General features: G+C 54.4%; 29 protein-coding genes and 2 tRNA genes (1 of these 31 running past the window's edge). 20 read left to right on the top strand and 11 right to left on the bottom strand.

Going from position 1 to position 57671, the window contains the following annotated elements:
• Together OEV49_08860 and OEV49_08855 are read left to right on the top strand one after the other, a co-directional pair.
• Nucleotides 1-1655, top strand: the 3' portion of a protein-coding gene (locus OEV49_08860; protein MDH3891181.1) for a hypothetical protein. Its footprint begins 988 nt before the window's first position; only the last 1655 of its 2643 coding nucleotides appear in the window; the start codon falls outside the window, past its left edge; its stop codon occupies nucleotides 1653-1655.
• Nucleotides 1656-1804: 149 nt separating this feature from the next.
• Nucleotides 1805-2098 (top strand): Smr/MutS family protein, encoded by a 294-nt coding sequence (locus tag OEV49_08855; protein MDH3891180.1) that lies wholly within the window; start codon nucleotides 1805-1807, stop codon nucleotides 2096-2098.
• Between the two features lie 904 nt (nucleotides 2099-3002).
• Here OEV49_08855 and OEV49_08850 read toward each other — a convergent pair.
• The 6 genes from OEV49_08850 to OEV49_08825 form a co-directional block, all read right to left on the bottom strand.
• Complete coding sequence (locus tag OEV49_08850; GenBank protein MDH3891179.1) at nucleotides 3003-13706, bottom strand: T9SS type A sorting domain-containing protein; 10704 nt, start codon at nucleotides 13704-13706, stop codon at nucleotides 3003-3005.
• 752 nt (nucleotides 13707-14458) lie between these two features.
• A complete protein-coding gene (locus OEV49_08845) occupies nucleotides 14459-15493 on the bottom strand; it encodes a hypothetical protein (GenBank protein MDH3891178.1) in 1035 nt (344 codons plus the stop codon).
• Between the two features lie 26 nt (nucleotides 15494-15519).
• Nucleotides 15520-15981 carry a zf-HC2 domain-containing protein gene (locus OEV49_08840; protein MDH3891177.1) on the bottom strand — a complete coding sequence of 154 codons (462 nt, stop codon included), beginning with the start codon at nucleotides 15979-15981 and terminating at the stop codon, nucleotides 15520-15522.
• Nucleotides 15971-16492, bottom strand: coding sequence for an RNA polymerase sigma factor (locus OEV49_08835; protein MDH3891176.1), 522 nt, complete (start codon nucleotides 16490-16492; stop codon nucleotides 15971-15973). Before OEV49_08835 ends, OEV49_08840 begins: the two co-directional genes overlap by 11 nt.
• Before the next feature lie 711 nt (nucleotides 16493-17203).
• Entirely contained in the window at nucleotides 17204-18103 is a 900-nt protein-coding gene (locus OEV49_08830; protein ID MDH3891175.1) for a M23 family metallopeptidase, read from the bottom strand.
• Between the two features lie 129 nt (nucleotides 18104-18232).
• Nucleotides 18233-18382, bottom strand: coding sequence for a hypothetical protein (locus tag OEV49_08825; protein ID MDH3891174.1), 150 nt, complete (start codon nucleotides 18380-18382; stop codon nucleotides 18233-18235).
• A gap of 647 nt (nucleotides 18383-19029) precedes the next feature.
• Between OEV49_08825 and OEV49_08820 the strand changes: the two genes are divergently transcribed.
• Both OEV49_08820 and OEV49_08815 read left to right on the top strand, forming a co-directional pair.
• A complete protein-coding gene (locus OEV49_08820) occupies nucleotides 19030-19791 on the top strand; it encodes an SDR family oxidoreductase (protein ID MDH3891173.1) in 762 nt (253 codons plus the stop codon).
• 183 nt (nucleotides 19792-19974) lie between these two features.
• Nucleotides 19975-20817, top strand: a complete 843-nt coding sequence (locus tag OEV49_08815) for a DUF2971 domain-containing protein (GenBank protein ID MDH3891172.1) — start codon at nucleotides 19975-19977, stop codon at nucleotides 20815-20817.
• A gap of 260 nt (nucleotides 20818-21077) precedes the next feature.
• Here OEV49_08815 and OEV49_08810 read toward each other — a convergent pair whose 3' ends face one another.
• On the bottom strand, nucleotides 21078-22865 hold the full coding sequence (locus OEV49_08810) for a right-handed parallel beta-helix repeat-containing protein (protein MDH3891171.1): 1788 nt from the start codon (nucleotides 22863-22865) through the stop codon (nucleotides 21078-21080).
• Nucleotides 22866-23177: 312 nt separating this feature from the next.
• Here OEV49_08810 and OEV49_08805 point away from each other — a divergent pair, with 312 nt between their 5' ends.
• From OEV49_08805 to OEV49_08795, 3 genes are all read left to right on the top strand, one after another.
• Nucleotides 23178-23897, top strand: a complete 720-nt coding sequence (locus tag OEV49_08805) for a YdjY domain-containing protein (protein MDH3891170.1) — start codon at nucleotides 23178-23180, stop codon at nucleotides 23895-23897.
• Between the two features lies 1 nt (nucleotide 23898).
• Nucleotides 23899-25047, top strand: a complete 1149-nt coding sequence (locus OEV49_08800) for a hypothetical protein (GenBank protein ID MDH3891169.1) — start codon at nucleotides 23899-23901, stop codon at nucleotides 25045-25047.
• A gap of 110 nt (nucleotides 25048-25157) precedes the next feature.
• Entirely contained in the window at nucleotides 25158-28730 is a 3573-nt protein-coding gene (locus OEV49_08795) for a PKD domain-containing protein (protein MDH3891168.1), read from the top strand.
• Between the two features lie 85 nt (nucleotides 28731-28815).
• On the opposite strand, the gene OEV49_08790 is transcribed toward OEV49_08795, so the two are convergent.
• Nucleotides 28816-30531 (bottom strand): PKD domain-containing protein, encoded by a 1716-nt coding sequence (locus OEV49_08790; GenBank protein ID MDH3891167.1) that lies wholly within the window; start codon nucleotides 30529-30531, stop codon nucleotides 28816-28818.
• 241 nt (nucleotides 30532-30772) lie between these two features.
• Here OEV49_08790 and OEV49_08785 point away from each other — a divergent pair, with 241 nt between their 5' ends.
• A complete protein-coding gene (locus OEV49_08785; GenBank protein MDH3891166.1) occupies nucleotides 30773-32923 on the top strand; it encodes a hypothetical protein in 2151 nt (716 codons plus the stop codon).
• Nucleotides 32924-33813: 890 nt separating this feature from the next.
• Here OEV49_08785 and fxsT read toward each other — a convergent pair.
• Nucleotides 33814-36396, bottom strand: a complete 2583-nt coding sequence (gene fxsT / locus OEV49_08780) for an FxSxx-COOH system tetratricopeptide repeat protein (protein MDH3891165.1) — start codon at nucleotides 36394-36396, stop codon at nucleotides 33814-33816.
• 570 nt (nucleotides 36397-36966) lie between these two features.
• On the opposite strand from fxsT, the gene kdsB reads away from it, so the two are divergent.
• The 3 genes from kdsB to OEV49_08765 all read left to right on the top strand — a co-directional run bounded on the left by kdsB (nucleotide 36967) and on the right by OEV49_08765 (nucleotide 40201).
• Nucleotides 36967-37707, top strand: a complete 741-nt coding sequence (gene kdsB / locus OEV49_08775) for a 3-deoxy-manno-octulosonate cytidylyltransferase (protein MDH3891164.1) — start codon at nucleotides 36967-36969, stop codon at nucleotides 37705-37707.
• A 12-nt stretch (nucleotides 37708-37719) separates the two neighbouring features.
• Nucleotides 37720-39411 carry a CTP synthase gene (locus tag OEV49_08770; protein ID MDH3891163.1) on the top strand — a complete coding sequence of 564 codons (1692 nt, stop codon included), beginning with the start codon at nucleotides 37720-37722 and terminating at the stop codon, nucleotides 39409-39411.
• 367 nt (nucleotides 39412-39778) lie between these two features.
• Nucleotides 39779-40201: a hypothetical protein gene (locus OEV49_08765; protein ID MDH3891162.1), complete on the top strand. Its 423-nt coding sequence runs from the start codon at nucleotides 39779-39781 to the stop codon at nucleotides 40199-40201.
• Between the two features lie 88 nt (nucleotides 40202-40289).
• Here the strand turns inward: OEV49_08765 and OEV49_08760 are convergent, their stop codons facing one another.
• Both OEV49_08760 and amrB read right to left on the bottom strand, forming a co-directional pair.
• Nucleotides 40290-41570, bottom strand: a complete 1281-nt coding sequence (locus OEV49_08760; GenBank protein MDH3891161.1) for an acyloxyacyl hydrolase — start codon at nucleotides 41568-41570, stop codon at nucleotides 40290-40292.
• Between the two features lie 548 nt (nucleotides 41571-42118).
• Nucleotides 42119-43555: an AmmeMemoRadiSam system protein B gene (amrB, locus tag OEV49_08755; protein ID MDH3891160.1), complete on the bottom strand. Its 1437-nt coding sequence runs from the start codon at nucleotides 43553-43555 to the stop codon at nucleotides 42119-42121.
• Nucleotides 43556-43825: 270 nt separating this feature from the next.
• Here amrB and OEV49_08750 point away from each other — a divergent pair, with 270 nt between their 5' ends.
• From OEV49_08750 to OEV49_08710, 9 genes are all read left to right on the top strand, one after another.
• Nucleotides 43826-44773, top strand: a complete 948-nt coding sequence (locus OEV49_08750) for a serine/threonine protein kinase (protein MDH3891159.1) — start codon at nucleotides 43826-43828, stop codon at nucleotides 44771-44773.
• Between the two features lie 595 nt (nucleotides 44774-45368).
• The gene (gene lon / locus OEV49_08745; protein ID MDH3891158.1) at nucleotides 45369-47768 is read left to right on the top strand and encodes an endopeptidase La; all 2400 of its coding nucleotides are present in this window, start codon (nucleotides 45369-45371) and stop codon (nucleotides 47766-47768) included.
• 17 nt (nucleotides 47769-47785) lie between these two features.
• Entirely contained in the window at nucleotides 47786-48412 is a 627-nt protein-coding gene (gene yihA / locus OEV49_08740; protein MDH3891157.1) for a ribosome biogenesis GTP-binding protein YihA/YsxC, read from the top strand.
• Between the two features lie 16 nt (nucleotides 48413-48428).
• On the top strand, nucleotides 48429-49703 hold the full coding sequence (locus OEV49_08735; protein ID MDH3891156.1) for an adenylosuccinate synthase: 1275 nt from the start codon (nucleotides 48429-48431) through the stop codon (nucleotides 49701-49703).
• Nucleotides 49704-49742: 39 nt separating this feature from the next.
• A complete protein-coding gene (locus tag OEV49_08730) occupies nucleotides 49743-50249 on the top strand; it encodes an FKBP-type peptidyl-prolyl cis-trans isomerase (GenBank protein MDH3891155.1) in 507 nt (168 codons plus the stop codon).
• Nucleotides 50250-50766: 517 nt separating this feature from the next.
• Nucleotides 50767-50838, top strand: a tRNA-Lys gene (locus tag OEV49_08725).
• 39 nt (nucleotides 50839-50877) lie between these two features.
• Nucleotides 50878-50962 (top strand) — tRNA-Ser (locus tag OEV49_08720).
• Between the two features lie 544 nt (nucleotides 50963-51506).
• Nucleotides 51507-56756: a hypothetical protein gene (locus tag OEV49_08715; protein ID MDH3891154.1), complete on the top strand. Its 5250-nt coding sequence runs from the start codon at nucleotides 51507-51509 to the stop codon at nucleotides 56754-56756.
• A gap of 172 nt (nucleotides 56757-56928) precedes the next feature.
• Complete coding sequence (locus OEV49_08710; protein ID MDH3891153.1) at nucleotides 56929-57504, top strand: hypothetical protein; 576 nt, start codon at nucleotides 56929-56931, stop codon at nucleotides 57502-57504.
• The last annotated feature ends 167 nt before the right edge of the window (nucleotides 57505-57671 follow it).

Here is a 57671-nt window from a genome sequence, read left to right as displayed (position 1 = left end):
AAAAAGCAAACAAAGGTGTATGGGAAGAAGATTTCCGTGATTTCGGGACCGGTGGCCTCGGCACCCCGGAGGGTGATATCAACAAGTACTATTCACTCAGAAACAAAGAATTTGATTACGATCAGGTGTTCACCGCCTCCAAGCAACCGAACGACACCCTCTGGCTCTACCCCAACCAGGCCACAGCCGCCGAATTCTCCGATGGCTACGACACCCGTTATCTGCTCTCTTTCGGACCCTTTAACATTCGCCCTGGTCAGACCCTGCCGATCTCATTCTCTTACCTGGCCGGCGAAGACTTCCACCTGTCCGACGGCAACCTCGCCAACCTGCCGGATCAACCTGCCGAATACTACGCCAACCTGAATTTCCACGATTTGGCCCTTAACTCGACCTGGGCGTCGTGGGTCTACGACAATCCCGGAGTGGATACCGATGATGACGGCTTTTTCGGCAAGTTCCGAGTCTGCTGTGCGGAATCCATGATGGACAGCATCTACGATGTCCTCGATACCACTGGAACCTATCTCTATACGGACACCGCCTGGACCTATGACGCCTGCGATACTTTCTTCTATGAAGGCGATGGAGTCCCGGACTTCCGCGGAGCATCACCGCCGCCGCCGCCCGATTTCTGGCTGGAACCATCAATCAGCAAGATTGGCGTAAGATTCAACGGACTTCGCAGTGAAAACACCAAGGATGTGTTTTCGCGCACCATCGATTTTGAAGGCTATCGGGTCTACTTAGGACGGGATGACCGAGCCGCCAGTTATGGACTGCTGGCTTCCTATGACCGCGAGAACTACAACAAATGGGTCTTCAACCCTGATCGTGTCGGTGGCGCCGGTTATGAATTGCGAGATATACCATTCCTGATTGATGACCTTAGATGTCTCTATGGCGATTCCTGCGGAGACCCCAACTTCGATCCCGGTGCCTTCACTCGCAGTAACCCGTATGCAATGCCCGGCTACCCGGACTCGCTGTTCATCTTCCTGCCTCAGGATTTCAATGTCTCCGAACTCGGTGTAACAACGCCAATTAGAAAAATCTATCCCGATGAACCGTTCCCCTCTACTCTGATCGCCGATTCGGCCCAACCAGGTGAGTTGACCGAGGATGGACACTTCAAACACTTTGAGTATTACTTTGAAATCGAAGGCCTACTGGCCACGGTACCCTACCACGTCAACGTGACAGCCTTCGACTATGGATCACCGGAGTCCGGCCTGGCCTCCCTGGAGAGTTCAGTTACGCTGGGGGCCAAGCAAGCCTACCCGCTGGCTTCCTCAGATGAGGTCCTGGCCAACGACCTGGAGGTCTTTGTCTACCCCAATCCATACCGGCTTGACGGCGCTTATCGGGAGCGAGGTTTTGAAGGCCGAACTCAGGCTGATCGGCCACCGGACCGGACTCGTGAAGTCAATTTCGCCAACGTGCCGCCCAAGTGTACTATCAGCATCTTCACCATTGATGGTGACCTCGTCCGCGAGATCCACCATGACATGGATCCGGACGCCGACATGGCCAGTCATGAAACCTGGGACCTTATTACCCGCAATACGCAGTTGGTAGTCTCAGGCATGTACTACTGGTCGGTGGAAGAGCCAAACGGCGACGTGCAGATCGGCACCCTGGTGATCATTATGTAGTACCGATCGACGGTGTGGTTCTATGAATCTGGTCGCCGCTGCTACATTGCGCGGCGACCTTTTTTGTTCAGACAACCAACCCCGATCAACTCATTATGCCCGACAACGGGCCGACACAGCACCCACCCGATGGTGGTTTGGAAGATCGAATGGTTGACCCAGAAGACAACAGACCGGATGAATACCCGATTGATGGCACTCTGGATTTGCATCTGTTTGCGCCCGGAGAGACGCGCGAGGTACTTGTGGAGTACATCAACGAGTGTCTGAGCAGAGGCATTCTTACATTGCGAATTGTGCACGGCAAGGGACGAGGCGTCCAGCGACGAATCGTCCACAGTTTGCTGGCTGACCATCCGGATGTAAGTCAATACCGCCACGAAGGGGGTTCCGGCGGCGGGTGGGGCGCAACTGTTGTCGATCTCATCAAGACCTCGGAATAACCTGAGAACCTTCGATGCCGATCAGGGCGACAGCTGGTTGCTTTGTTGTGCTCAAGCGATCTTCAGATTGCACGGGGTTCCTATGTTCGGCTGGGTGGTCGTCTCGATCCTTGAGGCTGTGTCGCAATAGCAGGTACCTCCGGTTCCTGCGTTGGCCGAAGGCGAGCGTGTGAACCGCAGGTTTCAAAGGCCGCACTTACACAAGCCTCAATGAGAGTCGCAGGGTCACAACCACGCCTAGGGCGTGGTCAAGAACCTGCGAAGCCACTTTATGGCAAAGCCTGCTTGTTTGGGGGCGACAAATCACTATTCGTGCTGCACTCCTACCAAGTCACCCTGGGCGCAGTCGGGGCTGAGCGGAGTCGAAGCATGAACAGGCCAACAAAGTACTATACCTAAAGCGAAGCGACAGGTGGGTTCGTTTATGACAGGGTCGAAGAATCCCACCCGACGCAAAGCCTTTGGGTGGGGTACCGAAGCGTGGTGATTTGTGGCAAACCACCTCGTCTCGCATCTCACACAACAACCTCAGGCTGTGCGGAGTCGAAGCATGAACAGACCAACAAAGTACTATGCCTAAGGCGAAGCGACAGGTGGGTCCGTTTATGACAGGGTCGAAGAATCCCACCCGACGCAAAGCCTTTGGGTGGGGTACCCAAGCTACAATGGCGTTGGGCGACCGCGGCCGACGTCTGACCGCAAAATGAATAGCTGTCCGGTGAACCGCCTGACAGCACCAAAACCACAGGGCCACGGTTTCGGCAAGCCAAAACCAGTGCCCGACAGAATCCTGGATACGAGGCCGCAGCAACCACCGAAAAGCAAAGACCCCGCGAACAGCACGGGGTCTTACACAGCTTGCGGTTGACACCGCCCGGTGGCGGCGCCGATGTCTTAGGTATCTCTACTTCAACAGCACCATCTTCTTAGTCGAGGTGAAGCTGTCGGCCTGCAGCCGATAGAAATACACACCGGAAGCGTGGGCGGAGGCATCCCAATCCACTCTGACATAGCCGGCGTCGTTTTCGCCGCGCCATGTCCGCACTGTCTGGCCAAGAACGTTGTAAACCATCAGTCGCCATTCAGCCGCCACCGGAAGGGCGAACTCAAAGGTGGTGGAGGGGTTGAACGGGTTCGGATAGTTTTGGGCCAGATGGAAATCTTCGGGCAGCGCTTTGATCTTACCGGTCAGTGTGAAACCGTCATAGCTACCGACATCCACACTGACTACTTCGACATCACCACCCAGCTTGAGCACCGGTCCGGTTTCAAGGAAAGCGCGGCCATTCATGTTATAGATGAGAACTCTCGTGCGTTCACCGTCGTGGCTGTAACGCATCTCCATCGCCGTGGCGTTTTCGTGCAGTTGCGGCTCGGTTTCGCCGTCCAGTATCACGCTTATGGCACCGATACGATAATCGGATTCAATTACCGTGAGAACGCCGTTTCTGACAGCCAGGTGCGCTTTTGGCGTCTGGCCGGGAGCAAACTTCGGCATAGGCGGTGTGTCACCGACAATGACCCTGATCAGATACACCAGGTCCGCAACCGACAGTGTGATGCCGTCGGCATTGACATCGGTGGCCGCGATCTGTCCATCGACGTTAACGTTGAACACCGAGAGTCCGTAGACGAAGTAGTTGCTGAACACGACCGCGTCGGCTACTTCGTAGGAAACCCCGTTGAGGTTGATATCGGCACGGTCGTCGATGGAGTCAGCACAGACGATGTCGACACCGCCGTTGGTGAAGTCGACACAGCGCAACGGTGTCGGTTTGTCCGGGTCGCCGCCGATCAAACAGGAGTCGGGAGCGCCGAAGTAACCCGGGAATCCATAGTTGGGGTCGGTGATGTTCTGGTTCTCGAAACTGTAGACGTTTCGTGAAATCCACAATGTGTCACCGACTCGGCCCGAGAAGCCATTGTCGCCGCAGTCCATCCAGAAGAATGAAACCGGAACAAACTGGCACTCAAGGGTGCGGTCATCCGACACCAGGAAGTTGATGTCGGCGATCGACCCGACCATACCATCAAGGAAACAGCCGGGATGGTTGGCGCCGTTGTTGGTTTCAGCAAAGGCCGTGATGCGCAAGAGGCCGGAGGGACAAGCGTTGCCACAGTTACCGTCGGCTCCATGGCGATAATTGAAATACTCCCAACCACAGTTGTTGTGCAACAGTCCCGGAACCGCGCTCTGAACACTCAGCGCCGACTGATCATAAGCGACCAGAATGTCATAACCACCAAGTTCCTTACCGGAACCGTTGAGGAAGATACTCACCGTCTCCATCTGGCCTTGTATGGCATTGTGCGTCTTTTCGATCTGCACGTGGATGCATTCATCGATAACTACCGTCACGCAGACGGTGTCAGACACAGACTCCAGACACTCATCGGTGGCCGTGACGATCATGCAATAGGTACCGGACGTATCCGCAGTGAAGCAGATCCGATCGTTCGTTGGATCATAGCTGCCGAGACTCGTTGAGACACTGGACAGGTTACCGTCCTCGTCGTCGACGTCGACGGGATAACAAACCTCTCCCGGTTCCTCCAGGTACACGGTCGGATTATTGATCACATCCAGAGTCGGCGGCGCGTTGTATTGCACCGTGATCCTGGCGGTGTCAAACGCCATCGCACCACAGGAGTCGGTGGCCCTGAGCACAAAGTCGTAGTAGCGCTCTCCCGGCGGCACGGCGAAACAGATATCACCGGTGCCTGAGTTGTAACTGGCTCCAACCGGGCCGTCTATCAGCTCAACGGCAGCAAGGTTACCGTCCACATCCGAGGCCGTCACTCCGAAGCAGCGTGTCTCGGGGTCGCAGAAAAACCAGCTTCTGTCTTCACCGGCATCGACCAGAGGCGAGCTGTTGATGTTGATGTCAACCGTGAACGAGTCCTCACAATAGGCGCCGCAATCATCCAGACACATGACATGAACGGTGACGGACTGGTCGGCGGTGGGTGTGTAGACCCAGAAGCTGTCGATGATTGAGCCCGGGCCGGTGATGATCTCACAGTGGTCGAAATTACCGTCGATGTCGGTGGCTGTGACGCGGCGGCTGACCTGCGTTGGGCTACACTGGAAATACGATGTGTCGCCGGCAACATCACAAACGGGCGGACTGTTGATGGTTACATCAATCCTGACGGTATCTTCATCGAACGCACCGCAGTCATCTACCGACCGTAGCACGAAGGTGTAGAGCCCCGACGATGAGGGCGTAAAACAAATCTGGCCGGCGGCATGGATCCCGACCCCCTCTGTCAGATAACAACTGTCCAGGTTATCATCGGGATCCGAGCACGATGCCGGCCAACAAATCTCTGTGGCGCCGCACCGGAATACTGTTCGATCGCTTCCGGCATCGGTCACAGGTGAGCTATTGATCTGAACGGTAATAGTCAGGGTGGCGCTGTCAACGGCGCCGCAACCATCAGTGACGCTGACTATGACCAGATAATCTCCGGAAGTATCAGCCGCAAAGCAGATTTCGTTGGCAACCGTGTCAATCGTTCCGTAGGCACTGAGAAGCTGCTCCCCGGTAATATTGTCATCGGGATCGGTGGCCGTATAAGAGGCGCAAACAGTGCCACCGGTACACAGGAAGACACCAGAATTCTTATTACTGCTGAAAGCTATATCCGGCGGACTATTAATGGTCACGGTATAGCTATGACACAGGGTGTCCGCTGCTCCGCATCCGTCCGTGACAACCGCACAGGCTGTGTAGGTTCCACTCACCGGAGCATCGAAGCACCACTCACCATCGGGACTCACCGTTCCATCTCCGGACAGACGGCTCCAGGTCAAATCATCACCGTCATCGTCGTGGGCAGCGAACGGACAACAGAATGATCCCGGTTCGCAGATAAAGGTATCGACCGGTGCCAGTTCCTCGACGTATGGCCCCGAATTAAGGGTGACATCGACGACTATCTGACAATTATCAGAGCCACAATCGGATTCTGCCGACACCGACAGAACATAGTGTCCGGCCGTGTCGACATCGAAACAAACTTCCCCGGCGTCGTAATACCCGAAAGGTGACACTGTAACCGTAGCCGATGCGTCGGACACCGTGACCGGACGACAGACTTCCTGTGGCGCACACAGGAACATAGCGGTATCGGCGGCACAGGTGATAGCAACGGCAGTACCGAGATCAACGGTGATGTTGATAGTATCTCTGCCCTCGGCCTGGCATGCATCGGTTGCCCCAACCACAAACTGATAGAGACCCGACTCGGTTGGCGTGAAACAGACCTCATCGTCGACGGTGTCGATAGCGCCGCTACCCGACACTAACAGTTCCAAAACCACATTGTCATCGGCATCCGCAACGCTGTAATCGAAACAGTAGGCAGCGCCATCACAGAGGAAAATCGTAGTGTCATTGCCCAAGGTTACCAGCGGTGCGTTGTTGAGCGTGATGTTGTACTGCAAAGTGGTTGTGTCGGCGGCGCCGCATGAGTCGCTCACCACCACCGTGACAGATTTGACCCCGCCGCCGTTGGCGCTGAAACACCACAACCCGTCGGTCGTGACGGTGCCGTCACCCGACAGGCGCGCCCAGGTAAGGGCTCCACCGTCGAAATCGGCGGCCGCAAACTGGTAGCAAATCTGGCTGGTGGCGCACATGAAAGTGTCGACCGGACTTGGTGGATCGACAACAATCGGTGAACTGTTGATGACTACATCCGCTGCCACCAAACAGGTATCGGTGCCACACGAGGTCGACGCAATTATCTCGATTTCGTAATGACCCGAACTGTCGGCGTCGAAGCAGAGGTTACCGGCTGAGTGCGTGCCGATAGGGCTGACAGTAACGGTCGCGCCACTGCCGTAGATACCCACCGGGATGCAGACCGAACCGGCCTCACAGATGAAATGCGCCGAAGGAGGAGGACAATCAATCGACGCCGCTTGACCGATATCGACATTGAAAGTCACGCGGCAGCTGTCGGCGCCACAGGTCTCAGTGGCGACCACATCGATCACGTAGGTGCCGGAGGTGTCGGCCAGGAAGCAGAGCGTACCGTTGATATAGGTTCCATGTGAAACTGATACCGAGGCCGTGGCTGGTGTGACAGCCAGCGAATGACAAACGGAGTCAATCTGACACAGGAAAACATCTATGGGTCCGGTCGGGCAATCGATCTGGGCAAACTCTCCGAAACTGACCGTGACCACCACCGTGTCCTCGGCCGTTTGGCCACACCCATCGGTTACCCGGACAACAAACTGGTAGCTACCGGCTGCCGTTGGCGTGAAACAAACCGTTTTGGTCAGGGTGTCGATAACACCAAACCCGGAAGCCAGTTCTTCGGTCAGAACATCACCGGCGTCAACATCACCGGCCTCGTAAGAGATGCAGACCTCCTGCGGATTGCACAGGAACAAACTGCTGTCGGCCTGGGCGGTCAGCCAGGGGGCTGTGTTAATAGTAACATTGACATTGACGGTGTCCACATCGGTCGCGCCGCAGTCGTCGGTCGCCCGAATCACAAAGGGATAGGTCCCCGATCCGGGCGGCGTGAAACACAGTTGCGAACCGTTGTAACTGCCCGGACCACTGATCAGGCTACAGGTTGACAAATTGGCGTCGCTATCCGAGCATGTGGCCGGCCAGCAGATCTCGGTCGGTGCACACTGGAACACTGAAAAGTCGGCCCCGGCATTGGCCGATGGCGGACTGTTAAAGTCGACGTTAAAGGTCAGGGTGCAGGTGTCGGCGCCGCATGATTCGGTAGCGATCACGGTGACCGAATAGACGCCCGCCGTGTCCACCGGCAGACAAAGCTGGCCGCCTGAGTACCAGCCGAACGATACCCAGACCGTTGCCGACTGAGGAGTGATCGGCAGAGGCTGACAGATAGTATCCGGCTGACACAGGAAGATATCGATCGGCTGCGCGGGGCAGTCGATAAACGCAAAGTCACCGAACGTCACGCAGACCTGCACCGTATCCAAGCCTACAGCGCCGCAGGAGTCGGTAACACTCAGGATGAATTCATAGCAACCGTCGACGGTGGGCGTGAAGCAGACTTGATTCGTAGCACTGTCGAGGCTTCCATACCCGGACACCATTGACTCGATCAAACCCGCGGACCCATCAGGGTCCGAGACGGCATAGCCGAAGCAGATTTCCTCAGGCGCGCAGAGGAACAGCGCAGTATCATTTGCGGCGGCCATTGCAGGAGCGGCGTTGAGCGTGACGTTGATAGTCACCGTGTCGGCGTGGGATTCACCGCACTCGTCCAGAGCACTGAGGGTGAAAACGAACGCACCTGACACGGTTGGATTGAAACAAATGCTGCCACCGTCATACAGACCCGGGCCGTAGAAGGCGCAATCGGTGAGGTTGCCGTCGACGTCGGTACAGGAGGCGGGCCAACATATAGTTTCGTCAGGCCCACACAGGAATAACGTCTGGTCACTTCCAGCGGATGATATGGGTGCACTGTTGAAGGTCACGTCGACCGTGATCGTATCTTCGTCGAACTCGCCGCACTCATCTTCGATTCTGATGATAAACGTATTGGAACCACCTGCGACAGGTGTGAAACAAACTTGAGAATTAGGTTCATCCAGGCCGCCCGGTCCTGACACCAATGTCACCGTGGTGAGACGGGGATCGTCCGGATCGGTGGCCACGTAGGGCAGGCAAATCTCAGTGGAGGCACACAGGAATATCGAGGTGTCGTTTCCAAAGGCGATTTCCGGAGGACCATTGATATCTATCTGTACTGTAAACTGCGTTTCGCAGACCGCACCACAAGAGTCCTCACAACGTAGACTCACGGTGACGGTCTGGTCGGACACCGGCATGTAACACCAGTCGTTGCCAACCAGTGTTCCGGGCCCGCTTGTTATTTGGCAGAAGGCCAGGTTGCCGTCGGCATCGGTAGCATACGCCGGCAGGCAGATCTGTGCGGCGGCACACTGGAAGATCAAGGTGTCGTTGGGCACCGTGCAGACCGGAGCGGCGTTGATGGTGACGTCGATGAGCACGGTATCTCTGTCGGTGGAACCGCAGGCATCCGAAGCTTCAATAATGAACTCGTATACACCGGAAGCAGAAGGCAAAAAGCAGATTTCGCTGCCGTTATAAGTACCGGGGCCCGCCACGAGGGCACAACCGGACAGGTTGCCGTCGATATCGGCGCATGAAACCGGCTGGCAGACTTCACTCGGAGCACACTGGAATAGAGTTTGATCATCTCCGGCATCAGCCCTGGGTGGCGTATTCAATGTGAAATAGACCGCAACAGTGTCGACACTCTCGGCGCCGCAGAAATCGGTCGCCTTCAGTATAAACTCATAGTTGTAGGTCCCGGTCGGAGTAAAGCAAATCGTCGAGCCGTCAAAAACACCGGGGCCTTCGATTAGCACCACTGAGGTGAGATTGCCGTCCGGATCGGAGGCAGAGGCCGACCAGCATGTTTCCTGGAGCGAACAATCAAAAATCGTCAGGTCGGGGCCGGCATCGACTATCGGAGCCTCATTGATATCAATCGTCACCAACAAGGTGTCATATCCCTCGGCGCCACAGGCGTCGGTACCTTTCACGATAAACTCGTAAATACCGGAGACGGGCGGGTCAAAGCAAAGTTTGTTCTCAGCCGTATCCAGTGTGCCGTTGCCCCATATCAATTCGAGCGATACAAGGTTGTCATCGGTATCGGACGCCGAATAAAGTTGACAGACAATTCCCGATGCGCAGACAAACCTGGTTGTATCGTTACCCAGATCAACCAGCGGTGCTGCATTGATTGTGAAATTGTAAGTCATGGTAGTTGTATCAGCAGCGCCACAGGAATCGCTGACAACCACCTCGACAGAGTGGCTACCATCGGTGCCCGTGAAGCACCAGAGGCCATCACTGGTGACAGTGCCCGCACCCGAAAGGCGGGCGTAAGTAAGTGTGCCGCCATCCGGATCACCGGCTGCAAACTGATAACAAATCTCTGCCGCTGCGCACATGAAGGTGTCGACCGGTGAAGGATCGGTCGCTACCGGCGGCGAGTTGATGGTGACATCAGCGATGACCAGGCAGCTATCGGTGCCACAGTCGGTAGTGGCAACCACCAGGATTTCATAGTGACCGGATGAGTCGGCTGCAAAGCAGAGGCTTCCTGATGAGTAGGTGCCGACCGGTCCGACGGTGGCAGTCGCGCCGGTTCCGAAGATACCAACGGGAAGGCAGATAGAACCTGCCTCACAGATGAATTTCGATGTCGGGTCAGGACAGTCGATCTGGGCAGCCTGTCCGATATCCACGTTGAAGGTCAACTGGCAGGTATCCGAACCACACTCCGCCGCCGCCACCACCGATATGATGTAGGTCCCACTGGTGTCGGCGTTGAAACATAGCTCGCCGTTTGAATAAATACCATGTGAAGCAAAAACAGTCGCCGAGGATGGTGTGACACTCAGCGCCTGACAGACCTGGTCTGCCTGACAGAGGAATACGTCGATGGGCTCAGTCGGACAATCTATCTGAGCGAAGTCACCGAAGGAAACGCAAACTGTTACGGTATCTTCATCTGTCTCGCCGCACGGATCGGTTGCCTGGACGATTATGTCATAACAGCCATCGGTTGTAGGCGTGAAGCATACTTCGTTGGCTGCCGTATCGATAGTGCCATAGCCTGAGACCAATGTCTCGATCAACCCGCCCGGTCCCTGAGCATCAGTCACCGTGTAGCTGACGCAGATCGACTGGGCTGCGCAAAGCTGCAAAGTGGTATCAGCCCCGGCGACAATCGTTGGCCCGCCGTTGAGTGTTATGTCATAGGTCAGACTGGTCGTATCGGCCCGGCCGCATGAGTCGGTCACTGCGACCGTGACAACATAACTACCGGCTCCGGATGGTGTAAAACAGTACGAGCCGCCGACGCTCAAGGCGCCAACACCTGAGATCAAGCTCCAGGTCAGAGTGCCGTTCTCTGGGTCTGTCGCGGCAAACTGATAACAGATCTCCTCCGGGTTACACTGAAAAACCGCGACAGGACCGCCGGGATCGGTGGCCACCGGCGCCGTGTTGATGGTGAGATCATAGAAAATGCTTGTAGTGTCAGCCGCGCCACAGGAGTCCGTCACAATCACGACGGCGCTGTAGGTTCCGCTCACGGTCGGCGTGAAACAGAAATGTCCGCCGGTGGTGATAGTGCCGACTCCGGCCAGATGCGTCCATGAAAGCGGTCCGCCATTGGGGTCCATGGCTGAGAAATCGTGACACAGTTCCGACGCCTGGCACATGAACATCGCCACATCCTGAGGGTCCGTGGCTATCGGCGGATCGTTGTCGCTGATGCTGACGACAACCGTATCATAAGCATGCAGGCCGCAGTCATCTTCGGCATGAATCACGAAAGTGAAAGCACCGGCCATGGCAGGCGTGAAACAAATCTGGTCATTGACCATGGAGCCCGGACCGGAATACAATTCGGTGTAAGCAATGTTATCATCGGGGTCTGAGAAGGATACGTCGAAACAGATTTCCTCCCAGACGCACATGAACCGGCTGAAATCGTTACCTGCAGCCGCGGTGGGTGCTTCATTGAGATCGACCGCGAGATATGCTGTCGAAGAGCCGACATTCCCGCAAGCGTCCTCGGCGGTAACAGTGATTTGGTACACCCCGGCGGTGTCGGCAAAGAAACAGATGTCAGCCGTTGTGGCCGACGGCATAGTGCGGGCTGCAAAGGCATCGATTTCGAGAGTCCCGCTATTACATTCCATTTCAAGCTCATTGAAGACAATACCGTCGGGGAGATCAAAAGTGATCCCGCCGACCCCGGAAGATGCCGAACCACCCGGCACCGTGCGAGTAACGGTGTGCGTCACAGTCCCATCGAGACTAAAGGTCAGCGTTCCGCTGCCGCCACCGTTGCTGTTGGTAAACAGAACAAAGTCGGTGTTCGACCCATGGCAGGTGGTGATTTCCTCATTGAACTCCACCACACAATGATCCCCGGAACTAAACGACACTGACCCGTCGCCATCTCCACCATCGGGACCACCGGGTCCGGGTGATGTGAAGGTTAGATCGGTGGGAGCATTCAGCAGGTGGTCAGCCGAGTTCCCCGGTTCGATTCCATTTGGAAAGGTGCCGTAGTCCTGCACGGTGGCAGCAAAAATAAAATTCGGAAGAGTGACAGCCACGCCGGATTGTGAATTCACCGGCGGCACAAAATCAGCCGCCGAATACAGAATCGTGCCCGGGCCGCCGCCGCCAATCTGCGTGATGCTGCCGCCCAACTGGTTGATGCGTCCCACCTGATCGAAACCGGCCAGAGTGCCGGTGTAATCTCCAAAATCTGTCGACACCGAGGTTACGTCGCAATCGTTATCGATGATGTCGACCGGCAGGCAAATCTCAAGAGGTCCGCAGGAAAAGACCGACGAATCACTGATTGTCACCACCGGGGCGCTGCTGACCGTCACGTTGTATTCCACGGTCAGAGTATCAAAGCCGCCGCTGCCGTCGCAAACCTCGATGACCATATCAAATGAGCCGCTGGCGGTCGGCGTGTATTCATAGTAGCCGGTAACCGGAGTAGTAGATGGCGTACTACTGAACGATCCCGGACCGGACAGGAGCGTCATCGTCAGGGTATCAAACGGATCGGGGTCGGTAGCCACAATCGTGTCATGGATCGTCTCTCCCAAACACAGCAGCGGATCAATAGTCTGGCTGCCGCCGTCAACGAAGGTCGGAACCTGATTGTCCGGACAGAACTGGGTGGCAAACTGCAGGCCGTTGCCCTCATAAGCCCAGCTTCCCGAATATCGATCATTGTACTCGGAGCCGCCGGCTGGAATCACACCATCAACGTTGTAAGTAACCCCGGGAAGAACTTTAGAGGTGAAGCGGCTGGTGTTGGGGTCGCTCACCGGATCGTTAACCTGATACTGATCGGTGATACCCGCATAGGTGTCTATGAAGCCGGGAACATCGGACAGCAGCATCATGCTATCGCCGAGATAGACCTGGTCGGCATCGAACGGTCCACCGTGTCCTGATGACCAGATGTTGAAGTCGATGGCACACCCGGCCACCGTTACACCCAGTGTGTCACGATAGTCGCCGGTGTCTTTCATCTTGGCATAATCTATGGTGTAGTCCCACCATATTTCGTAGAGATTGACGGCTATGCTGTCCGGCCAGCGCACCCAGCCCCAGCGGTCGTTCTGCTTGAGATTGTCGAACAACTCAAACCCCTGCGCCCAAACGTTGACACCCGGCGCCGGGTCTTGTTCCATGATAGCCAGGATGGAGCCATGAAACTGCTCCAGTGAATTTCCGCGAGAATAGAGATGATTGGCAATGTTCCACTTACCGGCGGCCGTGTCATAGTAGATGTAATAGCCACCAACATTGGTCTCCAACGGTTCCGGCAATTCAGGCACGCCCAGGAAGTAAGATGAATCTACCAGATTGTAATTCGGCGGAGGACCCGGAGGGTTGTTGTCATAAGGGTCGTAGTAGGGTACCGAAGCATCGCCACCATCACCACCAAATATTGACTTTGTCGGAGCCAATAATAACAGCAAGCTCAGGAACAATCCCAAGCGGAGCACTCGATGTAATCTCACTCTTGTCCTCGCTGTCTGTAAGTCCAAAACGTTCGTGTCCATCCACCGCGCAAACGACCGCCTCAACAGGAAGCAGATTCACGATCACTTGTTACGGGCGCTGATTTAGAAATGTAAAGGCTGGGAGAGATGTATGACAGTAAACTAGAGCAATCGCTCATGTGCCACTCCCGTATTACCTGTTCGTCGTCCTTTTGAGCGCCGGCGCTGTTACTTGAAAACCGCCGAAACTCAGCCCGAGCCGGTCGCAATCAGCAACGCGAAACAGCTCGGCATTACTATTTCAAACTAACCTGTTTAATCCTTTAAGTCAAGGGAAAACACGGGGAAACGGCCTGTTTCCGCGGGTTTCTTATGGGGTCTAATAGTCCATGTTGGCAAGCGCTCCGCCCGATCCGTCTTTAGGGCACCGCCGCGTGAAGCACTAATAGCGCATTCATGGGTGGTTGATCACCGCGCGAGGCACAAATAGCGCATTTATAGGTGACTCATCACCTCATGCTGAGCGGAGTCGAAGCATCAACCCCTGTACAGGTGGTGTCGGTCGACAAGTCGCATCCTCGCCCCTCACCCCTTTATGTGGTGTCGGTCGGCAAGTCGCATCCTCGCCCCTCACCCCTTTATGTGGTGTCGGTCGGCAAGTCGCATCCTCGCCCCTCACCCCTTTATGTGGTGTCGGTCGGCAAGTCGCATCCTCGCCCCTCACCCCTTTATGTGGTGTCGGTCGACCCCGCCCGACACCGGCAAGCCTGTTAATAACTCTTTGTCTCAATTGTATTTGTGAGGATTATTCGCTCCACAAACGAGAACGGTAGCGGATTGTCGTCATCGTCCGGTATTTCAATCTCGGTCTTTTCCCCATGCCGGGTGGTTATCTCCCGGTGAAAGTCTCGGATAGTCAAGGTTTCGGCCGCCAAACCGTGCTCCCCCAGATTCATGAAAATACCACCGGAGGTCAGGGTGTCGACATCATAGGGATTCAGGGCGTAATAACGGGCGATATCGAAATCAAAACTGAACCGGTGGTCGTCCAGCCACCGGACATTGCTCACATTGAACGATGTCAAAAACAAGAGCGAGTCCCCGCCCTCCAGATAGAACATCTTACGCTGTCGACACCGATCGGCGGACGTATGGTCGGGCTCTCCAAAGCCAAGTGTACATCTGCGATCTTTGGCTTCATACTGGTCGGATGACTGATTCCAAAGCGAGTACTCGGTTTGCAAGTTGATGGACCGATGGGTCTTGGGCTTGTGGGCCAATTCCCGGTCGGACGAGGCTGATATCACTATTTGAACGTTCTTCCAGGCTGAACTGTGCCGTCTGGACAGATGCACCTCGCCCCCGTTGGGCAGAAAAAACTCAAATTTCTCCTCGTGATACTGGTACAGCGGTGGGTCGTCATCGCCGGACCGAACCATATTCATCATCGAGCCGGTCAATTCGATATTCTCATCAAGCGTGACTCGTGGCTTAAGATATAGATCCATGGTCATCCAAAGATCGTCGGTATGCGGCTGGTGGTCGTCTGGATCGGTTGTATGCAGAACCGGCCCAACCTTGGCCCCGGACGCGGTCAGGCTGAAACTCTTGCCGTCACCATAGAAAGACAAGGTAGTCCGCCCATACTCCCCTTCAGGGACGGTAAAGCCTCCGGAGCCCGATGAACTACCGCTGGTCCCATCGGCGACTACGCGGACATTGACTGTAATGTATTGATCCGAATCGGCCATCGCTCCCGAGGCGAGCATTGCGACCACCAACAATGGCATGATTGTCGTTTTCATTTTCATATCTCCTATCCAGATTGGTTTTACAGGTCGGTTCCCGACGCTCCGGTCGTGAAAGTCCGGACTACATCGGCTTCGGTCAAAATAATTCGCTGAACCGGCTGGCTGTCTTCAGGTGATATAATAAGCTGCTCGGCCGGGGTGGAGTTGTCTCGATTCATCAGGCTGTTAACGGAGAGAAACAACAACACCGCCAAAGCAGCCCAGGCGATTGGACGGGGAACATGGTAGCTACCAGACCACAGCCGACCTAACCAGCCGCCGGGTTCACGCTTGGTTCCGGCCAGGATCGCTTGTTCGACATCGGCCGGCATCTGAGCTTCCTCCCATTCGGCCGTCAGTCGCTCAAGCTCGTTAATCTGCTCTGAGTACTGTTCACACTCCGAACACTGGGTCAGATGTTCCTCAAGTGAGCCTCGTTCCTGCTCGGTCAGCTCCGTGTCGACCCGGGCTGAGATAAGTTGACGGTATTGCTCACAGTTCATAGCTATCACCTTTCGCTTGAGTTCTATTGAGTGCGTTGCGCAACTGGTTGCGCGCCTTGAACAGGATCGCCCGCACGGCCGGGACAGTCGTCCCGAGAATATCAGCGATCTCGGTATATGCAAAGCCCTGATAAACTTTGAGAATCAATCCCTCTCTATAGGGCGACTCCAGCCGACCGACGGCCTGTCTCAATGCAGTCAGCCGCGAATCGGCGGTGCTGTATGAGTGCTCGATGTTATCGATTACACTGTCAAGCGGCTGTTGTTTGCGGTGGCGACGAAGATGGTTCAGGCAGAGATTCCGCGCGACAATGAACAGCCAGTTCCTGACATCATCGATAGGCCTCTTTTTGTTCAGGTGCTCGTGCAGTCTGATGAAGACGTCCTGAACGATATCGGCGGCAGTATCTTTGTCACCGAGCATCTTGAGCACAAAATCGTAGATATGGTTTTTGTGCTCGTGGAACAGTTGCGTGAACGATTGCGAGTCGGTTTCTCTCGCTGGGTTCATAAGTCTGCCTTTGTCATCGATTCGTGTTGCCATCTTATATTGAAGACACAGTTTTGGCAGGAAAGTTTTTTGTTTTTTGCGATAAACCGCTGTTTCGCGCTTGGCACGAGCTAACCTCACCCTGAGCGGAGTCGAAGGGTGAATTCAATTAATAGAGCGCTCATGCTTCGACTGCGATCATGCTTCGACTGCGCTCAGCATGACATGGGTCGGACCAAGGGTCTGCAGGGAGACCCCCGCTCCCGTCGTTGCGAGCGAATCCGCGTTTCGCGGATGAGGGCGGCAATCTCATGCGCCGTCACCCCGAACGCAGTCGAGGGGGACTTCCTCTAACCAATTCCGGCCGCATCGCAGGGATGTCGCCCTACTAAGAGAAAGATGGTTTCCCGCCTTCGCGGGAATGACACACGGTCAAGCCGTGTTTCTCCGCGCGGGAATGACAGAAAGTGACGCTCGAAGCGCGAGAAAGCGATTCATCGCCGCGAAGCGCGAGAAGGTGATTTATCACCAAAAAAAACGCCGCTGTGGGTGGCCGTCTCAAACCTTGTTTGGGGCGGAAATCATTCAACACATTCACCCTTCGACTGCGCTCAGGGTGAGGTTGCAACCTAGAAAGCGATTTATCGCCGCAAAGCGCGAAGTAAGCCATTTATGGCCACAAAAAAAACCGCCGAGATTAATCGGCGGTTGAAATCTGTTGGCGTGTGAACCCTACTTCTCGTTCAGGATATATTTGCGCGGGTTGAGCCGTTTGCCGTTGCGACTGACTTCATAGTGCAGATGCGGACCGGTCGAATAGCCGGTCGAACCCATAAGGGCGATAACCTCGCCGCGTTTCACCCGCTGACCTCTCTTGACATTTGACTTCGACAGATGGCCATAGAGAGTCTTGAATCCATAACCGTGGTCGATCACGACAGTCTTGCCCATGCCGCCCTGGTTACCCACTTTGATTACTTTACCGTCGGCCGTGGCCACGATCTGTGTACCGCGCGGGTTAGCCAAATCGATCCCCCAATGCATCCGCTTGTAGCCGGTGAACGGATCATATTTCTGGCCATAGCCACGTGAGTACCAGCCTTTACATGGCCAGATCGAGGGTGTGTGTTTGAGGCGATCTTGCAGATCGTCCAACGCCGCGTGGACCTCGTCATATTTCTCAAGCTCAAAACGAGACAACCTCAGCAGGTAGTCAAGATCGACCTCGGCCTGTTGGGCGGTTTGCTGGGTGGTGGAGAGAGCGGTGGTGACCGCCTTGGGACCACCCACGCCGAGCTGCCGTTCCTGTATATCGATCTCCGGCAGATCAAAAGCAGAGCGCAGGACGATCTCTTTCTCAACCAGATCGCCGTAGCGCGCCTCTACCTCCGAAAGGCTCCACCGCATCTGCTCAAACTGCGAAGCCAACTCTGTGTTCTCATTCTGAAGTCGGGCCAGTTCTTTCTGAGCCACTTGATCATTGAAATACTGCGAGGTGAAAAACAGGCCGGCCACCAACAAGACCAACAGGGCGCCGCCTGCAATATATAGCGAAGCCACCGGAACTTTCACTTGTTTGAAAATCCCACTGGCGTCGGGAATCATTATTAGCGTAATCTTCTTTCTAAACATCCTCACTCCGTAACGGTTCAACAACTATCACCGGTGCGGCCAAACACCACCCACCAGTACTCAAAACAGCCCCGAAAGTACATCGTTGTCAACACAGAGTCAAGAATAAAAGCGTCAAACTACCCTTGACTACTTGATCAGCACGTAATCTTTGCTAAGCACCTTGTTGACAATCTTGGCCAGTTTCTCAGCCTGCAGGTTCTGCAAACTGTAGAGATGCCAGTATGTCTTCCTGGGCAACCCGGTAAAGACTCTCTTTTTCTTAGCGACCATCGTCATCACGCCCTCCGTTGGCTTCGACAAGCCCGACCGGGGCGGCTGAGTCGCCTCCCACATTAATCGGGTGTCCAGATCAAAACATTTAGGTTTCGTCCATTGCTATGCACAGAGCGTGCCCTTTGCAGGGGACCGCCACAGGTTTTGGCGACAATCACTAACATGCTACCCACACACAACTTAGCGGCGACCTCATTAACCCCAGTCTTCCGAGGCCTTTTTGATGGCTGGAGAAAATGGGGTAACTGTCCTATTAATGCTCCTCATCGCTCAACATTTGCACAGGTTTTTGGCCCCGGCGAGATTGGCTGAAGAGCAGTTTCTTCTCTCGCGTAGCGGCGGGTCTTGTGTCCGCCGGGTGGCTCAGACGGCCGCAACAGGTGCTGTCGGGCGACTCGCCCGACGGCGTGGCGAGGTTTTCTTAGGGCAGAACAGCTTCTGGTTCTGCCATTGCCCAATGTCGGAACCGCTAAGAGGGTTCCGACCTACAGGAAGAGAACCGTACTTTGCGAGAGATTAGCAGACTTTTTGAGATATCGCGAACAGAATCTGCTGTCTACAGATGGACGCTACGCGCAATCGATTGACGACGCCGGGCTTACGTCGTACTTTGATACAAAAGAGCCACAAATCGGATGAAAGGAACACCAATGTCCAGACTGAAAGATAAAACCGTCCTCATAACCGGCGCCTCGGCCGGGATCGGCGCCGCCTGCGCCTGTAAGTTTGCCGAAACCGGAGCTCGGTTGATTCTGGCCGCCCGGCGGCGCGACCGGTTGGAGGAGGTGTCCACCGATCTCAATGTAGATGTCCACTTGATGGAGCTCGACGTCACCGACCGCTCGGCTGTGGAAGCGGCCATCGATGGTCTGCCGGAGTCGTTTCGGGAAATCGATCTGTTGGTCAACAACGCCGGTCTGGGGCGCGGTGTGGATAAGCTCCACGAAGGAAATATCGATGGTTGGGAGGAAATGATCGACACCAATGTCAAGGGACTTCTGTACCTGAGCCGGACGGTAATACCGGGCATGGTGGCGCGTGGGCGCGGGCACGTCATTAATATAGGTTCGATAGCCGGTCACCTGGTCTACCCCGGCGGCAGTGTCTATTGCGCCACAAAACATGCTGTCGATGCTCTGACCAAAGGGATGCAGATCGATTTGGTCGACACACCGATCCGGGTCTCCACGGTCGACCCCGGCCTGGTCGAGACCGAGTTTTCGCGGGTCCGGTTCTATGGTGACACCGAACGAGCAGCCAAGACCTATCAGGGTTTCCAGCCGTTGATCGGCGAGGACGTGGCCGAAGCGGTCGTTTGGATTGCCGACCGCCCGCCGCATGTTCAGATCGGCGAGCTGATCATCCTCCCAACCGCCCAGACCTCGACAATGCACCTGCACAAGGAGGGGTGACACGGGGGGGCCGTGTTTTTGTGGCTTCGCCGCCTTGGACAAGAACGCGCGGAGCGCACAAAACCTATTAGTCGGTGTCATTCTGGCGAAGGCCAGATTCAGTTCTGGTAGGGCGGGTCCGTCTTCGCCTGCGCGCCGAGGCGTGAACCCGCCAACATTGGTTAATATGTAATGGGAGATCAGATGGACGATAAACCAAAACCCAAAACGCTCTACAAGTTCCGAAGTTGGGTGAATGATTGGAATGATCCGGATAACCCGGAAAAGAACCTCCACAGGACGCTACTCACCGAACGAAAACTGTGGGTGCCAAAAGCTACGGACTTGAATGACCCCTTTGATTGCTGTATCCCTTTTAGATACGATCGGCTGCCAGAGGAAAAGTTCAAAGGGAGACTTATAGGTCTGTTGCCACCGGCAATGCCAATGGCTCAACGTGCAGAGCTGGCTGAAGCGAGAGTTCGAGAATTGGAGTTCAAAAATCAGGCTAAGTTGCGAAAATTCCTAGAGGAATCTGCGCTCAATTATCGGGAAAAGCACGGGATTCTATCATTCTCAACAGTGAAAGATGTGCCATTGCTTTGGTCACACTACGCCAATGCATATCGCGGGTTCTGTGTAGGTCTCGACTTCTCTCTATTCACAGGAGTCTTGCATGAATACTTCACGAGCACCGGCAAGCCATATCAAGAGGCTTGGGTAACATACGTAAAGACATTCCCCGAAATCGTACCTTCTGAAGACCTTGATGATGAGGAGGACTATGAGAAGTTCCTGCAGTTGTTCACCGCAAAGTCAAAGCACTGGGATCACGAGGAGGAATATCGATACGTCTTCATGGATGCAGGTGGGTTCAGTCTGAATCTAACCCCGCAATGCGTGTCCGAAGTGATCCTTGGTTCGGAGATGCCGGAAGCACACAAGGAAGAAGTTACCAAAGTCGCTCAAGAACAGTTTCCATCCGCCCAACTGCTTCAGGCGCAACGCAAGTTCGATAGTTTTGAACTCGAATTCGTCCCCGTATGAATCGACAAACCACCTTTCCTTCGAGGGAAACCATATTCAAAGTCCCCTCTGGAGAGTCGGTTTAGGGGTGTGTTTAGCAAAGGCGCAAAGCAAATAATACACCCCGGCCCGCCAAGGCGGGCCACCCTTCTCGAGAGGGGAGTTAGAAAAGCAGCTATCGTGACAGCGACACAGCTAACGCGTTCATGCTTCGACTCCGCTCAGCATGAGGTTGTGTCAGGACCACAAGGGGTCCTGACCTACAAAGAACCAAGAATCGCTCAGTCTCTATACATCAACAACCGCTCCCACAGCGGCTCCGGCTGGACTGTCGAAAACATCCGTTCCACAAGTAAGGTCAAATCGGTGATGTCGATAGTGCCATTGCGATCCAAGTCAACGGCGTCAGGCAACTCAAGAGATGGACCGTTGTTGAAGAAGTAGTCAACCACCAAAACCAAATCCGAAATGTCGCGGCTGCCGTCGTTGTTGACATCGCCGGAGACATGCCCCATCAGTGTCACCATCGCCGTCAGGTCAATATCCGATTTATCGTTGAACAACCCGGTCACCACGCACGGCTGCAAAGTAATATCCCACATCCAACCGTACTGATTGAGGTAACTGCCGGTGTTCATATACATGACCACCACCTGTCCGGCGAAGTCCGGATGGCCGGTCAGTACTGCACACGAATCCGGCACCAACGAATCATTGACACGCAAACTGGCCAGATCGATCTCTTCGACCGAATAGCCGGATGTGAAATTCCCCACGACTACCAGCAGGGTGGATGGATTGACCGAGTTGACATCGAACGTGTGCAATGTGTCCGGATATGCAAAAGCTCGCAGAGTCCCCGAGCACTTGGGATCGACCGCACCGATCAGAGTGCCGCAACTGTTTTGATTCGGAGCGCACGGCGACAAACTGTCGATACTGAAATCACTACTCAGCGCATCACAAAAAAGTGGATCGGTCGACAGGTTGCCGTTAATACTCGCCTGCGCCGAAATATCGCCTACCCAGTCGCCGCCTTCATTACCGTAGATATCTGTACATGCAATACTCGGGATGCTGTCGAACATGGCCACGATCCCCGCCCCTTGTTGATTGAAGGCCACTATCGAGTTGGACAGATCGTAAGAGCAGCCTTCGCTGTAAATCGCAGAACCGAATGGAGCATCGTTGAAGACGAAAGTGCCGTTGGTCACAGTCGGTGGGTCGCCATAGCAGTAGAGCCCACCGGCGAAAGTGGCCTGATTGCCTTCAAAGACACAATGATCAAAACTGGCCGGCGATTCATAGCACGAAACACCGCCAATGATCATGGCAGCGACGTTGCCGCTGACCCGGCAGTTGGTCAAGATCGGGTTCGAATAAAAGAAGTCTATTCCGGCCGACATGCCGAATGGAGCTTGAGCGAGGTTCTGTTCAAAGATGCAGTTGTCCAGTATCGGTGATGAGAAGTTCGCCGCCAGTCCGCCGCCGAAGAAGCCGCACCGGTTTTCTTCGAATCGACAATTAAGAAGCAGCGGCTCCGAACCTTCTTTGCAATACATGCCCCCACCGGTGCCGGAAACCACATTAAGTCGTATCAGACAGTCGCGGATAACCGGGGAAGCTTGGGAGCATAGGATTCCTCCGCCATTGTTGCTTGTCCCCATACCTTTCTGAAGGGTCAGACCACACAGGACCGAACCGGCACCCTCACCGCTGACAAACCTGACAACACTGCCGCTGTCTGCCGGCCCCAGGATGTTTGGGTCACCATCGATCACCGCCGACATTATGTGAATTGAGTCACCGCTCAAAAGAAAAGGTCCGCCCACGGTGATGGCTTTACCGTCAAAGTTTATTCGCTCGTGATAGATACCTGCGGCAATCAACACCGTGTCGCCATCGCCGGCGAGATCAATACCACCTTGAACCGTGGCAGCCTCGGTGGGGATATTAATAGTAGCGGCCAGGCTATTGGTGGTAGCAATCAAGAGCAGGCAAACCGCCGGCCACCAGGATACGCGGCTTGACACGATGCGGAAGATTGTTCTCTGTCGAACTCTGTTCAAACTAATCCTGTTCGCAGTACGTTGGGCAAGTATTATCCCGTTGATCCGCTTTCAAGATCGTAGATAATCCGGATTTGTCAATCTCAAACTACACCTTCCGGGTGCTGTATGCGCCCCTTTTTTCCTTGACATCAGGCCCTTCTTGGCTTCATTGAGTTATTGCAGGGGTGCCGGACCAGGATTAGTATCAGCGGCAACAGCGCTGTAATGATGGTGCTCCTAAGGGCAGAGTGGGAATACTTCATAGAGCCTTTTGGTTCTGTTCAATTAATCGATGTTAGTGCCCGTTCGACGGAGGATAGGTTGCCTTTCATGCGGCGTCAATGGATCGTTGAAGCAACAATAATCGCTTTGGTCTGTTGGGTGACAACGGCGGCCATTACCCAGACCGAGGCGGCCACCGACGATCTGTCCTCGGTCGACTCTTTGGTCATGATGATAGATCCACACACATACACAGTTGGAAACCTGAGAATAGATGCAAAGCGACGTGAAATTGTCCTGCCCGGCTGGGTCAACCTGGACAGTGGACAGGTCGAGTATTTCGCCACCTCTCCCGGCGGCAAGACGCATGAGTCGGTGCTGGTTCTGGACGCGGTGCCGCTTCACCTGCAAACAGCGCTCTTGCTGCTGGGATTCGAGAGCGGCCGGACAACAATGCACTTTCAGGGAGATAGTACAGAGCCTTTGGGAGATTCGGTGGCGATCTGCGTAAAATGGCAGGACCCATCCGGCCATGATGTCATTTATCAGGCGCACCAACTGGTGTACAACGCTCAGCGTCAGTCATCCATGCAAGCCACAGCGTGGCTGTTCACCGGATCGATGGTTATCGACGGAAGGTTCATGGCCGATCTGGACGGCTCTTTCATCGCGACCTATGCCGACCCGGTGGCCGTGTTGAATAATCCATTGGCCGGCCGGCTGGACGACACTGTATACGAAGCCAACAAAAAGACACTACCCAAACCGGGAACGCCGGTTGCGGTGACAATCAGCAAGTGGTCGCAGCCGACCCTGTCCAAGGAGTAGTATGACATCATTCTCGAAAAGAATCATCTTGGTTGCTGTTCTGGTTGCATCACTGATATCTGTGAGTACAGCCGGCGACAAAAACAGTTTCGATCTATCGCTCAGGCATGAAGCCCAAGCCGCTGTTACTCGCGCTCTGGACTACCTGGCCGCAGCGCAGGAGGAAAACGGATCGTTCAATGATTACCCCGGTATCAGTGGATTGGCCATGACCGGTTTCGCGCGGGCGCCTGCAGAGTTGCGCAAAAAACATGAAGCTACCATCGTCCGAGGCTTTAAGTATCTTCTCACCAACGTACAGGATGACGGCGGCATCTATCCGCCGTTCGAACCGCAGTTGAAAGCCTACAACAGTTCGATCTGTCTGATGGCGCTGGTGGCTGCCGAGGCGCCCAGTTTCGAGCAGCAGATAATCGCCACCCGTGGTTACCTCATCTCCCTGCAAGCCGATGAGGATGACGGTATCTCGCCTGACAGTTCCACCTACGGCGGTATCGGTTACAACAAGGACGAACGCTCCGATATTTCCAACATGCAGTTTGCTCTGGAAGCGATTCGCACCTCGGAGAGCTATGCATCGACCGACCAAGCGGCGGTGACCCTGGATGGATCTCTGCCGGAGAGTACCAACGAGGACCTGTTTTGGGAGAAAGCAATCCTCTTTCTGCAGAACAGCCAGAACTACAAAAAGTACAATGACTACGAATGGTCCTCAGATGACGGCGGGTTTGTCTATTACCCGGGTGTTTCCAAAGCGGGAGCGACCACCTCGTATGGCGGCATGACTTATGCCGGGATGAAAAGCTTGATTCACGCCGGACTGACCCCCGACGATGAACGGGTGCAGGCGGCTTATCGATGGATCAAAAGCAATTACACGGTCGACACCAACCCCGAGTTGGGAAAGCAGGGCTTGTTCTACTATTACCATGTGATGGCCAAGGCGCTGACCCTTCTGGGCGAACCTACTCTGATCGACGCAGACGGCGCCGGACACGACTGGCGCGGTGACCTGGCCGACAAACTGATCAGCATACAGGCGGCCGACGGTTCCTGGGTCAATGAAAACGGTCGTTGGTGGGAGAACAACCCGGTTCTGGTTACCGCCTACTGTGTGCTGACGCTACAGGAGTTATTGAAACCTGAATGACACATCTGAAAGATCAGGTAATGATATATGGACCGCCGCTCGAGGCCGATAGACGACCCCGTCCGGTGATCGAACGAAGATAGAGGTTAACAGTAATTCGGAGGATGGTAATGAGAACACGATTGGTAAGTCTGATTTTGGCGATGGCTGTGCTCTGCCTTTTGGCGGCTGACATTTCGGCGCAGCCGATCCGTGTGAACGTGATGCCGGACGGTATCTGGAACGATGCGGCTAACATTTACACTGCTTACGCCTGGCCCAATCCCGACACCGCTCTTACAATATGGGGCAACGTGATCGGCGGGACGGCCCCCTACACCTATGAGTGGGATTTCGGCGACGGTTCGGCGATTGTGACCGGAGCCGTTACCGATCCGAGGTATATTGCGGTAACCCACGGCTATGCGACTATGGGACCCAAGTACGCCACATTAATAGTTACCGATAATGTCGGCGCCTCCGACACCGATGTGGTGCAGATCGACGTTGTCACCCGCAACTGGGATTCGCGGGTCAATCTGGCCATCCAGAAAGGTCTGCGCTGGCTATACCTGCACAATTACGGATACATCAGTTGGCAGGGTTGGGGGGCGGAAGGACAATACCAGGTGGGCGCCTTCGGCATGGAAGTACTGGCCTTCTGCAATCGCGGCCACATGCCGTTCGGTGACCCTGACGAAGATATCTATGCCGAGCATGTCAAAGCCGGGCTGGACATTGTCACCCTGCGCTCCGGAACTCAAACCATCGGCGCCCAGCCTTACGGAAATCCTGATTCCGACGGTGACGGCATCGGTATCTGGTTTTCCAACGGCACCCGACCATGTTATGAGGTCGGTATCGGCGTCATGGCTATAGTTGCTTGTGGCGCCCCCGACAGCACGGCGGCCACCGGACCGGCCGGGGTGATCGGCGAAACGTACCACGACATCGTGGTAGACGCTATGGACTGGATAGCCTGGTCTCAGAATGATTACGGCGGCCGTGGCGGCTGGCGCTACTATGCCAACTACGGCAACAGCGATAATTCGGTATCGCAGTGGCCCACTATCGGGATGGAAGCGGCGGAGTTCGACTGGACGCTGGCGCCACCCGCATTCGTAAAAAGCGAACTACTGGTCTGGACAACCTACAGCCAGAATGCCAACGGCGGCTTCGGATACAATAACAACGGGGCACCTAATGTCGGTCGTACCGGCGCCGGAATCTGCGAGCTTTCTTTTGCTGATGTGCCATACGATGACACCCGCGTTCAAAACGCTCTGAACTACCTGAACAACAACTGGTACCAGGGCACGAATACTTCCAGCGGGAATTTCGGCAACCTGTACGCTATGTACGGCGTGGCCAAGGGCTGTCGTATCGCCGTCGACGCAGGTGGAGACCCCCACGAAATCCAAATGGTTGGCGCACACGACTGGCAGACGGAATACAATGAGTGGCTGGTCGAAAACCAACATCCCGACGGATACTGGAACGGCAGCAACTACGGCAGCAACCTGATCGACACCGACTTTGGCATTCTCATCCTGACGCCATCGATTACTTGCGATCCGGTGGCCGTGATTTCCGCACCGGCTTCCACACCGGCCAACACCGAAATCACTCTGGACGGCAGTGGTTCCTACTATACCTGCGGCACCGCCGACATCGTTGAGTGGCTGTGGGACTATGACAAATCCGACGGACTCGATTGGGAGAATCCGGACGGCGCGGGTGAGAACATCACGCACCCCGGTTTCCCACTCCCCCCCGGCGTTCTGGCCGACACGATTACGATCACTCTGCGCGTCAAGGATAACAGCGACCTCGAAGACACCGATATCGAAGAGCATGAAATTGTCATTGATACCGTCAACCATGCCCCCATCGCCGATTGCGGCGGACCTTATGCCGCTCGCGTCGGCGAGGAGATCGTATTCGACGGCACCGGCTCTTATGATCCCGACCCGGGCGATTCGATCAACAGCTACAGTTGGGATTTGAACGGTGACGGTGTTTTTGATGATTGCTTCGACTCCACATGCACCGAGTCGTGGGATGCTGTCTACTCCGGTTACATCGGACTTATCGTAACGGACAATTTCGGCGCTGGTTCCGATGACACCTGTCATGTGACGATCTGGACATCCGAGATGGATGTCCATGTCGACGACGCCGATGTGTCTGTCTCCAACCCGGCCGCTTCGCCCGGTCAGGTTATCACGGTTGCCGCCACCGTGCACTGCCACGTCGACTCCGACCCGGTATCCGGTGTGAACGTGCGCTTCTACGACGGCGACCCGAGTGTGTCGGTAAACCAGATCGGCGTCGACCAGTTCATACCCAGCATGTCACCGGGCGAGGCCGTATCGGTCGATGTTGCGTACACGGTCGGTGATACCCTGCCGCGCCATTTGTACGTGCGGGTCGATCCCGACCAGGAGATCGAGGAATTCGACGAAACCAATAACGAAGCATCATACACGCTGGCCGGATCGACCGACTGTTTCGCCATGGCCACGATAGACCCGTTCATGCAGTACATGTTTTACGTGCATGCCGTCATACCGATGAGCGCCACAATCTACCTGGGCGAATTCTCAGGCGATTTCGTTGCTATCGATGTCAATCCGGCCACGGTAATGGTCAACGACAGTATCGCGCCGACCTCGTGGGAGATCATCACCGACCCGGATATTTTCCCGGGTGACATTTTCAAACTCACCTTCCCCATTGCGCCGTTCATACTCGGTTACGGCTGGGTTTGGGATTCTACCGAGCAGGAATACACCGTGAACTGGCGCGTGGGCGGCAAGCCTGTGCAATGTTCAGCCACCGGTACATTCGTGCTGTGGGGTCATCGTTCGGGCGATCTGAATCTCGACGGCAGTGTCGATATCGCCGACCTGCTCTACATGGTTGACTTCATGTTCCGGGGCGGTCCTGCTCCAGAGATTGTCGATGCGGCCGATGTCAACGGTGACTGCGCGATCGACATCGGTGATCTTACTTTCTTTGTCGAATACTTCTTCGGCGGCGGTGACAAACCGGCGGCGCCCTGTTCGCAGTCGAGCCAACCGACGGCCAAGATAGGTCACGATGTAGAAATCAATTCGCGTTATGTCGATGGCGGCACGATCATATCGATGAACAATCCGGTTGAAGTACGCGGAGTGCAATTGAATCTATCCGGCCACTCTGACAGCCCACCGATCAGCGTGACCAACGCCCAGTTGGAACTGTCTTACGGCGCCACCGAAGAGGGGCTGCTGGTTGGCTTGTGTGATCTCGACGGTACCCAAGTCCTCCAGGCAGGGCGCTATGACATTCTCAGACTCGACGGCGTGTACGAAATATCCGAAGCTCTGTTGTCGGACCTGGATCATCGCACCGTGAGTCCGTTGATCAACGGTAACGCCAAGGGCACCGTGCTGCCGGGAGATTTCGCGCTGTATCAGAACCATCCAAACCCGTTCAATCCGCTCACCGAAATCGGCTTCTACCTGCCGACCGCCGGACGGGCGCGACTGGAGATCTTCAACATCATGGGCCAACGAGTAGCCACCTTGTTTGAAGGCGAACTGTCGGTGGGCGAACACGCCTATCAGTTCGACGGTACCATGCTGGCCAGCGGTGTTTACTTTTATCGTCTGGAGACGGACAGTGGTTCGCAGACAAAAAAGATGGTATTAATGAAATAGCCGATACCTTTTTGGAAATACAACGATGTACACTAATGAAGGGACAGCCCATCAGGGCTGTCCCTTTTTCTGGTCTCCGTCGCTGTTACGGACAGAGCGGCGGCGCAGGTCCACCGTTAAACATGTGGTCGACCAGGTAAACCAAATCCGAAATCGTTAACTGTTTGAAAGCATCGCCGACGGCATCGCCATCGATGTTAGCCTCCGGGTAGCAGACCGGTTCGGCGCCGCCAGCGAACATGAAATCCACCAGATAGACCAGATCGGCTATATCAATCTGATCGGACGGGTCGTCGTCGACATTACCGCGGATACCTTGACAGCAAGCCGGGTATGTCACTGTACCGTTGGTTGTAACCGGCGCATATACCAGACCATTGGCCGTGAATTTCGGCATGTGCTGGGCATCATAGCCGGTCAGATCGATTGTTGTCTGCTCACCCTCGGTGGCGCCGGCAGCGTGGAAGTAAAGCTTCAGAACGGGACCGCTGCCGGGTTGGTCGTACAGTGGCGCCCCCGAGCCACGCGGGCGCAGCTTGAAAGTACACTTCTTGCTCGACGGCACATACTGCGACTGAATCTTGCCATCATACCAGTCGGTGCGACAACCGGTGGTGGAGAATGAATCGTATACGAGTTCGAGATCACCCGTTGCGTAGGTCAACGCAACCTGAAACTCATACAAGGGAACACTGTTGCGGGCGTGGATGACCACTTCGATAGCGTTGTCGGGTGTATACTCGGCATCATCCATCCAAACCGAGTCGGCCAGTGCGAAAACCTGGTTTGGATAGACTCGTAGCGCGGTGTCACCGGTCGTTGAGACAACCTGAAGGGCTACATCGTAAAGGCCCGGCGTATCAAAAGTATGTGTCGGCGAGGCAACAAAAGCAGAATCACCGTCACCAAAATCCCATGCCCACGACTCTACATCATAGATGGACCCACCGTCGAATTGAACATCGTAGGGCGCCCAGCCTGCAGACGTATCGCTTGAGAACCAGAGGTCGATATCCATCGGGACAAAGTCCACCTGGTTGGCCAGAAGGCTGGGAATCACCAACGTGCTGGTGCGACGGTTAAAGAAGATACCTTCCGGACCGTTGTGGCTGCCTGCCACCAGTTCGCCCGACCCGGTCAGCGTGCTGTCGAGACGTATGATATTGTCCTGCGCGAAAAAGGCAAGATAGGTGTTCTGCATCTGATCCTGAGCTATCCCGGAATACTGTCCGCTGATTGCCGTAACCTGAGACACCGATGAGTCCGCCATGTCGACAGCGTATATAGACGAAGGCCAGACGTTGGAGGCCACCAGCAAGCGGTTGTTCAGGTAGTCGAAGTAAACGGCGTTGGGGATAGATATCACGGCGAATTGCGATGACTCGCCGTCGCTGGTGCGTACCTTGATAATCCGGCTACCGCCGGTGTCGGCAATGTAGATGTTACCGGAGCTATCGGCGGTCATGCCGTTGCCGCCCTGCATCGTCGTCACGTTCCAATGTGTGGTCATCTCCGACGTGGTCAGGTCAAAGCCGACTATTCCGTTCAGAGCGGGGTCGTTTGATGATACGTACAGCGTGTTGTCGGCAATTGTCATCCCATAAACGGAACTCAGAAGAGAATTGAAGACGGTATAGGAGCCGTCATGGTCAATTGCCACGATGTTGCCGTTGGACATGTTCGATACCAAGTAGCGCTGATTGGCGTAATCGTAAATGACCGTTTCCGGATTGGCCAACTGAGCCGAAGCAGACATGGCCAGAATCAGCGACAGGCCGACTGCCGTGATCGATTGGTTCATGGTTTCACCTGTGTCTCTCTTCGTTGGTCGATCCGGGCCTGGATCGACCGAGGGTTGCGGGGCTATCGCGTGAGGTTCTCTGTCGCTGGTTCTTTAGACGTAGATATCCTGCAAAATGTTTAGTTTTGCTGGTTCGCTTTGTGAGCGGCGAACCAGATCATAACCAAACTGTTTGCTTGTCTACACACGGCGGGCTGCCTATAGTTAACAAAGAGAACCAGTTTCCATAAGGCAGCCGACCATGAAGCATCTAACACTCATAATTTGCATTTTGCTTTTAACCTCAACCGGCGTTCATCCCCAGCAACCTCCCGACATCCTCGACCGTGTTCTGAGTGAAGTTGGGTTCAGCCGGGCCGATCTCGGCTATCGACCGACCGGATATTGGAATCGTTTTCCGCTCGATGTCCCCCACCGGTTGACATCGTTTGATGCCCTCTTTGCCGAACCCCTGAAGCTCATTGACTATGCAACAGTGATGGCCAACACCGTTGAGTTCTACCTTGATCCGGCTTACTCCGATAGCGCACACGATGGCCTCTACAAACTGACCTACAATCTCGGCGTCGACAAGAAGCTGGGCGGTTTCAGGTCCTACTCGGCCAATCTGCTCGGTCCGCCGACCGGCGATGAACCGATGGTCACTGCTATCGACAATCTTTTTGCGCTGGCCGGACGGTCGACTGAGTTTCATACTTTCGGCGCCAAATCGGACTGGCCGGATTACAAACAAGAGATACGGGACCAGAGCGCAGGCTTGCCGGACACTGTCAGATTAGTTGTTGCTCAACTACTGATCAACTTGACCGATGCCATACGCTGGCGTAACCTGGCTTTCCGCAACTGCGACCATGAGGACATGTACCGAGCCTTCAGCATTCGCGACCTTTCGGACACCCAGGCGGACGGGATGGTTTACTATCCGGAGTTGGACGATCTGGCCAAAAGTATCGACTGGCCGTCGTTGCATTATGCGGCGCTGAAAGTGGCCGCCGCAGTCGAACAGGCCGAGGCTGGTTTGATTGGTCTGGTTGATCAGATCCCGGACGAATTCGAATTTCGGATCAATACACCGTTCGGTCATCTGTCCATGTTCGCGGGTCCTTTTCTGGGCTTCTACGAATGTGACGCCACCAGCAGCTTGTTGATAATCGACTTCGGTCGCGACACTCATTATCCGGGATCGCCCGGCGCGACAGCTTCGTTGAATAACCCGATCTCGGTCGTGCTCGACCTGGGTGGCGATGACGTCTACGGCGACCGGGCCTACCTGACGGCTCCATCGGCCGGGGTGGGGTTGCTCGGCGTCGGGCTGCTGCTTGATAGCAAGGGGAACGATCAATACTATGGCACCACCTTAGCTCAAGGTGCCGGGTTGTTCGGAGTCGGCGTGCTGCTCGACCGCGAAGGTAATGATTCATACCAAGCTGATCTCTCGGCGCAGGGGGCCGGTTATTTCGGGATAGGTCTCTGTCTGGACGGACTGGGTGACGACACCTACTATCTTTACGGCGATGGACAGGGGATGGGTGGTGTCGGCGGTGGCGTTGGTGTCTGTGCGTCATTTGGTGGTAGCGATAAATACACAGCCGAACCGTTCTCCGAAAACTTTAATCGTGGCGACTACCACTCGGAGCACAAGATCAACGGCAACAACGCCCAGGGAGCCGGGTTCGGTCGGCGCGGCGATGGTTCCGACGGTCACGCCTGGGCCGGTGGGTTGGGTGCGATTATCGATATCCACGGCGATGACCATTACTACTCCGGCAACTGGACCCTTGGTGTCGGCTACTGGTTTGCCACCGGAATCGCTGTTGATCGGCACGGTGATGATATATATGAGTCGTGCTACTTCACGCAGGGGTCCGGCGCGCACTATTGCAACGGTATCCTGCTCGATGAAAACGGTCACGACCGCCACGAACTTTTCGAGACGGCCGGCGCTGCGCTCGGTTTCGGGTGGGACTATACCAACGCCTTCTTGATCAACCTGAACGGCGACGATGTCTATCGGGCCAAAATGATCTCGATGGGCCTGGCGCAGATTCGGTCCAACGCTTTTCTGGTCGATATCGGCGGCGACGACGCCTACTATCTCGGCAAGGGGACGCCCGGATTGGGCGAGGCGACTTTCCGCCCGGACTATCTGAAACCGTCGAAGTTGACGCCCTATTACACTTATGCCAAATCGTTCGGTGCGTTTATCGACATAGGTGGCGCCGATCAGTATTACGAGTTCGATGAAGACTCTGAGACCGAACATCCGGTCGCCACGAACAACAAACTCTGGTTGCAGCCGACGCGATCCGACTCGACTTTTGGCGCGGACAATTTCGGCGTTGGTATCGACACGGACAACGGCACGGTCCCGGAGTTCTTTCGCTGGGATTGACGAGTCTTTTTCGATCTGGGTGGCACCCTCAAAGCCGCTTTGGGGGTGATCTTTTCACTCTCACATACCCGCCCCAAACAAGGTTTGAGACGGCCACCCAGGAATTGGCAGGATCACAGGGATCCTGCCCTACAAGATTGAGGGCAAATGGGTTTGTTTTGCGTATTTTTACTTTTTCTGAGGACGGCAACCAGCCCTTTGGTTTAACTCCATATCAAGAGAGGATTTGAGACCACGCCCGACAGTGCGCAAATGGCTTCGGGTTGTGCATCCTTGTAATTGAACAACAGGGTCGATGGTGATTCGGAAGTTGTTCGGGGTAGGGGGTGTTTTGTTGTGCGCTGGTTGCCATTGGTTGTTCCTTTATTGATAGTAGGTCAGGACCCTTGCGGTCCTGACACGGTCAAGCCGTGTTTTCCAGCTTTGGCGGGTTCGAAGACGGACCCGCCCTACTTTATAGAGGGTCGCTTGGCCGCGTTCTGGGGGGAGATGGTGGTGAAAGTGTGGGCCGGGACGTTGCGGCAGGTCTTGTCCCGCCTTGGCGGGATGTGACCTGCCGGCCGGTCGAGCCGGCACAATTCTCTGGATAGTATCTGACCAAGGGTGGCGCGCGAAGAGCGATAACCAGGCTTGCCTGTGTCGGGTCACACCCGCGCCTCCGGCGCGTCCAAGACCCGACACAACATTCAAAGCGGCTACCGGGGCAGTTGAAGACAAGAATCACGCGAAGCGCGTGATGTCGAAACCACAGGGGTTTCGACCTACTGTTTCTCAAGACCTGACACAACACTGCAACTCGACTACGCCAATCCATCGCGTAGCGGCGGGCCTTGTGTCCGCCGGCCACAAGTGGCTTCTGTTGGTGGGAGACGAGCCCCCACCCTACGCGTTCACGAGGAGCCCTCCGTCTTGGCCTGTTCGGCCAACTGAGCATACTCGGCTGCCTCGTCTTTCTTACCCCATTCGTGATAGAATATCGCTATGTTCCTAAGCACCGCTATGGTATTGGGATGTGTCTCTCCTAGAACAGATTGGAAAATCAACAGAGCCTGTAGGAATAGCGGCTCCGCCTCCGCATGTCGCCCCTGGGATCGGTACAACTCGGCCAGATTGTTCAAATCGGTGGCGAGATCAGGATGTTCGGACCCGAGCGCTTGCTCATCGATCTTGAGAGCCCGTTTGTACATCGACTCCGCCTCGGCATAACGACCCTGGTTGTCATAAAGTAATGCCAGATTGTTCAAACCGGCCGCCACTCTGGGGTGATCGCCTCCCAGTGCCTTCTCATTAATCTCAAGCGCCCTTTTGTACATCGGCTCCGCCTCTTCATATCGTCCAAGGGAATCGTACAAGGCCGCCAGATTGTTCAATCGGGTGGCGACTTTGGAGTGATCTGGCCCCAGTGCCTTCTCAGTTATCTTAAGCGCCCGTAAGTACAACGGCTCTGCCTCTTCATATCGCCCTTGGGAGTCGTACAGCAACGCCAGATTGTTCAACCAGATCGCGACATAGGGATGATCTTGCCCGAGTGCTTCTTCACTGATCATAAGCGCCCGTAAGTAGAGCGGCTCCGCCTCGGCAAATCGCCCCAGGACTCTGTACAACTCTGCCAGATTGTTCAAAGAAGTGGCTACATCAGGATGATCCGGCCCCAGTAGGTCTTCATCGATCTTGAGCGCCCTTTGGTAGAGCGGCTCCGCGGCTGCATAGTCAGCCCGATCATCCAAATAATAGGCGAACTCGTTTAACAGCCTACCAAGTATTTCCGTTTGGTGGTTGAGCTTGTCGGCCTCGGTGAAAAGAGATGCTGCATGAGACGATAGACTTTCCAGCACAGGCCAATTGTGAAAATCGTTCACAGCGGGAGTGGATGCTTTAAGGCAGCCGAGCAGACTGTTCAGCCAAGCCTTGCTTTCGTCTTCATCCTGTGATTCACGAATGACCGATTGGACCAACCTATGCATACTGAAGGTATCTTCCCCCTGCCTCCGTCGTATCAGCGAGAACTTTTGTAGCTCCCCCAGCGTCTGATCGAACAGATGATCTTCGGTTACCAGTTTCTTAAGTGAGTCAGGTAGCGATTCCGGATCAGCCTTGAACAATCCGATCGGGATGTCGTCCGGAGCCAGATAGGACGACGCGGTCAACAACGCCACCGCCGACGGGTTCGTTTCTTTTAATCTCTCAATTGATATGGCCCAGGTTGCCTCCACCGTTTTCTTGCCATACGCCGCCGAGGCATATTGCTTGCCTTGAAGGATTTTGACACCATGTTTGTCCAGGTACTTTGCGTAGTTTTCCAGAGAGCACTTGGTCTCCTCCAGGTAAGCAGAGGCATGATCGATAGCCAAAGGCATGTACCCAAAACGATGGCATATCTCTCGGGCGACACTCTTTTGACTACTATCAGGCTTCTTGATAGCGGCTCGCTTGAACAGAAACTTAACAGCCGAATCCGGGTCGAGTTCATCCACCTCGACCGGTTGGGCTATGCCGCCCATGGCCGAGGCCCGGGTTGTGATGATGACACAGCCTGACTGAGTGCGGGGAAGATATGATTGAACTGAGGCGGCGTCTTCGGCGTTGTCGAATATCAGCAGCCAGTTGTTATGAGTCTCAAACCATGAGCGGACTGCGGCTACTAGGACCGCTTTCTCTTTTTCATGCCGCTGGGGTAGATCAAGGAGGGCCGCCACCTCACCCAGCGACTTGGAGATCGTCGCCTCATTCTCTGCTCCCAGCCAAAAGACATACTTAAACTGACTCAGGTGTTGATGAGCAAATTCAAGGGCGATCTGTGTTTTGCCGATCCCACCCAGACCATGAATCGCCTGCGGTTGGGTAATGGCCACCGCACCTTCCTGTCCGAAGGTACTTTCAATACGTTCGAGGATGTTTTCCCGACCGGTAAAGTTGGCGTTCTGCGCAAAAGGAAGGTTATGGACAACGGTTTGGATTCCCGGCGACTCAGGGTCCGCAGACTGGGCCGCAGTGACAGTCATGTCGGTTGCGGAATCCGTTCCGGTCCGCTTTACAAGATGCAGAATTTCTGTTGCCAAGTCCGACAACGCGGTCTCGGCATCAGCATCCGGCATGGTGATCAAGGGTTTGCCTTTCCTTGGTCGAGCCTGAAGCCGTGCCAACCAGGACACCTCTTGCCATGGACAAGGCCGAACGATCAGCGGTAGGAGTAGGAGCCCTTCTTTGGCTCGACGCTCCAGCAGGGGTGGAACTTCCTTGCGCAGAATGAACTTGGACGTGAGGCTGTCTGCGGAGACCAGCAAGATAGCTACAGCGGCTGACTCCATCGCTTCCTGGATTTTGGGAAACCAATCGTCTCCTCCGTCTATACGCGTATCATCCCAGATGTCCAGAAGCCCTTGTTCACCCAACACATTCAACTGGGTTACCAGGCGTTCCTTCCAGGCTTCGTCCTTGTGGCTGTAACTAATAAAGACCTTTGGTGCTTCCAAGGCATGTCCTTCACTGCCCGACTGTTATCGATAGCATGCACCACGATACGATGAAAGGAGTGGATTGTCAATATTGTCAGGTGGCAAGGCGGAATTGAAGGGCGGGTGTCGGGCGGGGTCGCCGCGACACCACCCAGGACAAAGACTGGATTCTGGCCTGCGCCAGAATGACGCCGATAAATCGGTTTTTCGCCTTCGGCGACCATAAATGGCATTTATGCCCTTCGGGCCAGGGGTTTCGACCTACAAACATTCATACCTCGACTCCGCTCGGTATGACACGGTGAGCGCTCGACGTGACAAGGTAAGCGCGAAGGGCAAAAACGCGATTCATCGCCGCGGAGCGGTTAATACCCATTTATGGGCTTGACAGCGGGGGTGCTGTCATATAAATTGGTCCATGCCGCTTGTAGAAAAACAGGTGGAACACCTCGCCCGACCGATCCGGTCGATCTTATCCCTCAAGGAGAAGAAATCACTGACCTCAAAAGTCAGCGTAAACGCTCTTTTTCTCCCCTCCGGTCCAGATTCAGGCGGATCAGCTTCCGGCTGTCTCGTAGGGAGCAACCGATGAGTATCAAGGTTCTCGCCGTGGTGCCGGCCCGCATGGAGTCCAGCCGCTTTCCCGGCAAAGTAATCCACCCCTATCGCGGACGCCCGTTGATCTGGTATCTTCTGAACGATATCAAGAGGTCGCGGCGAATCCATCAGGTCGTGGTTGCAACCGATAGTCGCGAGGTCAAGGCCGCCCTGGCCGATTATGATGTCGAAGTTGTGATGACCAAGCGCCATCATCGCACCGGCTCGGATCGGGCCAACGAAGCGGCCCGCAAAGTGGGTGGAGATATCATTATCAATATCCAGGCGGATAACTTCGGCCTCAAGGCTGCCTTGCTCGACCGAGTGATCAACAGTTTGAAAGTGAGGCCGAAAACCGAGTATGCCACCCTCGGCCGCCGGATCACCGACGATGCCGAACTGTTCGACCCCAACGTTGTTAAACTGATAACCGATAAGAAAGACCGGGCCCTCTGGTTCTCGCGCTACCCGCTGCCGTACCTGCAAAACCTCAAGAAGGGTGGGCATGTCGACCAGTGGCCGTTCATTGCGCATATCGGTGTGTATTTTTTCCGGCGAGAAGCTCTGAAGAAATTCGGCGCCTGGCCAAGTTCGCCGCTTGAAAAAGCGGAGTCGTTGGAACAGACCCGCATTCTTATGCATGAGAAGAAGATTCAACTGTTCCGGACGCAGTCGCAGGTAGTCTCGGTCGACACTAAAGAAGATTTGAAGAAGTTGGACAGCATATATTGATGAGGTGATTGAATGGCCAAACGGACGAAGTTCATTTTTGTTACGGGCGGTGTGGTATCCGCGTTGGGTAAGGGAATCGCCGCATCGTCGATCGGACTCCTCTTGCAGCGGCGAGGTCTCAAGGTGCGCAACTGCAAACTTGACCCCTACCTTAACGTCGACCCGGGTACCATGAATCCGTTCCAGCATGGTGAAGTTTTCGTGCTTGATGACGGTAGCGAGACTGATCTCGACCTGGGCCACTACGAACGGTTTCTCGATCAACCGCTGGCCAAACAAAACAACGTCACCACCGGTCAAGTGTATCACACCATTATCACTCGCGAACGCAGAGGCGACTATCTGGGCGCCACTGTCCAGGTGATCCCCCATGTGACCGAGGAGATCAAGAGTCGTATCAAGAAACTGGAACGAGGTAGTGATAACCAACAGGCCGATGTTGTCATTGCCGAGATCGGCGGCACCGTTGGTGATATCGAGTCACTACCGTTTCTTGAGGCCATTCGCCAGATGGGACAGGAAGAGGGACCTGCCAACACTATGTTTGTCCATGTCACGCTGGTACCGTATATCGACACGGCCGGTGAGTTCAAAACCAAACCCACCCAGCATTCGGTACGTGAGCTGCGGACTATCGGTATCCAGCCCAATATGCTTCTGTGTCGCTCAGCCAAGTCGATCTCGGAATCGCTACGGCAAAAGATCAGCCTCTTTTGTTCGGTACCACCAAAGTCGGTAATCTCGGCCGAGGATGTACCCACCATCTATGATGTACCCTTGAAATTTCACTCGCAGGAACTCGATGACATTATCTGTGACTATTTCGGCTGGGAAACCAGGGAGCCTGAGCTTGATGACTGGAAAGCCATTGTGGATAAGATCCATCATCCGCGCCATCGAGTGAAGATAGGTATCTGCGGCAAGTACGTTAACCTTAAGGATGCCTACAAATCGATTATCGAATCATTCGTTCATGCCGGTGTGCACAGCGATGCCGAAGTCGATTTGATTTGGGCGGCCTCGGAAGATATCAAACAAAACGGAGCTAAGAAACTGTTGCACGGTATCGATGGTTTGTTGATACCGGGCGGCTTTGGCGAGCGCGGCGTGGAGGGAAAAATCGAAGCCATCCGCTACGTCCGCGAGAGGAACATTCCTTTTCTCGGCATCTGTCTCGGTATGCAATGTGCAGTCATAGAATATGCCCGCAACGTCTGCGGCCTCGACGATGCCCACAGCTATGAGTTCTATCGGGACCTGAAACATCCGGTCATCCACCTCATGGCCGACCAGGAGGGCGTGACCGAGCTTGGCGGCACCATGCGCCTGGGCGCCTACCCGTGCGTGTTGACGGAAGGTTCCCGCGCTGCCTCAGCCTATGGCTCCTCCGAGGTATCCGAACGCCACCGGCATCGTTATGAAGTCAACAACGCATATCGGGAGATGCTTCTGAATTCGGGTTTGCTGCTGAGTGGTCTGTCGCCGGACGAGCGACTGGTCGAGATTGCCGAGATACCTGAGCATCGATGGTTTGTCGGCGTGCAGTTCCATCCGGAATTAAAGTCTCGACCCACGCGACCGCATCCGTTGTTCCGGGACTTCGTGAAAGCGGCCGTCGAGCATCACTACGATGTGCAAGAGAAACCGGCCGGCAATCCTGTTTCTGAAGACGACGTATCCGAGACCAGTATCAAGCCGAATTAGGCAGGCAAGCCAATAAATGGGTTTCATGTGCTTCGCAGTGGTGAACCACTTTTTCGTGCTACGCGCGCGGTCACTTTTATGTCATGCTGAGCGCTATATTGTCATGCTGAGCGCAGTCGAAGCATGGTACATATCGTTGTTGCAGGTAGAGTAGGGTGACCCCGCCCTAAACAAGGCTTAAGGCGGCCTCCCGTGGTACGTTTGCCGGTGCTGTTGGGTGACCCCGCCCGACACAGGCAAGCCTGTTTTTCGCGCTTCGCGCGTTGGTGCGTGGTGTACGTCCTCGTGCTCCACGGGGATACAGGGGCAGACGAGGGCGGCCACAAGTGGCCACTACTTGCCGCCCACAGAATACAGAGGTGAACAGATGCGAACCTTATCGATACTCATCCTGATTTTTCTGACTGTGCTCGTCGGCTGCGTGGAGAAGGACGATTCGTCCGAGAAGTCGGAGTCTTTCCGCGGCACCTATCGTGTCTACAACCCGGCTGTGGTCGGTGAGAAGATCGATTCGGTGACGCTGACAATCGAATCTGAAGTGCGTTATCGATTTGCCCACACTCCCTTTCGACCGGGTGTCGTCGTTGATATCTGCAACAGCTCCGGCATGGTCGAGGAGTTCGGCACCAATTTCGCGACTTTCTTCCCTGAGTCGGTTGAGGTCGGCGGCTGCGACTCGATACGTATACCCCGCGATGTCTTCACTACCGACTTTCAAAACCATGGGGATACTATCTACATGGACCGCGACGATGACTCGCTGGTGTACGAGATTCGGTTGTTGGAGTAGGTGGACAAGCCGCTGCGGTTTCGACACGTTTCATGTTGAGCGCAGTCAAAGCACAGGCATGTCAGTTTTTCTGCGCGCGGGCAACCACCTATCGAATCGGTATGAAGCTGGTTTGACGGTGTCGTTCGCGCAGACTTCTCTTTCCGCCCGGCTGGAATCTCAGACCAGCCGTTGTAACATCGTATCCGATTCCTGAGTTGAGAAAGAGCGACACGCCGACATCGGCCAGGACATTTGGCGACCATTGGATGCCGAAATTGAATCCGGCGTCGTTGAGGTTGTCAATCGAACTAAAAAACTCATGCTCCTGTCGCTCAAAGGCAATACCGCTACGAAGAGCAAGAGCATCCATCGGATAGACGGTGATGAACAGGCCGCCATAGACGCGGTCATCGGCCAGGTTCTTTCGCTCAAAGCTGGCGATGAAGTCCAATGTGCTTATGTCGTTCAAGCCATGTTCGATCTGGAAGTTGAAAAAATCGCTCGTGAACACGTTGAACTCCATGCGGGAGTACCCGAGCGCCAGTCGCCCGCCGGGAGTTTCGCGGTAAACGTGAACCGCACCCTCCCATATCATCTCATCGGCCAGTTCTGCTGAGTAGAATGCCAACTGCCCTTTCAGGTTGGCTGAGTTCAGAAGCGGGAAGTCCATGGACACTCTGCCGCCGGGGGAGTTTTCGTCATCGATGTTCTTGTAGGTGGCATCCACCAAGAAGAGTAGTCCATCGCTTGCAAACGGGAGGTCGGCACCAACCTTCGGGACCGGCTCTTTGTACCCCGGTCTGAAAGCCAATCCAATAAATCCACCGAGCCCATCGAAACTGGGGTTGTTGGCAACCAACCCTTTTCCGTTTGACATGTGCAATTGGCGAAGACCCATCAGAATTCGCCATCCCAAAACGAATTCTGTACTGATGCCCAGTCCGAAATTGGGCGTGGCGTTGTATTTGGTGCCGCCCGGCGGAAACGATTTCGAACCAACCATGAACCCGACACCCCAATCGGTAAAGAAGCTGAAGCTCGGACGCCGCACAAAGTGCCATCGCACGGCGAAGGACAGCCCGAGCCCGATCGTTTTGGCGCTGACACCGTCACGATAGCCGGTCGGTCGATAGAGAGACAGTTCGCCACACAGACTGAGACGATCTCGGAAGTAATGACCGATGCCGGCACGTAGTTCCCTGGCTCGTACATCGTCGTTGTCACCATTACCCGGAACGCTGCCGATAGTGATCGTTGGTTGGGTATCTCCCTCGTCGAAGGCCGCAGAAACTGGACCGGCAGAAGAGATAGCTATCCCTACGAGCGCGACCAAGCTGAGCCGTCGTCCTGCCGACAGTATGCGCATGCGTGTGTGGCTATAATCCATTATGATTCTCTTACCTCTGTGATGAAATGGCGAACACCAATGTCGATCAAGTGTCTATGTCAGCGGTGGAAGAACGTGTAACCGCTCCACATTATCAAGTGGTTTTTTTGGGGTAGGCATTACAGGTTTTGAATGGTACCGGTGTGGCCCGGACGTTCGGACTTGTTGACAAACCCCCGTCTGCAGTCATTGCGAGGCATCCCGCGTCTCGCGGGACATGCCGCGGCAATCTCATGCCTCGACTCCGCTCGGCATGACACGTGTACACCGAATTGAGATTGCCGCGCTCTCCGCCTGTGGCGGAGTCGCTCGCAATGACGAGGATTCGGACTCTTTTCAACACTCCCGTTCATCCGGGTATCAAGGTCGGCAATGTCATGCTGAGCGCAGTCGAAGCATGAGCGTAGGGCGTTCGCCATCGGCGTGTGGCAGAACCAGGAGCGGTTCTGCCCTACAAGCTGAGTAGGGGGTGGTACCGTTACTTCGTAGGCCGTCCACCACCTGCTACTTGTAAGCGCGCGTAGCGCAAGAAAGCCAGCTTGACTGGCCTAAAAAACTTCCCCGGCGAATTTGTAGATTTCGGCCAGGCGGTCTTTGTAAGAATTGCGTGAAAGACCCGCCTTCATACAGGTTTCCTCAAGGAACTGGATACGGTCCCAACCATGCTCGGTAGCTACCTGCGGCAACAACAATCCGGAATGCATCTCGAGTTTTATCATCAAGCCGTGGCGGCCAACTTCGATTTCATCGAAATCATGCACCCGTACCAATGGCGACAAGACCGAAATCTCAGTCTCAATCTGTGACGCCTCGTCTTTGGACAATTCAGGAAAGCGTGGGTCCTCAAAAGCCGCCGCCTGAGCCATCTCGGCCACCGCTTCATACAAGGGTTCCTGCGCACGAATCTGACCGATACAGCCGCGCAGTCGGCCATCGATGGTTAACGTCACAAACAGCCCGCGCTTTTTGTCGAGGCTTTCGATCACCGGCGGCGTGTAAGACTTGCCTTGCAAGCGGGCCATGATAGCATCGCGCGCAATTTGATGAAGCCGCGGACGATCCAGGTTCGATACCTCCTGCATCTCAGGCTTGGCCGCCTGAACACCCATCATGGACCTATCGACCACTTCCGGTTTGGCACCGGTGATGGCCGCTGCCAGGTATCCGACCACATTGTCGAAGTCTCCGGTCGTAGCGCCGGACGTAGTATAGTCGGTGAAGCCAACTTCTGTGCCACCGAGACGTTTGGCAGCCGCCATCACAGCAGCCATAGGTCCACCGCCGCAGGCCTCACCTTTGCCGTTTTCCAATGTTCTCATCAACAAGCCCGGATCGAACTTATCTACCGCCGCCTGCACGGTGGCATCGAGTTTTCGCGCTTCTTTCTCACCATGGAAATGCGACAGATCGGTCGAGGCGATCAACAGGCTGTTGGTGCCGCGAAGTCCCGAGGCCAACACCTCGCCCAGGGCGCGGGTGGTGTCTTCTTCCTGGTCCCCCATCACGATGGCCACCAGCTTGAACCTGCCCAGCACCACCTGCAAAAACGGCAGTTGGACTTCCAGAGCATGCTCACCACGAGCGCTGCCGGTAGCGTGACCTTTGCGTGAGGCATATACCGAGGGATGGATGGTCGAGAGGTCCGACGAAAGGTCCTGGTCGATCTCGACCAAACCCAAGGGCGTCTCATAGGCATGACCGTCGTAGACGGCCGCTCCCTGAAAAAAGACGGTGTGCGACGGCGAGATTATCACCACGCTGTCAAACTGATGACCGTCCAGCAATTTGTAGGCTCGTGCCGCCAGCCGTCCCGAGTACGGGTAGCCGGCATGAGGGGCTATCAGACCGATGGGATGTCCGCCGACGGCCGGTTTGTCCACCTCGGCAAAAAACCCAGCGATCATCTTGGCCAGTTCACCCGGCGCCTTGGGATAAAACATCCCGGCTACGGCCGGTTTTCGTATTTCACGTTCGGTATCGTCCATGGTCCTTCCAGTTTTCTTCCGCTCAGGCGCACAATAACAAGGGGCGGTCCGAATGTCAAACGATTGCTCTAGGACAGCGGGCAAGCCGTGTTTTGCACGCTAGGCGCAGGTACAAACCGCAGAGGTTAGTACGAAGACCGGGTTTTGGCCTTCGCCAGAATGACAGGACAAGAAAACCTGCCGCAAGAGTGTTAGCCGTCGTTTGCTTTGCCCTGCTACCATTTCACGACCCCCTTAAGTTGTCGCCGAAGTGACCGTTAATATGAATATATGGAAACAAGTCTGCCCAAACGGATTTTCCAGTACGAAATCCACGACTTGATCGGCTGCGGCCAAAACGGTGAAGTCTACAAAGGCGCCGACCCAACCAGCGGGTCGGAAGTGGTGGTGAAGTTGCTGCACCCTGAGGTCACCGCCGACAACGGTTTCAGGCATCGGTGCCGAAAACTGCTGAACACAGCCCGCGGTCTGGATCATCCCAACCTGGCCGTTCTGCACGATATCATCGAACATGACAACCGGATCGTGCTGGTGTCTGAGTTTGTCCAGGGGGAGTCGCTTGAGCAGATGTTTGCGGGGACACCGGTGGCCGTTGCGAGTTTCCTGGACAAAGCGGTGCAAATGGCTCAGGGCCTGGAGCACCTACACCATGCGGAACTTGTCCACGGCAATCTGCATCCCTCGAATATTTTGGTTACTCCCGACGGTCAGATCAAACTCACGGATTTTTGTTTGCCCCGCCGCCTTACCGACAGCCAGTCCGAACTGGGCGGCTTCCGACCCGGCACGGTGGCCTTTGCTTCGCCTGAGGAGGTTCGACACGAACAACCTCTGCCGTCTTCCGACCTGTTTTCGTTAGGCGCCGTTTACTACCTTATGCTGAGTGGTCGGCCACCCTTTCCCGGCCAGAGTGTTACCGACCTGTCGCGCCAAATACTCACTCGCCGCCCGGACTATGCCGCCATCAGCGGGCGCCGGGTCCCGGGAGAAATCATCCTGCTGCTAAGGCGCATGATGTCGGCGAAAGATGACGAAAGGTGTGCCGAAAGTTCTGAACTGCTTGTCACACTTGAGGCTATATCCGGGTTTCAGCGCGATTCGAAGGAGCACCGAGGCAGTCACGCCAGGACCCAGTCGCATCGATTCTACCTGCTTTTGTCGCTATTGGCCATTCTGATGGTGCTTTTGTGGAGCGTCATCGCCAAAAACCACCCATAAATGGGTTCTTTGCACTTGGCGGTGATAAGCCGCTTTTTTGCGCTATGCCCTACAAATGTCACCCCGAGCGCTTACCAATGTCACCCCGAGCGGAGTCGAGGGGTGCACGGTCAAGCCGTGTTTCTCGCCATGCGGATCCCGGGTATTGATCCACAAGTACTGGCTATCACGAAAGGCCCGGAATCATGCTTCGACTTCGCTCAGCATGAGGTTGTGTCAGGAGCACAGGGCTCCTGACCTACGGAAGACTGGATTCCCGCCTTGGCCAGAATGACAGAGGCGGCCAACTGCTCTTACCCAACACCTTAGTGAAAGTCGCAGGGTCACAATCTCGACTTCGTCGAGATCAGGACCCTGCGAAACCACATTAATCAGCGTCACGCCGAGCGCTTACCAATGTCACCCCGAGCGGAGTCGAGGGGTGGTGCGGACACCCGCCCCAAACAAGGTTTGAGGCGGCCACCCAGTCAGCTAAATCACAGCGCGCGAAGAGCGAAAAGGTGATTTATCACCCCCAAAAAGAGATTGGACTGGCGGTAACTTTTGCATATCTTATGACGTTTGGCCCGAGCCAGAGTAAAAGAAAGATATGCCCATGAAGTATGTACATAACGACGAGACACTGAACATTGCCAACCGGCTGCCGGTAATCCCGGTGCGTGATATAATCATTTTCCCACACATGATGTATCCGCTCCTGATCGGTCGCGAATTCACCGTCAACGCCCTGCAAGAATCGATGGTCAAGGACAAGTTGGTGCTTTTGTTGGCCCAGCACTCAGCCGAGGTTGACGCCCCTGAAGCGGACGACCTCTATCGCATGGGGGTGGTGGCCCGCATCCTCCAGGTAATGAAAATGCCCAACGGGATGCTCAAAGTGCTGGTGGAAGGAATAGTGCGCGCTTTGGCGGTCGACATTTCGGCCGGCGGACGGTTCATCGCAGCCAACATCGATATTGTCGAAGCTACCGACACCACCTTTGATCGTGAAACGGAAGCTCTGTCCCGGTCGGTGGGGGAGAAGTTTGCCGAATACGTCAGGCTGAACCGACGCATTCCGGACGAAGTACTGGTTTCGCTGGCCTCAATCGAGGACTATCGCGAGCAGGCCGATACGGTGGCCGCCCATCTGCTGCACAAGATCGAGACCAAGCAAAAACTGTTGGAAGCGCTGACGGCGCGCGAACGATTTGTTCTTTTGGCCGCGGTGCTCAAAGAGGAAATCGAAATACTCAACCTGGAGCAGGAGATCGACGGCAGCGTGCGCGAATCGATGTCGCGCAGCCAACGTGAGTTTTATCTGCAACAGCAACTGAAAGCCATCAAAGAAGAACTTGGTCAGTTCGATGATCCGGCCACCGACGTTGACGATTTGTATACTCGTCTCGAAACCGGTCAGTACCCCAAGCGGGTCCGAGCCAAAGCCGAAGAGGAAATCAAGAAGCTCTCCAAAATGCACCCCTTCTCAGCCGAATCCGGTGTGGTACGATCCTATCTGGATTGGTTGTTGGGTCTACCCTGGGAGAAGTTTACCGATGATCGGCTGGACTTCAAAGAGGTGAGGTCCATACTCGACGGTGACCATTTTGGTTTGGAGAAACCCAAGCAGCGTATCCTTGAGCATCTGGCTGTGATGCGTTTGGCCGGCAAAGTACGCGGGCCCATTATCTGTTTGGTCGGTCCTCCCGGCGTGGGTAAAACTTCGGTGGGCAGGTCCATCGCTCGCGCCCTTGACCGTGAATTCGTGCGCATGTCGCTCGGTGGTGTACATGATGAAGCGGAAATCCGCGGGCATCGGCGAACCTATATCGGCGCTATGCCGGGGCGGATAATTCAATCGATCAAGAAAGCCAAAGCGTCCAACCCGGTTTTCCTTCTCGATGAAATCGACAAGCTCGGCTCAGATTTTCGGGGCGACCCGGCCTCGGCTTTGTTGGAGGTGCTCGACCCGGAGCAGAACTGCACCTTTACCGACAACTACCTTGAGGTTGAGTATGATCTTTCGGATATCCTTTTCATCACCACGGCCAACACGACCGCCTCGATTCCGGCGGCGCTGCGTGACCGCATGGAGATCATTAATTTGCCGGGCTATCTTGATTTTGAAAAGGCGGCAATTGCTACCGGTTTTCTGATTCCCAAACTCAGACAACAGACCGGCCTGAACAAAATCGATGTCACCTTTGATGACGAGGCCGTTTTGGAGATCATCAGGCATTACTCACGCGAGGCAGGAGTGCGTGAGCTGGAACGTCAGATGGCCTCCCTCCTGCGCAAGACGGCGGTCACGCTGGCCGACGGCAAACGGATTCGTAAGCTCAACTTTTCGAAGAACAAAGTGACCCGTCTGCTTGGATCGCCCAAGTATGTCGGGACCAATATAAAATCCAAAGCGACCGTGGGCTATGCTGTCGGGCTGGCCTGGACCGAACTGGGGGGTGAAGTGCTGCCGGTCGAAGTTGTGCCGATGAAGGGCAAGGCCAAACTGACCTTGACCGGTTCTTTGGGTGATGTCATGCAGGAATCGGCCACGGCCGGGTTGTCGTTCATTAGAAAACATGCCGTCGGGTATGGCTTGAGTGATAATTTCTTCGACGACCTGGAGTTACATGTGCACATTCCCGAAGGCGCCGTACCCAAGGATGGACCCTCGGCCGGCGTGACATTGTTGGCGGCCATGTTGTCCAGCCTTACCGGCATACCGGTCCGGACCGACATTGCCATGACCGGAGAGATTACTCTCACCGGCGACGTGCTGGCCGTTGGCGGCCTCAATGAGAAACTTCTGGCCGCCAAACGACTGGGGATTGACCAGATAATCCTGCCGGATAAGAATCGCAAAGATGTGTCTGAACTGCCGTCCGATCTGCTGGATGGGCTCAAACTGCACTATGTCCGATCGGTGGCAGCCTGTCTGAAATTAGTATTGACCGAGCCACTGACCGACCCGACCCGTCGCAAAGCAAGCAGGCCCGGACGACTGGGCGCCCGGTGATGTATGGTGAGACGGTGATGCCATCGCCGTCGACTACATGGGAGAAACGAAGCTACAACGTGCTGAAGATCAAACAATGTGAGTTTGTTGGGTCATTCTTCGCTCTGGACAAAATCCCCCGCGACCGACGACCTCAGATTGCCTTTGCCGGTCGATCCAATGTCGGCAAGTCTACTCTTTTGAACCATCTGGTAGGACAGCGCAAGATGGCCAAAGTGTCGAACACGCCCGGCAAGACCCGCTCGTTGAATTTCTTTTTGATAAACGATCGATTCAATTTTGTCGACCTGCCCGGCTACGGCTACGCTAAGGTATCCAAGACAGAGCGCGCAAGCTGGGCCAGGCTGATTGAAGGCTATCTCAAAACCAGCAAGCAGTTGAGCGGACTGGTGTTTTTGTTGGATTGCCGACGCGACCCCAGCGAGGATGACTTTCAGATGCTCGATTGGCTGGCCGACAATCAGTTGCCGTCAATCGTGGTCGTTACCAAGACCGACAAACTCAATCGCGACAAAACCCGACGCAAACTCGAACAGGTACAGGCCCAACTCGGCCTGCCCACTATTGGGTTTTCGTCGCTGGCCCGTGTTGGAAAAAACGAATTGCTGGCTGCCATAGGTGATTTGGTGGACAGCAAAGCATAGAAATGAGTTCATAGATATGGCCAAAAATCGAATTGTGCTCGGCTGCCAATGGGGCGATGAAGGAAAAGGGAAAATTGTCGACTTGCTGGCGGCTCAAGCCGACATTATCGCACGATTTCAGGGCGGCGCCAACGCCGGACACACCATCGTCGTCGAAGATCGCAAATTCAAATTCCACCTGCTCCCCTCGGGTATCCTGCACCCGGGAAAGCAGTGCGTTATCGGCAACGGCGTGGTGCTTGATCCTTTCGGTCTGAAAGAGGAATTGGACGTTTTGGTCGAGAAGGGGATCAGCTACCATGACCGTCTGTGGATCTCACCGGCGGCCAACTTGGTGCTGCCTTACCACAAATTGATCGACGCTATACAGGAAAACAACCGGGGAACCGGCCACCTGGGAACCACCAAACGAGGTATCGGCCCCGCTTATGTCGACAAGGTGGCGCGCCACGGCATCCGCCTGGTCGACCTTTTCGCGCCTGAGCGTCTCAAAAAACGGCTGGAATACCAACGGGTCATAAAGCAGCAGTTTTTGACCGGCTCCACCGACGAACGGGCCGATCTCGATCGCACCTACAACGAACTGCTCAAACTTTCGAGCCTGTTCGAACCGCTGGTGGTTGATGTCTCTCGGGTGATCGACGATGCTATCAAGGCCGGCAAGAAGGTTCTTTACGAAGGGGCGCAGGGGAGTCTTTTGGATGTCGACCTCGGCACCTATCCCTTCGCTACTTCCTCCAACACGACAATCGGCGGCGCCCTGACCGGTCTGGGCATCGGTCCCAGGGCCATCGACGAAGTAATCGGCGTCGTCAAAGCATACACCACGCGGGTGGGGTCGGGACCCTTTCCCACCGAACTGGTCGATGACATGGGTGAACGGCTGCGCAGTCAAGGGGCGGAATTCGGCACCACTACCGGGCGGCCAAGACGTTGCGGATGGCTCGATCTGGTGGGATTGCGTCATGTCGTGCGGATCAATGGTGTCAATTCAATTGCCGTGACCAAACTCGATGTCCTGGATGGACTGAAAGAGTTGAAAGTCTGTCACGCCTATGAACTGGACTCAGAGACTATCACCGAGGTCCCGCTGGATCTCGCCCGACTCAACGAAGTCAAACCGGTCTACACCAAACTGCCCGGATGGACCGAAGACACTACCGGCGTTACTTCATTTGACGACTTGCCGCCGAATGCCAAGTCGTACCTAAACCATATTGCCGCCGATCTCAAAGTCGACATCTGTGTTGTCTCAACCGGCGCCAAACGACAAGAGACTATTTTGGTATAAAAGAAAACGAAAACGGTGTATGCACCGGAAAGGGAAACCATGAAGTACTTTACCCTCGCGCTTGGCCTCCTCCTCTTCTTAGTCGGCAGCGCTGTCTGCTCAGACTCAACCGAGGTCAAAACCGCTGACAAAAAGACCGAGGTGGCCGACACCGAAAAAAAGTCCGACGACAAGGAGAAGAAAGTGGAGATCATCACAACTGAATCCGGACTCAAATATATCGATCATGTCGTTGGCGAAGGAGACCTGGCGGTGGTGGGGGCCAAAATTGATGTCCATTACACCGGTTGGCTCAGGACCGAAAAAGGTGAGAAAGGCGACAAGTTCGACAGTTCCAGAGACCGCGGAACACCACTGTCATTCGCGCTGGGTACCGGACGGGTCATCAAAGGCTGGGATGAAGGGATCGCCGGGATGAAAGTAGGTGGCAGACGCGAGTTGATCATCCCGCCGGATTTGGGCTATGGCGCACGCGGAGCAGGAAATGTCATCCCGCCTGGTGCAACTCTCATTTTCGACGTGGAACTGGTTAAAGTTACCAAATAGTAACAAGTTACTTTTGTTCGAGTCAGTATTCGGCTAAACCGGCCGGACCGTTCAACCGGATGGGGCAAACTCAACGATTTGATGATTAATAGAATAAAGGCGCCCTGGGAGGGGCGCCTTCATTCTTACGAAGACAAAGACAGAGAGGTATGTTAGAAACTTTCTAGTCGTCAATTTGTTGACCAGTCATAGACCAGTCAGTTATTATAACATAACATCGACCTAAATGGTTCACGTTTATACTAAATAATAACCGATATTTGGGAAAAAACAACGACTTTTTACGAATCCTCACAGAAATCGTCCTATTTGAGCCGATTAACTCGGGTTTCCGTAATCAATTCAGCTCCACATAGGTATCTGGCCCAACCGCCCAATTGAATTCGGGGCTCCGAGCCACCACAACTCTTTTTGCCAACTACAAGAGCTGTTCCGCCCAGCGCTTTCAGAAAAGGTTTGACATCGCCGTCTCTTTGGCTATTTTCGGTACACTTTCGGCTATTGGCCGGGTGTACATGGGGGTGTAGCTCAGGGGTAGAGCTCCTGCCTTTTAAGCAGGCTGTCGATGGTTCGATCCCATCCACCCTCATGTACACTCTGTCTCGATGGTCGGGTGGCAAGACCTGTCGGAGAGGTGGCTGAGTGGTCGAAAGCGCTGGTCTCGAAAACCAGTGTACCTCCGGGTACCCAGGGTTCGAATCCCTGCCTCTCCGCTTTATTTCTGAGCAAGTATACTCACGGCGAGATTTACAGCAAGGGAGTTCGGTGGCAAACCAAGGTCAACGTTGTGGCGAGGCAGGCCCACCGTTTTGTGGCTATCTCCATCCATGGCATGACATGCATGGGGAGATTGCCGTGCATCCAACGGCACCAGTGTCTTCGGTGGCCGGCAAGAACGACCGAGGGAGCTTTCTCAACAATCCGCAAGCGGCCTGACACCCGATCGGCTTCTGTCTTGCCGTGCCTGTCACGGTATCCAGGTGTGTAAACATCGCTAACTTGACCTAAGTAGCGATTTTCGTACTTGACAAACCTTCACCGAGCTTTTATGATACAGTGTTGATCGAAACGTACCCTCGGGAGGAGGTCCAATTTGATTCTTACCAAAACCTAGCTTGCAGCGGTCTGTGTGTTGCCGGAGTGCGTGGACAATCTTTGCCCAGGTGGTAAAGAACCACGACAGTGATTCTATGGAAAGACCATATCGGTTCATCGACGCTCCGGTATTAGTAATGTCAAACATCTGTGGAGGACAACATGAGAGTGAAACACATTATCACAGGCATCCTGATCATTGTCGCGATTCTTGCGGTTCATGGCAACGCCATGGCCGAAGGGTTTGTAGGTTCCATTGGGGACCGCATCGACTATTCCAGCGGGGCCTTAACACTGAGCGAAACCGACGTCACCATTCCCGGCAGGCGCGGCTTGGACGTACAGATCATTCGTTCCTACACCAGTGCAAACTACTTACCGGACGTTGATCTTATAGACAACCCTGATACTCACTGCGTGTATCAACGGCCGTTCGACTCTTCGTCAAACAAATACATGGGAATCGGTTGGCATATCGAGTATCCCTATCTGAATTACGATGACAGTGCGACTACCATAACGTACCAGGACGGAAGTTCTGAAGACTTACTTGTTAACCTGGATGCGTCGACCAACGGCACCTATCCGCGAAAGACTCGTGGTCTGGCAATTCTCACCGATTACAAGGGCGGTAATCCCTTCACCGAAGTGATGCTGTGTGCCGACGGCACCAAGCTGGAGTTCGGAAAGCGATACGGCGACTGTAAACTGATGACCAAGATGTACAATCGTCATGGTGATTATATAGAAGTGACCTATTGGGGTAATAAGTACATAAAGTACGTTACCAGTCCGATCGGTCGCAAAGTACATTTTCAGTACTGCGATGAGGATTCGGTCTATTCCCTCACTTCATCGCCTACGAACGATGTTCGTCTCAGCAACCTGCTTTGGTTGAATCATGAGGGGGATACTCTCAGAGTTACCTATGAATATGACTGGACCAAGGAAGGCTTGTTGAACAAAGTGAAGCATCCTAACGGTGACAGCACCCTTTACACTTACACCACCGACATCTACTACAACGACGTGGCCGACTATTGGGACACAGCAGCTACCTGGGCCGACACGCTCAGTTATAATGACACCCAGAAATATGATTCCGACGACTTATACTACTTGGGTTCGATTACCGATCCGGCCGGTGCTTATGCCGAGTACAGGTATAGGGCGTTTATGATTCCGACCTACAGTATTTGTGACTACAAAACTTTCGATGACCCTATCGATGAATTCAAGAACTATATCGGTGTCAATCGAAGGATTGCCGATGGCGACACGCTGCTGATCAAATACGAATTAAGCTATCCCGGATTGGAAGTCATTGAGCCCCAGATGGAGTATGCAGGGATGGTCAGCCGGGTGACGACTGTCTTGCACCCATCTGGTGGAGAGCAGGAGTTTTGGTACTTCCTGGACAAGGAGTGCGGATATGTGCCATCTGAGTGGTTATACCCTTTTGTCTTCTGTGCCGGCTACTATCCAAACATGCTGTATCAGAAGCACTCCATATTCGACGGGGATACCGTATGCACCGGTTACAGTTATGGTACGTCGAACGGCGGCGACATTGTCAAGATTGGGAAGAAAATCGACTCCGAGGGAAGCACCATCGATTTGTACACCCCGGCTACCTTCGTAACTCACGTAGGCGTACCTTATTATCATCCGGACCTGCACTTCGACTCCTTGTCGTTCACGGCGACCTCGTCCAAAGAGTGGCGTTCGACAATTCTGGAAAAGGACATGGATGCCGCCGGGGTAATGACTCGGAAGATCGAAAGTGAAAGGCTTGACCAGTGGTTAACCACTGATACTACCTGTACAAACAAGAACGGGTATTATACCGATGTCAGTTGGATTCCATCACCCTACCCCAACGACACGTTGTGGTTCAGGATGGACAGCGTTCTTGATTACACATATGTGTCGTCGAGAAACTTCACACTGATCGATAAGGTGTGGAGTTTTTTCCAAAACGATTCTTTGGCTTTCGGCATGTTTACCAACTTCTATTACAACTCGAGCAAGAACTACGTCATTGACTCGGTGTTGGTCACGCTCGACTCCGATTACTCCGATGACACCGATACTCTGAGGACATTCTACGAATACTACTCCAGCGGCGGTATGGTGAAATCAAAGACTGACCCAAATGGCGACAAAACCTATTGGGAATGGGATACACTATACAATTCTTTTACCTGGAAGGAAACAGATTCGGCCCTTGGAGACATTGTCACCTACGACTACTACCCCAACGGTCAACTCAAGAAGGAAACCGACCTGAACGGTGCGGTGACGGAATACTATTACGACAGTCTGGGGCGTGACCTGGGAATCAAGATGCCTCTGGAGGATTCCGGCGATACCACGATTATCAACATCTACGAGAGTGGGAACGTAACCGGCAATTCAACGAAAATAGATGACAGTACTCGCATCGTTACCAAATCCGTACACGACGACCACTACCGAAGGGTCAAGACGATTCTCGAAGTAGATACGATCACATCGATTGTTGACTCATTGACCTACGATATGGCCGGTTTAATTGCCAAACAAAGCAGGCCCAAATACGCAGACTCCGGTAGCACCTATTGGACTGAGTACTATCATGACCAGAGCACGCGAAAGGTCAAGACAGTCTTGCCGGACGGGTCGAAGGATACCATCAGGTTCATTGATGAGTTTACGACCTTGTACGATGATTACCGTGGTCAGCGAACGGTCAGCGGGATCGACTTGGCCGGCAACCAACTCTTCGATTCTGTTTTTGAAGTCGGAGATACAACCAGTCTCATGGGCGTTGTTACCTATGCCTATGACAAAATGGGCCACCTGAGAGCAGTCACTGACCTGGAAGGACGGACCCGCCAACAGACCTACGATGACTGGGGCAGAGTAAAGAAGCTGATCGACATCGATGTCGGTACAGTTGAGAATTGGTACGATGAGTGGGGTGATTTGCGACTGATCCGGTACAACAGCGATACCATCTGGACTTACTTCATATACGACACTATCGCACACCGACTGTTGGAGGCAGGCTCTGTTCCAAACGCCGACACCGCTTCACTTGGTACCCGCACTTACCCTTCATCCGGTACTACAGTGTCCGTGACCAATCGCTACGACTCATATTCTACATCCTCAATCGCCACCGACACGACCGGTGGACTTGGCTACTGTTTGAACCGACTGACGGAACAGATATCATATCAGGACGGAAGTGTGGTCGACTCCACTTTCTACTACTATGACGCCAGGGGGCGTGTCGGTCAGAAGACCACCTGGATCACCGGTCTTCCTGATCGCCAGAAGCTCAAGTTTGAGTACTATGCCAACGATGCTCCCATGAAGATCACCTATCCCGACAACTCCACCAACGAGTACGAGTACTTCCAGACTGGTTGGCTCAGCAGTATCTCCGGCATTATTGGTGAGGACTCGGTCGAGTACGAACCCTGGGGTGCAATTCGTGAGGCCAAGTTTGTAAACGGCGTTGTGTCCACGAATTCGCATGACAGCCTCAGTCGCCTGATAAAGACCATCAATCGGTCTTCCTATATGAAGCTGTTCTGTCGCGAATACAGTTATGACAATCACTTCATAGACAAAGAGTACGACCTGGATTCGACCGGTACCAGAACGGCGCTGGGAGAAATCAGAACTTACGCCTATGACTCTCTCGGACGCTTGGTGTCGGCCTTTATGGAAGACCCCAACGAGTCGGCCGATACGACCACCATGGCCTATGATTACGACCTTAACGGTAATCTAAACTCTCGATGGGTTTCCGACGACGATTCATTGGTGTACACTCGTTTCGATGGCAGCAATTGCGACAGCGTCATTGACTTCTCAGACGATTCAACCTGGGTCATTAATCGAAATGACAGAGGGCAGTTGACCTCCATCGAAACGTGGACGGACGGTGAAGCTTGGGATGACAGAATCAACTACGCTTATGATCATCGCGGACTGATGACATCAGCCGAATGGGAGGCTGATTTCTATCAGTTCGGTGACAAACCTGACACTGTTCTCAATCTGTACAACGGCGACGGACAGAAGGTCAAGCAGACCCATATATACAGGTTCTATGACTCAGAATCCGGTCCGCGAGGTTCGTGGATTCGAATCGAATCGGATCGGTATTATGTCTGGGCGGGCAATACCGTCATCCTGGAGTATGACGATACTGACAGCCTTGCCAACATCAATGTGTATGGCTTGGGTCAACGTCTGCAGCGAAAGGACCTCAACGATGTCAGCGCCGACAGCACCTGCCACTATATCAATGACTATCATGGCTCGGTGCGTTCTTATGTCGACTCTCGGGGGATACCCGGCGATAGAATGATCGAGTACTATCCTTACGGCGAGTTGTACTCGCAGGGTGGACTAGGTCATACGCCACACTGGTACATCGGCAAGGAGAAAGACAAGACTGAGGAACTTGACTTTGGGCCGAGATACTACAGTCGTTCTACCGGACGGTTCATGGCGCCTGATCCAGCTCTGGCCGGCCCCTCACCATATAGTTATGCTGAGGGTAATCCAGTAATGGGGTCAGATCCATCTGGGTTGACTACCATGTGGCATTTGACTAAGGATGGTATTCGTGCCGCGATAGAGGCCTGTGTTGCCTCCGACAAGGCCGACGCCCAGGCCTTCGCCAATTTTGCCAGAGAGTCAAACAACAAAGGGGAGGTTTGTGGCATATTTCACCCTAGAACACACCAGCAGGTGGGGTATATTAAACCGCCGGGTGGGGGGGAAATCGTGTTTTTCTCCACAATGGCGAATGCGTGGGCGAAGGATTTAGCGATACAGGACGCCGGTAACATGGCCGCAGGCAAACCCTTGCAATGGGCAGATTGGTATATTGACCAAACGAGCCTCTATGTTAATGCAGAGTTCGACTCGGAAGGTAATCTTACTGACGTGTACTTCACCTTGGAAGTTGACATCGAAGGCTACCGGACTACGCTTGTGGATTTTGACTATCAGGAGAGTGGGGGTGACCAGATCGCAGCCTACTCGCCAGGTTACACTGACCCTGAAACGGGCGAGTGGGTATCAACCGGCGACGGCGCTTTTGGTGGAATGATGCTTGGTGTCACTCCAAGTAGTGCAGCCGGTGCATTCATTATGGGGGCCTATTACCAGATTATTACCTGGGGATCAATTTATGGCCCTCAAGTAGTGCGATGGGCGGCCACGACAAGAGTTGCTGATTGGTTTTTTCGACAAGGTAGTTGGCTCAACTCTGGTCGATATCTGAGATTGGGCTACAGCCCACATGACAAAGGTTGGCATCTCAGCCTTAGAGGCAGTATTGTGAACTATTTCAATGGGGGTAAGCCTAATTCCCACTGGGATTGGATAAAATATCTGTATCGCTGATTGACTTGACAAGAGTCTCTGTGTTGGCAATATAGGTGATTGAGTATGAAAGAAACGGTTAGTACGATTTGCGGTCTCCGATCGCGATCGTACTACCGTTTTTCATTAGCACTTGCAGGTTGAATCCTTGCGTGTAGCGGTTGCACCTGTGTAATACGGATACTTTACTGTTTTGATTCAGATTTACGACCCAAGAGCGGCCCAGGATTATCGGTTTCGGTACTTTGAAGGTGGCCTGTTTTCTTCGTGGAAGTCAGACTGTCTGGTCGTTTCATCAGAAGACCCAGCCGTCTATCGGAATCCCGATCTACTGCGTCGGCTGTTGCTCACTTTTTCGGCGGACTTTATTTGTCTCAACGCACTGGTTCCCAAGCGACAGTTTATTCGAAGACCCAAGCTCGAAAAACTGCTTAAGCAAAGAAGCAGCGAAAAGAGGAGCTACTTCTCAACTTGGGAATACGCCGACGCCAACGTCGAACACTTGGTAGCTTGCTTTGAAGAGTTCTCGCAGGCTGAACAATGGACGTTTGGGTTATACCCGCAAAAGTCCCAGGACGAGGTCGCTTCTTTGAGCTTTACGGGCATGATACCTTATGAGGATTTCCTAAAGAACGTAAGTCTGTTTGAGTACATTGTCTGCTTTGACCTGAGTGACTATTGGTTTCAACTGGTCATGCGCAACGAATCACGCTTTGATGGCGTTATCAAGTTCTTTGAGGAAAGTGGTTTCTCACTCGACGCCAATTGAGTTTGTGGGTTGGTTATTTATCTGGGGCAGCTCTTTTGAAGGTGCTGCCCCTGTCTTTGGATAGTCGTCGTCTAGAGTGCGCCGACAAGGTCGAACAGAGGCAGGTACATAGCTACCAGTATGAATGCAATGACCACACCAAGTATGACTATAATGACCGGTTCAAT

This window comes from Candidatus Zixiibacteriota bacterium (assembly GCA_029860345.1).
In the GTDB taxonomy this organism is placed as follows: Bacteria; Zixibacteria; MSB-5A5; order GN15; family FEB-12; genus JAJRTA01.
The sequence above is the reverse complement of the archived record's forward strand: the minus strand, read 5'-3'. Positions and strand labels throughout refer to the sequence as shown.

Coding starts and splice junctions, on each gene's coding strand:
- OEV49_08795 (MDH3891168.1), top strand. CDS start 25,158: ATGAGAACACGATTGGTAAGTCTGATTTTGGCGATGGCTGTGCTCTGC.
- OEV49_08790 (MDH3891167.1), bottom strand. CDS start 30,531: ATGAACCAATCGATCACGGCAGTCGGCCTGTCGCTGATTCTGGCCATG.
- OEV49_08825 (MDH3891174.1), bottom strand. CDS start 18,382: ATGACGATGGTCGCTAAGAAAAAGAGAGTCTTTACCGGGTTGCCCAGG.
- OEV49_08815 (MDH3891172.1), top strand. CDS start 19,975: ATGGACGATAAACCAAAACCCAAAACGCTCTACAAGTTCCGAAGTTGG.
- OEV49_08750 (MDH3891159.1), top strand. CDS start 43,826: ATGGAAACAAGTCTGCCCAAACGGATTTTCCAGTACGAAATCCACGAC.
- OEV49_08715 (MDH3891154.1), top strand. CDS start 51,507: ATGAGAGTGAAACACATTATCACAGGCATCCTGATCATTGTCGCGATT.
- amrB (MDH3891160.1), bottom strand. CDS start 43,555: ATGGACGATACCGAACGTGAAATACGAAAACCGGCCGTAGCCGGGATG.
- OEV49_08855 (MDH3891180.1), top strand. CDS start 1,805: ATGGTTGACCCAGAAGACAACAGACCGGATGAATACCCGATTGATGGC.
- OEV49_08800 (MDH3891169.1), top strand. CDS start 23,899: ATGACATCATTCTCGAAAAGAATCATCTTGGTTGCTGTTCTGGTTGCA.
- OEV49_08765 (MDH3891162.1), top strand. CDS start 39,779: ATGCGAACCTTATCGATACTCATCCTGATTTTTCTGACTGTGCTCGTC.
- OEV49_08760 (MDH3891161.1), bottom strand. CDS start 41,570: ATGGATTATAGCCACACACGCATGCGCATACTGTCGGCAGGACGACGG.
- OEV49_08830 (MDH3891175.1), bottom strand. CDS start 18,103: ATGTTTAGAAAGAAGATTACGCTAATAATGATTCCCGACGCCAGTGGG.
- lon (MDH3891158.1), top strand. CDS start 45,369: ATGAAGTATGTACATAACGACGAGACACTGAACATTGCCAACCGGCTG.
- kdsB (MDH3891164.1), top strand. CDS start 36,967: ATGAGTATCAAGGTTCTCGCCGTGGTGCCGGCCCGCATGGAGTCCAGC.
- OEV49_08835 (MDH3891176.1), bottom strand. CDS start 16,492: ATGAACCCAGCGAGAGAAACCGACTCGCAATCGTTCACGCAACTGTTC.
- OEV49_08735 (MDH3891156.1), top strand. CDS start 48,429: ATGGCCAAAAATCGAATTGTGCTCGGCTGCCAATGGGGCGATGAAGGA.
- OEV49_08840 (MDH3891177.1), bottom strand. CDS start 15,981: ATGAACTGTGAGCAATACCGTCAACTTATCTCAGCCCGGGTCGACACG.
- OEV49_08785 (MDH3891166.1), top strand. CDS start 30,773: ATGAAGCATCTAACACTCATAATTTGCATTTTGCTTTTAACCTCAACC.
- OEV49_08730 (MDH3891155.1), top strand. CDS start 49,743: ATGAAGTACTTTACCCTCGCGCTTGGCCTCCTCCTCTTCTTAGTCGGC.
- OEV49_08820 (MDH3891173.1), top strand. CDS start 19,030: ATGTCCAGACTGAAAGATAAAACCGTCCTCATAACCGGCGCCTCGGCC.
- OEV49_08805 (MDH3891170.1), top strand. CDS start 23,178: ATGCGGCGTCAATGGATCGTTGAAGCAACAATAATCGCTTTGGTCTGT.
- yihA (MDH3891157.1), top strand. CDS start 47,786: ATGCCATCGCCGTCGACTACATGGGAGAAACGAAGCTACAACGTGCTG.
- OEV49_08845 (MDH3891178.1), bottom strand. CDS start 15,493: ATGAAAACGACAATCATGCCATTGTTGGTGGTCGCAATGCTCGCCTCG.
- OEV49_08770 (MDH3891163.1), top strand. CDS start 37,720: ATGGCCAAACGGACGAAGTTCATTTTTGTTACGGGCGGTGTGGTATCC.